The following is a 55,342-nucleotide window of genomic DNA, read 5'->3' on the forward strand; positions in this document are numbered from 1 at the left end:
ATGTTCTCGATCCGCACGCCGCCCTTGCCCGGCAGGTAGATGCCCGGCTCGACCGAAATCACCGCATTCGGCACCAGCCCGTAGGTCGCGCCCGGCGCGAACCGCACGCCGCCCTCGTGCACGTGAATCCCGACGCCGTGCCCGGTGCCGTGGCCGAAATCGTGGCCATGGTCGCGGCACACCTGCCGCACCAGCGCATCGACGTCGCCGCCCGTGGCGGTGGCCGGAAAGCGCGTGACGAGCCCCTTGATGCAGGCCTTCAGCGCGACCGTGTAGATCTCGCGCTGCCACGGCTGCGCGACCGTGTCCGGCCGCGTACGACGCAGCACGACGCGTGTGCAGTCCGTCGCGAAGCCCGCTTCGTAGTACGCGCCGCTGTCGAGCAGCACGAGTTCGCCTTCGGTCAGCTCGACGTCGGCGCTCGCCGCCGTGTAGTGCGCGAAGGCGCTGTTCGCGCCGTTCGCCGCGATCGACGGAAACGTCAGCGCGACCGCCGAACGGGCGCCGTACGCGTCGTTGATCGTGCGCGCGAGGTCGTACTCGGTGTGGCGCACGCCCGGCTCGCCGTTCTTCGCCCAGCGCATCGTCTCCGCGATCGCCGCGGAGCTGCGCGCGAACGCGTCGCGGAAGCGGTCGAGCACGGCCGGCGTCTTGCTCGCCCGCAGCGCCTCGACCGGGTTGAAATCGGCATGCCGCGCGTGCGGCCACACCCGGTTCACCGCGTCGACGAGCGCGCAGTTCACCGATTCGAAGCCGTAGCACACGTGCTCGACCGCGAACCGTGCGAGGAAGCGCTCGAGCGCCGCCACGTCGCGCCGGATCACCTGCAGCGCCGGATACGAATCGAGCGCGACCTCGCAGCGGTCGCAGCCTTCCGGCAAGAACAGCACCACCTGCTCGCCGATCGCGAACAGGAAGCCGAGGTGCGACGACACGTTCGGGATGTGATAGCCGCGGCTGTTCAGCAGATACGCGAGATCGTCCGACGCGCAGGTGAAGAACGCGGTCTTGCCGTCGGCCGCGCCGGTATGCGCGGCGAGCCGCCGGTTCAGCGCGTCGAGGTTCTGCGCGACGCTCAGGCCCGTCATCGCTGCCGGGAGCTCGAAGATCGGCCGTTCGACGTTCCAGCCCGGCAGCGCGATCGCGCGGTCGATCTCGCGATCGGCGAGGCTCGTCCAGTCGAGCGACGCTGCCTGCGTCTGCTCGAACAGCCGGTTGCGCTGCCCGACGCTGATCCGCCGCGCGTCGTAGCCGACCCGCGCGAGCCGGCTCGCGTGCGCGAGCAGCCAGTCGGCCATCGCCTGCCAGATCGTCACGTTCATGCCGAGCTTCTCGACGCGCACGCGCGCCGGATCGCACTGCTGGTCGGCCTGGAAGTGATAACGGCCATCGACGAACAGCACGAACGGCGGCAGATCGAGCGCCTGCGCGGTCGCCGCGCTCAGGAAGATCCCGCAGCCGGCCGAGCCGTCGAAGCCGGACACCGCGTAGCGCGGGTTGTTGCTGCGCGGCAGGTATTCGGTCACGTATTCGTCCTGCGACGTGATCACCACCGCGTCGAGTCGCGCGGCATCGAGCAGGCGCGACAGGCCAGCCTGCGTGTCGGCGACGGACGCGTCGTACGGGGGAAGGCCGGAGAAGCTGTATTTCAGTCGATCGATCATCGGATGCCCGTTATTCGTTGTTGTCGGCGGCCGGCGGCGTGGCGCGGCATCGCGCGCCGGGCACGGCACGTCGTTGCGGCGCAGGTCACGCGCGGCACGACGCGCGGCCGGACCGCGCCGCCGGCCGGGAGGCAGGCCTTCGGTAAAATTTTTGTCTCACTTAACTTTGTTTGATGCGCGACAGAATCTAGAGCACGTCGAAATCGAGGTCAAGCCAAGATTTTCGTAGGACTAAAATCGGCGTGCCGCATGCGGATCCCCGCACAACGCCGATTCGCCCCCGCGACGCTGCGCGGTACAATGCGCCGGCCTCGCCGCCCCGGGCAGCCGCACGGCCCCTGCCCGCGCCCCGACTCGTTGCCACGAAAGAGATTCATGGATTCAGACCTCATGCGTATCGGCCAGCGCATTCGCCGCCTGCGCCGGGAAGCGAAGAAGACGCTGCTGGAAGTGGCGACCGAAGCGAACCTGTCGGTCGGGTTCCTGTCGCAGGTCGAGCGCCATCTGACGGGCATCTCGCTGTCGTCGCTCGTCAACGTCGCGAAGGCGCTGGGCGTGCCGCTCGGTACGCTGATCGAGCAGCCGCGCCAGGCGCAGCCCGATTCGCACGAGGGCAGCCGCAAGCCGTACGCGCTCGACGCCGCGTCGCAGTGGTACGAGCGGCTGTCCACCACGTTCGACGGCAGCCAGATCAACGCGCTGAAGGTGCAGATGATGGAGGGCTACCGGTCGGAATGGGTCGCGCACGGCGGCGACGAATTCGTGTACGTGCTGGCGGGCCGCATCTGCTACACGGTCGGCAAGAAGAATTACCCGCTGACGCCCGGCGACTCGCTGCACTTCGACGCGCGCAAGCGGCATCGCGTGGCCAATGTCGGCGACGGGCCGGCCGAGCTGATCACCGTCAGCACGCTGCCGCTGTTCGACGACAGTGGTGCGGAATTCGTGTCCGCGACGACGGAAATCAGGCAGTCGAAGCCCGGTGAACCGCGCGTGAGCCGGCGCGCGCCGGCGTCCAAACGGGATGACCGCGACGCCGCCGCGGCACGGCCGTCCAAGGTTGGCACAGCCGAAAGGAAGACGTCGGCGAAGCAGCCGCGCGCCGCCGCCGGCAAACGCCCGGCGGCCGCGACTCCGGCACGTAAGAAGAAACCGTAACGGCTGGCCGCGCGCTGTTCCGCGCCTGCTACCTGCCGGCTACTCGCCGATTGCGAGCGCCTGCGCGACGGCCTGGATCCGCGCGCGATGCACGGCTTCCTTGATCTTCTCCGTGTCGCTGCCGATGCCGCGTGCGATCGCGCCGGCATCGACGCTGCGCGCGGCCGCGAGCGCGACGCGCAACCGCTCGGCCTGCGGATACGGCTGCGCATCGAGTCCGAGCCGGCCGCGCGCATCCGATTCGCAGGCCTGCAGCAGCTCGGCGAAGCGCGCCGGCTTGCGCAGCGCGTCGCTGCGCTCGAACAGCCGCACCAGCGCGGCCGCGCCCATTTCCATCACGCGATGCAGGTTGCCGTGCTCGCGCGCGACCACCAGCGCGAGATCGCGGCATTCGTTCGGCACCCGCAGCCGCTCGCACAACGGCTTGAGCAGCTCGACGCTGCGGCTTTCGTGGCCGACGTGGCGCGGCAGCACGTCCGCGGGCGTCGTCCCCTTGCCGAGATCGTGCGTGAGCGCCGCGAAGCGCACCGCCAGCGAATAGCCCTGCTTCGCCGCGTAGTCGACGACCATCATCACGTGCACGCCGGTATCGACTTCCGGGTGGTAATCGGCGCGCTGCGGCACGCCCCACAGCGCATCGACCTCGGGCAGGATGCGCGCGAGCGCGCCGCAGTCGCGCAGCACCGCGAACATCCGCGACGGCTTCGCCTCCATCAGCCCGCGCGCGATTTCCTGCCACACGCGTTCGGGGACGAGCGCGTCGACCTCGCCCGCGTCGACCATCCGCCGCATCAGCGCGAGCGTTTCGTCCGCGACCGTGAAATCCGCGAACCGCGCGGCAAAGCGCGCGATCCGCAGGATCCGCACCGGATCCTCGACGAACGCGTCGCTCACGTGCCGGAACACACGCGCGCGCAGGTCGGCCTGCCCGTCGAACGGATCGATCACCGGGCCGACCAGCGTGCCTTCCGGGCTCACCTCGCGCGCCATCGCGTTGATCGTCAGGTCGCGCCGCGCGAGATCCTCGTCGAGCGTGACGTCCGGCGCGTAGTGGAACTGGAAGCCGTGATAGCCGGCTGCGGTCTTGCGCTCGGTGCGCGCCAGCGCGTACTCCTCTTGCGTCTGCGGATGCAGGAACACCGGGAAATCCTTGCCGACCGGCCGGAAGCCCTGCGCGGTCATCTGCTCGGGCGTCGCGCCGACCACCACGTAGTCGCGGTCCTGCACCGGCACGCCGAGCAATTCGTCGCGGATCGCGCCGCCTACTGCGTAGATGTTCATGGCTGGGGTTCGTATTCGGCGATCACGTTGGTTTCACGGCGCGCGGCGTCGATCCACTGCTGCACGGCCGGCAGCGCCGTCACACGCGCCGCATAGCCGGCCGCCTCCGGCGACAAGGCCGGCGCATACGTATTGAAGCGCATCACGACGGGCGCATACATCGCGTCGGCGATCCCGAATTCGCCGAACAGGAACGGCCCGCCCGACGCCTCGATGCATTCGCTCCACAGCGCGTCGATGCGCGCGACGTCGGCGAGCGCCTCGGGCGTCGCGCCGCGCCCCGGCATCGACGCGCGGATGCTCATGCCCATCTGCGTGCGCAGCGCCATGAAGCCCGAATGCATCTCGGCGGACACGCAGCGCGCATGCGCGCGCGCGAGCGGGTCGGCCGGCCACATCGGGAATTGCGGATAGCGCTCGGCGAGCGTCTCCGCGATCGCGAGCGAATCCCAGATCGCGAAGCCGTGATCGTCGACGAGGCACGGCACCTTGCCGGTCGGCGAATATTCGCGGATGCGCGCGGCCGTGTCGTCGCGGCGCAGCTCGACCACGATCTCGTCGAACGGGATGCCGAAATGCGCGAGCAGCAGCCAAGGCCGCATCGACCACGACGAGTAGTTCTTGTCTCCAATGACGAGCTTCATGACGGGGTTCCGGAAAATGCGAAAAAGGAAAAGAAGCGCCGGCCGGCGGCGCCCCGCGGGTATTAGCGACGCGAGCGGAACCAGTCGAACCGCGAGCGCCTGGCCGCTTCGCCGAGATACGCGGGCGCAATGCTTTCGAGACTCGCGGGCGACAGCCCGAGTTCCGGCGCGAGCGGCCCCGACAGCACGTTCGGCACCGACATCGTCGCGAGATTGTCGCGCGTGAGCACCGGTTCGCCCGGCAGGCATTCGAACACGCTCGCCTGCAGCCGCGCAAGCGCGTCGGGCAGCCGCACGATGCGTGCCTGCCGGCCGACCAGCGTGCCGCAATAGCGCACCAGTTGCTCGAGCGTGTAGACGGTCGGGCCGCCGAGTTCGTAGGTCTTGCCGTGCGCGCCCGCGAGATCGAGCGTGTTGACGAACGCGCGCACGACGTCGCCGACGAATACCGGCTGGAAGCGCGCGTCGGGCATCGCGAGCGGCAGCACGGGCACCGTGCGCTGCAGGTTCGCGAACGTGTTGAGGAATGCATCGCCGGGGCCGAACACGACCGACGGACGGAAGATCGTCAGCGCGAGCGAATCGGTGGCCGCGACCGCATGCAGCGCGGCTTCGCCGTCGCCCTTCGAGCGCTGGTACATGCTCGCGCCGTGCGGATCGGCGCCGAGCGCACTCATGTGCAGCAGGCGCCGCACGCCGACCTCGGTGCAGGCTGTCGCGAGCGCGGCCGGCAGCGCGACGTGCGCGCGCGCGAAACCCGGCCCGTACGGCGTGCCGCGGCCGCCGTGCAGCACGCCGATCAGGTTGATCGCCGCGTGCGCGCCGGCGACGAAGCGCGCGAGCGTGCGCGTATCGAGCGCGTCGAGTTCGACGATGTCGACCGGCAGCATCTGCAGGTGGCGCGCGTGCTCGCGCCGCCGCGTACCGATCCGCACCTGCTTGCCGGCATCGATCAGCGCATTGACGAGCCGGCTGCCGATGAAGCCGGTGCCGCCCAGCAGCGCAACGGTCTGGCGATCCATGTTCGGGTCCTAAAAAGAACACTGCCGCGTCTCGCGCGGCAGTTCGTGTATCAGGGCGAGATCATGCCTAGACGTTTCTTCAACGACTGCGGTTTGCCCTCGAAGAGCGCCGCGTAGTAGACGGTGTTCGACAGCACGTTCTTCACGTAGTCGCGCGTCTCGTTGAACGGAATCGTCTCCGCGAAGATCGCGCCTTCGACCGGCTGCGTCAACACCTGACGCCACTGGCGCGGCCGGCCCGGGCCCGCGTTGTAGCCGGCGGTGGCGAGCACCGGCGAGCTGTCGAAGTTGTTGTAGATGTCCGCCAGATACCAGGTGCCGAGCTGGATGTTGGTATCGATGTCGTGCATCTGCGCCCGCGAGATCGTGCCCATGCCGAGCTTCTTCGCGACCATCTGGGCCGTCGCCGGCATCAGCTGCATCAGGCCGCCCGCGCCGACCGACGAACGCGCGCTGATGATGAAGCGCGATTCCTGGCGGATCAGCCCGTACGCCCACTCGACGTCGAGGCCCGTCGACTGCGCATAGCGCTCGACGGTCGTGCGGTACGGCGACGGATAGCGCAGCGTGAAGTCGTGCTCGGCCTTCGTGCGGTCGGCGGTGTTGACCGTGCGGTCGAGCAGCTCGACGCGCTTGCCGTATTCGGCGGCCGCGAGCAGCTGGCGATCGGTCATCCCGCGCAGCGGCCAGTTCCATTCGCGATTGCCTTCGAGGCGCAGGTTCAGCGCGTAGAAGCGCTGCGCGAGCGCGAAGCCCGGGATCTTGCCCATCGCGTCGATCTCGGCGTCGCTCACCTTCGTGCGCGGCGGGATCGTCGTGCGCTGGCCGAGCTCTTCGCCGGCCAACTGCCCGTAGAAGTTGAACTGGCCAGCGACTTGCTCGAATTCCTGGTTCGCCTGCAGCGTGTCGCCGCTCTGCTTGAGCGCGCGCGCATGCCAGTAGATCCACGCCGGATCGTTGCGCAGCGACGGCGGCATCTGCTCGATCGACCAGCGCACCATCGGCCAGTTGCCGGCGAGCAGCGCGGCGCGCGTGCGCCATTCGTAGCCCGGGTTCGACAGCGGCGCGTTCGCCGATTTCGCATACCAGACCGATGCCATCGGCGAGCGCTTGATCGCGCCCTGGTAGCCGATCGCGCCCCACGCGATCGCCTGTTCCTGCTTGGTGAGCGAAGGCGCGACCGTCGTCAGCATCCCGGCGGCGGCATCCGGATCGTTGCGCGCCATGCGGCCGAGCGCGATCAGCGCGAGCTGATGCGACGCGGCGTCGGGCCCGACGCCGCGCGCGAGATACAGCGGCGGCGCGCTCGTCGCCTGGTCGAAGCCGACCGGGCGCGGGCCGAGCGCATCGACGATCTTGCCGCCGAGCGTCGTGTAGTTCTGCTCGTACGCGAGGCGCGCCTGCTGCCACACGTCGTCGCTCGTGAACTGCTGGTTGACGGTGAGCGCGGTGATCAGGTCGACGCATGCATCGCCGTAGTTCTTCGGCTCGACGAGCAGCGCGCGCGCCGCGTCGGCGACGTTCTCGTTGCGCGCCGCGCGCGATTCGAGCGCATAGCACTTGACCTGCGTGTCGTCGTCGAGCACGAAACGCTTGTACTGGTCGTCGAAATTGCGCCAGTCGTGGCGCGCGCCGAGCACGAGCAGGTAGTCGTTGCGCAGGCGATCCGCGATCGCCTGGCCATCGTAGCGCTGCAGGAACGACTGCACGGGCGCGTCCGGCGCATCGACGCGCGCGCGGCCGGTCGAATCGAACAGCTGCGGCTTGATCTGGAAATACTCGACGTAGGACGGCACCGGATAGTTCGGGATCATCGACGCGAGCTGGGCGGCCTTCGCGGCGTCGTTGCGGCGTGCGGCTTCGCGAAGCTGCACGAAGATCTGGTCATCCCCGGGGAGCGTGTCGTCGTTCGGTGCGGCGCACGCGGCCGTGCCCGCGACGAGCGCGGCGGCCGAAAGCGCCAGCGCGACCGCGCGATATACTCGGAAAAGGCTGTTCGACATCGTTTTGAATGGAGCACGAAGTGAGCGAAAGCATAGCACGCAACCCTGTGCCGAACCCGAAGGTTGCGCTGCGCAAAACGCTGTCCGGCGCCCGTCGCGACGCCGCGTCGCAACCTGCCGCGAACGCCGCGCTCGACGCGCGGCTGCGCATGCTGCTCGACCGTCTCGCGCCGCGCACGGTCGGGTTCTACTGGCCGCTGCCGGGCGAATTCGATGCGCGCGATGCGGTGCTCGCATGGTGCGCGGCAGGGGCCGGCCGCTGCGCCGCGCTGCCGGTAATCGGCGAACGTCACACGCCGCTCGCGTTCCACGCATGGGACGCGCACACGCCGATGCGCGAAGGTCATCACCGGATTCCCGAACCGGCGTCGGGAATCGTCGTCGTGCCCGATCTTTTGCTGATTCCCTGTGTGGGATTCGATCCGCAGCGCTACCGGCTCGGCTACGGCGGCGGCTACTACGACCGCACGCTCGCCGCGTGGCCGGGCGACACGCTGCCCGTGACGGTCGGCATCGCGTACGAAGCGTGCCGCGTCGATGCGCTGCCGGCCGAGACGCACGATCTCGCGCTGCGCTGGATCGTCACCGACGGCGCGCTTTACCCGGCCGCCGGATAATGCCGCGCGGCGGCGCCGCGCTCGGCGCCGCCTGCCCGTGAGCGCGTCGCCGCGCCCGACCGTTGCCGCAATCGTTTACAGCGATGCCGCCGCGCGCGCGGCCGTGTCGTACAGGCCCGAGGCGTGGCGCAGCAACTGCGCCGCGTCGCCGATCTGCTCGTTGGTGAGGCCGCTGTCCTTCAGCGTCTCGATCAGGCAATGCTCGCGGACCTCGCGGTACTTCAGGCACAGGTCGCGGCCCGCGTCGGTCGCGAAGAAGAACACTTCCTTGCCGTTCTTCTCGCTCTTCACATAGCCGCGGGCGATCAGTTTTTTCAGCGCATAGGTCGCGACGTGCGTATCCTCGATATTGAGCACGAAGCAGATGTCGGCGAGCTTCTTCTTGCGTTCGCGATGGCTGACGTGATGCAGCAGCGAGACCTCGACCGCCGTCATGTCCTTCGCGCCGGCCGCCGACATGCAGCGCACCATCCAGCGGTTGAACGCGTTCCCGGCCATGATGAGCCCGTATTCGAGCTCCGACAGCTCCGCGCTCGAATCGGAAACGAGGTGTTCGGATGACACGATCTTGGTCGCAGGACGCTTCATGGACAGGCGCAAGCCGGATGACAGGATGTGCCCGAGTGTACGCCAGAAGCCCCGGCCGGCGAGCTAGGCGAAAACGCTTATTGAGAAGTTGTCGATATTTTATTGACAATGTGCGCTAACATTGCCGTCCGAACCGTGCCAGTCCGATGACGCCACCCCGCATTTATCCGCTCGGCGATGCCGCCCTCGTCTGCGAGGTGCCGCCGCCCGCCACGCTCGATTGCCAGCGCCGCGTCTGGGCCGTGGCCGAGGCCGCGCGCGCGTGGCCCGACGTGATCGACGTCGTTCCCGGCATGAACAACCTGACCATCGTGTTCGACGCGCTCGCCGCGACGGCCGAGTCGCTCACGCCCGCGCTGCGCGACGCGTGGGAGACGGCCGACGTCGAGCACGCGGACGGCCGCGAGGTCGAGATCCCGGTCGAGTACGGCGGTGCCGCCGGTCCCGACCTGGCTGCCGTCGCCGCCCACACGGGCCTGTCGGCCGACGAGGTCGTCGCGCGCCACGCGGCCGGCGCCTACGTCGTGTTCTTCGTCGGGTTCCAGCCCGGTTTCGCGTATCTCGGCGGCCTCGACGCGTCGCTGCACACGCCGCGCCGCGCGGCGCCGCGTCTCGAGGTGCCGGCCGGCTCGGTCGGCATCGGCGGCGCGCAGACGGGCATCTACCCGGCCACGTCGCCCGGCGGCTGGCAACTGATCGGCCGCACGTCGCAGGTGCTGTTCGATCCGGCGCGGCCCCAGCCGACGCTGCTGCTGCCCGGCGACCGCGTGCGCTTCACCATTGCCGGAGTCGACGCACGATGACCCAGAACCACGCACCGGGCACCATCGAGGTCGTGCGGGCCGGCCCGCTGTCGACCGTGCAGGATCTCGGCCGCCGCGGCACGCGCCATCTCGGCGTCGCGCAGGGCGGCGCGCTCGACGGCCTCGCGCTCGAAGTCGGCAACCGGCTCGTCGGCAACCGCCCCGACGCGGCGGCCGTCGAAATCACGATCGGCCCCGCCACGTTCCGCTTCACGCGCGCCACGCGCATCGCGATCACCGGCACCGAGTTCGGTGCAACGCTCGACGGCAAGCCCGTTCATTCGTGGTGGAGCCTGCCGGTCGCCGCCGGGCAGACGCTCGTGCTGCCGGCCGCGAAACGCGGCATGCGCGGCTACCTGTGCATCGCGGGCGGCATCGACGTGCTGCCGATGCTCGGCTCGCGCAGCACCGATCTCGCGTCGCGCTTCGGCGGCCTCGGCGGCCGCACGCTGCGCGACGGCGACCGGCTCCCGGTCGGCGTGCCGCCGGCCGGCGCCGGCTGCCTCGCGGCCGATGCGCCCGAATTCGGCGTGAAGGCGCCGGCATGGTGCGCGTTCGTGCGCGTCGACGAGCCGCCGCGCCGTCACCGCCCCGCGCATGCGCCGTGGGCGATGCCCGTGCGCGTGCTGCCGGGCCCCGACTACGCGTCGTTCGCGGCCGATTCGCAGCAGGCGTTCTGGGACGAGGAATGGCTCGTCACCGCGAACAGCAACCGGATGGGCTATCGGCTCGCCGGCGCCGAGCTCGTGCGCGCGCGCCCGGTCGAGCTGCTGTCGCATGCGGTGCTGCCCGGCACGATCCAGGTGCCGCCGAACGGCCAGCCGATCGTGCTGATGCACGACGCGCAGACCACCGGCGGCTATCCGAAGATCGGCACGGTGATCCGCGCCGACCTGTGGAAGCTCGCGCAGGCGCGGCTCAACCTGCCGATCCGCTTCGTGCGCACGACGCCCGACGCCGCGCGCGGCGCCCTCATCGCGGAACGGGCGTACCTGCGGCAGATCGACGTCGCGATCGAGATGCGCGAGGAAGCGCGCCGCCGCGCCCAATCGCGCGCGGCGTGACAATGGCGGAAGCAGCAACGAAAGACGCGCCACTCAACCAGTGGACGAGGAACATCATGGAAATCGATCTGAATGCCGATCTCGGCGAAGGATGCGGATCGGACGAGGCGCTGCTCGACCTCGTCACGTCGGCGAACATCGCATGCGGCTGGCATGCAGGCGGCGCGAACGCGATGCGCGACTGCGTGCGCTGGGCCGTGCAGAAAGGCGTGTCGATCGGCGCACACCCGAGCTTTCACGATCCGGAGAATTTCGGCCGCAAGGAAATGCAGTTGCCGGCCGGCGACATCTATGCGGGCGTGCTGTACCAGCTCGGCGCGCTGTCGGCGATCGCGCAGGCCGAGGGCGGCCGCATCGCGCACGTGAAACCGCACGGCGCGCTGTACAACCAGGCCGCGCGCGATCCGCTGATCGCCGACGCGGTGGTGTCGGCGATCCACGACTTCGATCCGTCGCTCGCGGTGTTCGGGCTCGCGAACAGCGTGTTCATCGCGGCCGCGCGGCAGGCGGGGCTCGCGGCGGTGGAGGAAGTGTTCGCCGATCGCGGCTACCGCGCGGACGGCTCGCTGGTGCCGCGCAGCCTGCCCGGCGCGCTGATCGACGACGAAGACGCGGTGCTCGCGCGCACGCTCGACATGGTGCGCAACCGGCAGGTGCGCGCGCTGAGCGGCGAATGGGTGCCGCTCAATGCGCAGACCGTCTGCCTGCATGGCGACGGGCCGCATGCGCTGGCGTTCGCGAAGCGGATCCGCGCGGCGCTCGAAGCCGCCGGCGTCGACGTCGTCGCGCCCGGCGCGCTGCAGGCCGACGAAGGCGCGTAACGCCGCAGCGGGCGCCTTGCCCGCGCCCCGCACGTTTTCGTCGCACCAAAGAAAAAAGCGCCCTCGTGGCGCTTTTCCGTTGGTGCAATCGGTGCGGCTTCGCCGTCTGTCGATTCACCCCCCGAAACCGTCTTTCGACGGTGACCGGAAAAACATTCCGGATTAAAAAACGTCCGCCGCCGCCCGATCACTGCCTTCCCCGGTCAGACGACGGAACGTCGCTTATGTGCAAGTCGGCCTGCATGCATGTGTTGTTCGACGACGATTGGCCCCGCCGTGCATGCAGACTCTCCGCGGCCGGCACGCGTTTCACGTGCCGGCGACGCTCACCCCGCGCTTTATTTCTGCTACCCCGTAGAACTTATCTATTCTTTTCATTTTTTCAACTTGTGGGGTGAAGAATAGATATCGGCCGAACGGGATGTCAATCGTTTTAAACGCTATTTTCCGACGATTCAAGGGTTTTCCTTATCGACCGACACCGCCGTGCAGGCGCGGCGCGCGGCGCGCGCGACGTCGATCAAACAGGGGACGATCAGCGCATGCAGCCGGGCGCGATCAGTTCGCGTCGACCCGGTATCCTTGCTGGCGCAACAATTCGAGCACGCCGCGCGGGCCACCCAGATGCAGCGCGCCGATCGCGACGAACAGCGGCCGGTTCGGCGCGGCGATTGCCGTCATCCGTGCAACGAAGCGCCGGTTGCGCTCGTACACGATCTTGTTGTCGAGCGACGCCGACAACGCCTTCGAACGGGCGAGCCGTTCGCTCTTCGCGACCGCCCACGCCGAGATCGCATCGGCGTCGCCAATTCGCCACAGCCGGTGCAGCGCCTTGATGTCGTCGGCGTTCTGCGCGGGGGTCTGCACCATGTCCTGCGCGAGCATCTCGCGCTGCTCGGCCAGCGTCAGCCCGGTGAACGCGCGCATCTGTTCGGCGAGCGTCTCGAGCCCGATCACGCGGCCGCCTTTCTTCTTCAGGAACACGTTCTGCAGTTGCGCCTCGGTGCCGTATTCGGTCTGCAGGCCGGCGGACAGCGAATCGTAGGTCTCGACGACGAGCGCCGCGAGCCACGGCCGCATCTTGCGGATCTCGGCGAGCGCGGCCGGGTTGCCGCGCAGGCGCGCCGCGAGCCGCTGCCACAGCGGCTCCGGCAGCAGGCGCTGCAGGCACGGGTAGCGGCACACGCCGTATTTCGACACGTCGTCCTGCGATTCGAGCAGATCGTCGGGCGACAGCTCGAGCGCGAGCGTCGGCGACGCGGCGAGCGCCGCGAGGATGCGCGGCCGGAACGGCTGCGCGCTCGGGTAATCGGACGGATCGCCCGTATGCAGCGTGCCGAGCACGTAGAGCGTGACCTTGCCCTTGGTCGCGACGTAGAACGGCATGCGCGCCGGCTGCACGCGCACGGTGCCGCGCGACACCGTGCCGTCCGAGACGGCCGGCGCATGGAAGCCCGGCAGGCTCATGCCGGGCGGCGGGACCTGTGACGGATGAATCGGCGAAGTCGCCGGCGCACGCCCTTCGGCGCGCGCCGGTTCGACGGAGACCACGACGCTGGCCGCCGCGCACGCGCCGGCCAGCGCCGCGCCCGTGACGGTACGCACGCTCCAGCGCCGCGCGTAGCGGTACGCGCGCATCACGCGCGCACTGCCGGTCCCCACACGGCGCACGCCGGACACGCGCGCCGCCAACGCTTCAGGCATTCGCCTCCCCTACCTCCTCGGCGCGATGGCAGGCCACGCGCCGGCCGTCCACTTCGCGCAATTGCGGCTCCTCGACGCGGCACCGCTCGACCGCGTACGGGCAGCGCTGGTGGAACGCGCAGCCCGACGGCGGATTGAGCGGCGACGGCAGTTCGCCCTGCAGCTTGATCTGCACGCGGCGGTCTTCCTCGAAGATCGCCGGCGTCGCCGACATCAGCGCCCGCGTGTACGGATGGCGCGGCCGTGCGTAGATCGTCGCCTTGTCGCCGAGTTCCGCGACGCTGCCGAAGTACATCACCATCACGTCGTCCGCGACGTGCTCGACCACCGACAGGTTGTGCGAGATGAACACGTAGCTCGTCTTGAACTGCTCCTGCAGATCCATGAACAGGTTCAGGATCTGCGCCTGGATCGACACGTCGAGCGCGGACACCGGCTCGTCGGCGACGACGATGCGCGGATCGAGGATCATCGCGCGCGCGATCGCGACGCGCTGGCGCTGGCCGCCCGAGAACATGTGCGGATAGCGCTTCGCGTGCTCGGGCCGCAGGCCGACCGTGCGCATGATCTGCGCGATGCGCGCAGCGCGCTCGGCGGCCGTCAGGTTCGCGTTGATCTCGAGCGGCTCGGCGAGCGTCTGCTCGACGGTCTTGCGCGGATTCAGCGACGCGAACGGGTTCTGGAACACCATCTGCACGCGGCGGCGCAGGTCGGCGACCGTGTCGCGGCTCGCGCCGGCCACGTTCTTGCCGTCGATCGTCAGGCTGCCCGACGTGGGCGTTTCGATCATCGTGAGCTGGCGCGCGAGCGTCGACTTCCCGCAGCCCGATTCGCCGACGACGGCGAGCGTCTTGCCGCGCTTCAGCGAGAACGACACGCCGTTCAGCGCCTTCACCGTGCCCTGCCCGAACATCCCGCGCTTCACCGAGTAGTGCTTCGCGAGGCCGTCGGCCACCAGGACGTCCTCGTCGTGCGACGCGTGGCGCGTATCCTGGACTGCGTTCATCGTGCGCCTCCCGTCAGGTCGAGGTTGGAAACATTGAGCGGCTTGATGCAGCGCGCGCGCATCGCATCGTTGGCCGGCACCAGCGTGTCGAGCGCCGGCCGCGCCTTGCGGCAATCGTCGACCACGTACTTGCAGCGCGGCGCGAACAGGCAGCCGGACGGGCGATCATCGCGGCCCGGCACCATGCCGGGCAATGCGGCAAGGCGACGCGCCCCCTTATTGTGCTCGGGAATCGCCGCGAGCAGCGCTTCGGTGTACGGATGATGCGGCGCGCGGAAGATGTCGGGCACGCGATTGGTTTCGATGATCTCGCCCGCGTACATCACCGCGACGCGATGCGCGACCTCCGACACCACGGCCAGATCGTGCGAGATCAGCACGAGCGCCATCCCGCGCTCCTTCTGCAGCTTCACGAGCAGATCCATGATCTGCGCCTGGATCGTCACGTCGAGCGCGGTGGTCGGCTCGTCGGCGATCAGGAGCTTCGGGTTGCACGCGACGGCCATCGCGATCATCACGCGCTGGTTCATCCCGCCCGACATCTGGTGCGGGAACGACGCGATGCGGTTCTTCGCATCGGGAATGCCGACCTGGTCGAGCAGTTCGAGCGCGCGCCGGTGCAGCGCGTCGCCGCGCAGCCCTTCGTGCAGCTTCAGCACTTCCTTGATCTGGTAGCCGACCGTGTAGCTCGGGTTCAGGCTCGTCAGCGCGTCCTGGAACACCATCGCGATGTCCTTGCCGACGATCTTGCGGCGCGCCTTCGGCGACGCCTTCAAGAGATCCACGCCGTTGAACGTGACTTCGTCTGCCGTCACCTTGCCGGGCGCGTCGATCAGGCCCATCAGCGCCATCATCGTCACGCTCTTGCCCGAGCCCGATTCGCCGACGACGCCCACCACCTCGCCCGGTGCGACCGACAGGTTGATCCGGTCGACCGCGGGCAGGCCGTTGAAGTTCACCGCGAGATTGCGGATGGTCAGTAGGTTCTGGGTCATGGTCATGCCATCCGTTTCAGCTTGGGATCCAGCGCGTCACGCAGCCCGTCGCCGAGCAGGTTGATCGCGAGCACCGAAATCAGGATCGACAGGCCGGGCATCGTCACGATCCACCACGCGTTGTCGATGTAGTCGCGCGCGGATGCGAGCATCGCGCCCCACTCGGCGGTCGGCGGTTGCACGCCGAGGCCGAGGAAGCCGAGCGCGGCCGCGTCGAGGATGGCCGACGAGAAGCCGAGCGTCGCCTGCACGATCAGCGGCGCCGTGCAGTTCGGCAGCACCTGCGAGAACATCAGGCGCAGCGTGCCGGCCCCGGCCACGCGCGACGCGGTCACGTATTCCTTCTGCAGCTCGCCGAGCGCCGACGCGCGCGTGAGACGCACGTAGGCCGGCAGCGCGACGATCGCGATCGCGAACATCGTGTTGGTGAGGCCCGGGCCGATGATCGCGACGACCGCGACCGCGAGCAGCAGCGACGGCAGCGCGAGCAGCACGTCCATGATGCGCATCACCGGCGTGTCGGCCCACTTCTGGAAGAACGCGGCGACGAGCCCGAGCACGATGCCGGGGATCAGCGCGAGCACGACCGACACGAAGCCGATCCAGAACGACATCCGCGCGCCGAACATCAGCCGCGAAAGGATGTCGCGGCCCGCTTCGTCGGTGCCGAGGATGAATTGCCAGTTGCCGCCGGCGAGCCACGCGGGCGGAATCTTCACGTAGTCGCGGTATTGCTCGACCGGGCTGTGCGGCGCGATCAGCGGCGCGAGCAGTGCGACTGCGATCAGCACGATCACGACGATGCCCGCGCCGACGGCGCCGCGGTTGCGCGAGAAGTTGGCCCAGAACTCGCGCAGCGCGAGCGCACGGCCGCCGGCCGGCGCGGATTCGGTCGGCAGGGTATTTTGCAGATTGCTCATGGGATTACCTCGTGTGGCGGATGCGCGGATTCAGCACGCCGTACAGCAGGTCGACGACCAGGTTCACGACGATCACGAGCGTCGCGATCAACAGGATGCCGCCCTGGACGACCGGATAGTCGCGGCGGCCGATCGCATCGATCAGCCACTTGCCGACACCGGGCCACGAAAAGAGCGTCTCGGTCAGCACCGCACCCGCAAGCAGCGTGCCGATCTGCAGGCCGATCACGGTGACGACCGGGATCAGCGCATTGCGCAGCGCATGCACGACGACCACGCGCACGGGCGACAGCCCCTTCGCGCGGGCGGTGCGGATGTAGTCCTCGCGCAGCACTTCGAGCATCGACGAGCGCGTCATCCGCGCGATCACCGCGAGCGGAATCGTGCCGAGCACGATCGCGGGCAGGATCAGGTGGCTCACCGCCGACTTGAACGCGCCTTCGTCCGGCGCGAGCAGCGCGTCGATCAGCATGAAGCCGGTCGGGTGCGGGAAATCGTATTCGACCGCGATGCGCCCGGACACGGGCGTCCAGCCGAGATACGACGAAAACACCATGATGAGGATCAGCCCCCACCAGAAGATCGGCATCGAGTAGCCGGTGAGCGCGGTGCCCATCACGCCGTGGTCGATGACCGAGCCGCGCCGCAGCGCGGCGATCACGCCGGCCGGCAAACCGACCGCGAGCGCGAACACGAGCGCGCACAGCGACAGTTCGACGGTCGCCGGGAAGCGCGCGAAGAATTCACCGCCGACGCTCGTGTTGGTGATGATCGACGTGCCGAGGTCGCCATGCAGCGCACGGCCGACGTAGTGGAGGTACTGCAGCGGCAGCGGCTGGTCGAGCCCGAGGCGCTTCATCGCCTCTGCGTGCATCGCGGGATCGACGCCGCGCTCGCCCATCATCACTTCGATGGGGTCGCCCGGTATCAGGTGAATCAGCGCAAACGCCAGGATGGTGATGCCGATGAAAGTCGGGATCACCATCCCCACGCGGCGCAACACGAATCTGAACATGATGCGTCTCGTATTTTCTTGTGGGAAATGTGCGACCGGCGACGGGAAGCTTTTGGCCTCCCGCCGCCGGATGAGTTAGCCGGTCTTCGCGACAGCTTATACGGGCCGTATTACTTCACGCCGACACCGTCGAAGCGAGCATAGCCGAGCGGCTCGATACGCATGTCGACCACGTTCTTGCGCACCGGCTGGTAGACCGTCGAGTTCGCGATCGGCGAGAACGGCAGCTGTTGCGCGAAGATCTGCTGGGCCTGCGTGTAGAGCTTCGTGCGCGCGTCCTGGCCCGTCGTCGTGCGGCCCTTCTGGACCAGCTCGTCGAACGGCTTGTAGCACCAGTGCGAGAAGTTGTTGCCCTTGATCGCTTCGCAGCCGAGCAGCGTGCCGAGCCAGTTGTCCGGATCGCCGTTGTCGCCCGTCCAGCCGATCAGCATCGTGTCCTGCTCGCCCGCGTGCGCACGCTTGATGTACTCGCCCCACTCGTACGTGACGATCTTCGCCTTCACGCCGATCTTCGCCCAGTCGGCCTGGATCATCTCGGCCATCAGGCGGGCGTTCGGGTTGTACGCGCGCTGCACGGGCATCGCCCACAGCGTGATCTCGAACCCGTTCGGGAAGCCGGCCTTCGCGAGCAGCGCCTTCGCCTTCGCGGTGTCGTAGGCCGCCATCTTCAGGTTCTTGTCGTACGACCATTGGGTCGGCGGCATCGGCGCGCTCGCGGCCTGGCCGGCGCCCTGGTAGACGGACTCGAGGATCGCCTTCTTGTTGATCGCCATGTCGAGCGCCTGACGCACTTCGAGCTTGTCGACCGGCTTGTGCTCGACGTTGTACGCGAGGTAGCCGAGGTTGAAGCCGGCCTGCGACGGCATGTCGACGTTCGAATCGGCCTTCAGCGTCGCGATGTCGGCCGGGCGCGGATAGCTCATCACCTGGCATTCGTTGCGCTTGATCTTCTGCACGCGCACGCCCGGGTCCGGCGTGATCGAGAAGATCAGCTTCGACAGCTTCACTTCGCCCTTCTTCCAGTAATCAGGATTGCCATCGAAGCGGATCGTCGCGTCCTTCGTGTAGCTGCGGAAGATGAACGGACCCGTGCCGACCGGCTTCTGGTTGATGTCGGCGGCACGGCCGGCCTTCATCAGCTGGTCGCCGTATTCGGCCGACAGGATCGACGCGAATTCCATCGCCATGTTCTGGATGAACGGCGCGTTCGGCTCGGCCAGCGTGAACTTCACGGTGTACGGATCGACCTTCTCGACCTTCGTGATCAGCTTGTCGAGACCCATGTCGGTGAAGTACGGGAACGACACCGGGTACGCCTTGCGGAACGCATTGTTCGGATCGAGCATGCGCTGGAACGAGAACACGACGTCGTCCGCATTGAATTCACGCGTCGGCTTGAAGAAGTCGGTCGTATGGAACTTCACACCGTGGCGCAGGTGGAACGTGTACACCTTGCCGTCGGACGACACGTCCCACTTCTCGGCGAGGCCGGGCTCGACCTTCGTGCCGCCGCGCTCGAATTCGACGAGGCGGTTGTAGACGGTGAACGTGGCGGCGGTGAAGTCGACGCCGGTCGTAAATTGCGCGGAATCGAAACCCGCCGGGCTGCCTTCTGAGCAGTAGACGAGCGTTTTGTTCGGGATCTGTGCGAATGCAGAACCCGCGACGCCGAGCGATGCCGCTGCCACGCCTGCCATGGCGGTAACACGCAGGGTGTGCAACAGACGGTTGTATTCCATGTTTCCTCCAGGTCTCCAGATCGGAACCGGTCCCGCCAGGGAGCCGGCGTACGCGGATATTACTTGAGCTAACGATGCTGCAACAAGCTGGAGAAAAAACTCTTCTATACGCCCGCCGGGTTTTTGCCGATTTTTAGTGTGGGTAAAAAATGCAACCACGCGCGCGAGCGACAATTCCGTCCATTTCGCGGCATGTTTCGTTCGACGACTAAACAATTCGGGTGCGAACGCGAAGGGGCGACACACCGTTTCCCCGCGTTCTGCATCACATCATTGCGTTTGGCGAAACGATTCGATGACCGTCCTCAAATCGTCATGTCGTCACGCCGGCGCATCGAGGTCGGCGCTGCGCGCGGGCACGAACGCGACCGCGACGATCGACAGCGCGAGGCCCGCCATCACGTAGTAGGTCGGCGCGAGCGGCGTGCCGGTGACCTTGATCAGCCACGTGACGATGAACTGGCCGAAGCCGCCGAACAGCATCACCGCGACGTTGTACGCGATCGACAGCCCGGTCGAGCGCACGTTGGCCGGGAACAGCTCGGCGATCATCGCGCCGAACGGCCCGTAGTAGCCTGCCAGCGTCACCGACAGCACGGCCTGCACCGCGATCAGCCGCCCGATGCTCGGCGCCGCGTCGAGCCATGCGAACAGCGGGTACATCAGCGCGAGCGTCAGCACGAGCGACCACAGCGACAGCCCCTTGCGGCCGATGCGGTCCGACCACGCGCCCGCGATCGGCGACAGCACCATCAGCAGCAGGTTGCCGATGATCACCGCGTAGAACGATTCCGCATACGGCAGCTTCAGCTGCTTCACCGCGAAGGTCGGCAGGTAGCTGATCAGCACGTAGATCGTCACGGTGAGCGCGATCACCGAGCCGAGCCCGCACAGCACCTCGCGCGGGTGGCGCGTGAACACTTCGCCGAGCGTCGCGCGGCGCGCGTTCTGCTGCGCATGCAGGAACGCTTCGGAATCGGCGAGATGGCGGCGGATGTAGAAGCCGATCGGGCCGATCAGCAGCCCGAGGACGAACGGCACGCGCCAGCCCCAGCTGCGCAGCGCGTCGTGCGACAGCCCGCGCGTGACGGCCGCGCCGACGAGCGCGCCGATCAGCAGCGCGGCCGCCTGGCTCGCCATCTGCCAGCTGCCGTAGAAACCGCGTTTCGAGAACGGCGCCGCTTCGATCAGCAGCGCGGTCGAGCTGCCGAATTCGCCGCCCGCCGAGAAGCCCTGCAGCAGGCGGCCGAGCACGATCAGGATCGGCCCGCCGATGCCGATCGCCGCATAGGGCGGCGCGATCGCGAGCAGGAAGATGCCGGCCGTCATCAGCAGGATCACGAGCGACAGCGCGGCCTTGCGGCCCGCGCGGTCCGCGTACAGCCCGAACACGATGCCGCCGATCGGGCGCATGAAGAACGCGACGCCGAACGTCGCGGTGGTCAGCAGCAGCGACGAGTATTCGCTGGAGGTGGGGAAGAACAGTTCGGCGATCACGACCGTCATGAAGCCGAACACCGTGAAGTCGTACCACTCGAGTGCATTGCCGATCACGGCGGCCGCCACCGCGCGCCGGTTCAGCGCACGCTCGGGCCGGATCGTTTTCGTTGAATTCGCAATCGTCGCCATGCGTGCCTCGTCCTCGTGAATTCGCCGTGTCGGGCGGCGCGGCGCGCGGGCATGCCGCGCCGCGCAGGTGTGCAGCGAGTGTAGAAAGCGCCGGAACCGTTTTCAAGCAATAAAAAACGCTCGCCATCGAACGACAGCGAGCGTTTTGCGGTTTTCGCCACAATGCGGCATCGCACGATGCCGCACCGGCCTCAACCCATCTTCGAGAATGCGCTGCACCAGCCCTTCGCCGCGACCTGCTTGCCGGGGAAGGCGCCGCACGGGCCCGACGTCGAGCCCTTCTTGCCCTGGTACAGCATGCAGGCCGCGCAATCCTGGCCCGCTGCGTATTTCGGGTACTTCGTCTTGTCGACCTTGGTGGCATCGGCCTTGTAGCCGAGCGCCGCCGCGGTCGGATCGGTTTCCGACAGCATCGGCGCATCGGCCAGCGCTTCACGCGACAGTGCCAGCGCGGACACGGCACCAATACTCGTAATCAGGAAACTCCGACGGGTTGCTTTCATAGGGGGAACTCGCTCCAACGTTATTGGTTTGAAAGCCGTTCTGGCGACGGCCGTTCGACAGAATAACGCCCAAGCGAATAAATGTGCGCGCCGAAATGCCGGAGATAAGGGATTTCACACGGGTTTCGCGCGGCCGGCCCGCACGGACGCGGGCCGCGCATCACGCGCGCGACACCATGTCGCCCACCCGCTGCGCGAGCGCGAGCGACGCGGTGAGCCCCGGCGACTCGATGCCGAACAGGTTCACGAGCCCGCGCACGCCGTGCTGCGCGGCCCCCTGCACGATGAAGTCGGCCGGCGGCTCGCCGGGCCCCGCGAGCTTCGGCCGGATACCCGCGTACGCCGGCTGCAGCGCATCGTCGGGCAAGCCCGGCCAGAACGCGCGGATCGACGTGTAGAACGCGCCCGCGCGCGCCGGATCGACCTCGTAGCGCAGCGAATCGCACCACTCGACGTCCGGGCCGAAGCGCGCCTGCCCGCCAAGATCGAGCGTCAGGTGCACGCCGAGCCCCGCGCGATCGGGCATCGGATAGATCAGGTGCGAGAACGGCGCACGGCCCGACAGGCTGAAATAATTGCCGCGCGCGAAATAAAGCGGCGGCACCCAGCGCGGATCGAGGCCCCGCGTGCGGCGCGCGAGCGCCTGTGCGCCGAGCCCCGCGCTGTTGATCACGCAGGTGGCGTCGATCTCGGCCGGCGCGCCGCCGCCGGTGCGCACGATGAAGCGGCCGCCACGCAGCACGTCGATCGACTCGACCGGAGCGTGCAGCGCGCACACGGCGCCGTCGCGCTCCGCGTCGCCGAGCAGCGCGAGCATCAGCTGGTGGCTGTCGACGATGCCGGTCGACGGCGAGAACAGCGCCTCCACGCATTCGAGCGCGGGCTCGAGCGTCTGCGCCTCGGCGCGCGTGAGCGGCAGCAGGTCGAGCACGCCGTTTTCGGCGGCGCGCGCGGCGATCGCCTTCAACTGCTTCACCTGCGCGGCGCTCGTCGCGACGAGCAGCTTGCCGGTACGCCGGTGCGGCACATGATGGGTCTCGCAGAATTCGTACAGCAGGTCGCGCCCGTGCACGCACGACATCGCCTTCAGCGACCCGCGCGGATAGTAAAGCCCCGCGTGAATCACCTCGCTGTTGCGCGAACTCGTGCCCGTACCGATCGCGTCGGTCGCCTCCAGCACGATCGTTTCACGCCCGCGCGCGGCCAGTTCGCGCGCAATCGCCAGACCGACGACACCCGCGCCGATCACGACACAATCCGTCTGCTCCATGGCTTTTCGCGCTGCTCGCGCGTCGAAGGGAGAGAGAAGAATTGTACGTCCCGGTTCGCCCGCTTGCCGAACGCCGACGTATCGCGTCGCGACGATGCGGACGGTGGCGCAGACAACGATGCGGCCACGAATGCGACGAATGCCACGCGCGCTGCGGCCGGGCGCGCGTGGCCGCGTCAGAAGCCGATCGGCCGGCGCTTCGCCGCGCCTTCGTCGGCGCGGATGTCGGCCGGCCCGATCGCGTCGCGGCCGTCGAGCCGCGCGGCGCCGAACGCGTGCAGCAGCGCGCGGCGCATCGTGCGCGGCGGCGTCGCGGCCAGCACGTCGAGCGCATCGTCGCCGAGCGTCTCGGGGAAGCGCCGCCCCCACGCATGCGACGTGCGGATCTCGTCGTAGATCGTCTGCGCGATCCGGCGTGCGCCGGCCGCATCGGGCGGCGCGATCTCGTACACATTCATCCGGTTGAGCAGCGGCTCCGGAATCGCCTGCGCGTCGTTCGCGGTCGCGATCCAGATCACGTTGCCCGCGTCGATCGGCACTTCCGCGAATTCGTCGACGAACGCGCGCGCGGTGTCGTGCTCGAGCAACGCATACAGCGCGCCGAGCGGATCGTATTGCGCATCGCTGCCGGCCTTGTCGATCTCGTCGACCGCGATCACCGGATTCGCGTAGCTGCCGTTCACGAGCGCGTCGAACACCTTGCCGGGCTTCGCGTTCTTCCATTGCGACGACGCGCCGGACAGGATCCAGCCGGCCGTCAGCGAACTCATCGGCACGTAGTGGTACGCGGTGCCGAGCAGTTGCGCGAGCGCCTTCGCGAAATGCGTCTTGCCGATCCCGGGCGGCCCGAGCAGCAGGATCGGCATCAGTTCGAGCCGGTCGTCCGTTTCGAGACACAGCGCGATCTGCTTGCGCACGTCGTTGAGCGGCTCGCCGAAATTCGGCAACGCCTCGCCGAGCGCGTCGAACGACGGCATCCGGTTCGGCTTCACGCAAAAGCGCAGATTCCCCGTCTTGAGCATCTTCTCGTAGGTCGAGCGCAGTGCGTCGCTTGCGCTCTCGTTCAGGTCGCCCAGCGCCGTCTCGACCTGCTCGAGGTCGTACACCGTGCTGAAGGACGCCACCGCCAGTTCCTGTTTCACCATCGCCGTCGTCATACCAACCTCGCTGCCTTGCCGTCACACACTCATCAGACCCTTACGATTTCAGTGTAGCGATCCCGCATCGCCGTGCAAGCAAGCAGCCGGGGGAGTCTGCTGCTAACAGCGCGCCCGCGCTGCACGGTCGTGCGCCGCGGCGTATGATCGACAGTTCACGACGCTCGCGCCGGGCGCGCCGCTGGCGTTCGCGCGCCGCGCACACGCTGCTCCCGCACCGCGCCAGACGCCTCGCCCGAAGAGTTGCCGATGTCCGTCCCCACTGCTTCCCCGCGCGTCGACGCCGACGCGATCCGTTCCGTCGATACCGTCGACGCCGCGCTCAAGTCGCGCCGCGCGATCCGCGCATTCCTGCCGACGCCGGTGCTGCGCGACACGCTCGAGGCGATCCTCGAAGCCGCGAGCCGCGCGCCGTCGGGCACCAACATCCAGCCGTGGCGCGTGTACGTCGCGACGGGCGCCACGCGCGACGCGCTCGCCGCCGCGCTCACCGCGGCCTACGACGATCCTGCGCGCGACGAGAAATACGTCGCCGAATACGACTATTACCCGCGCGAATGGGTGTCGCCGTATATCGACCGGCGCCGCAAGGTCGGCTGGGACCTGTACGGTCTGTTGAACATCGGCCGCGACGAGAAGGCGCGCATGCATGCGCAGCACGCGCGCAATTTCCGTTTCTTCGATGCGCCGGTCGCGCTGTTCTTCACGCTCGACCGCGTGATGACGTTGGGGGCCTGGCTCGACTGCGGGATGTTCCTGCAAGGCGTGATGACGGCCGCGCGCGCCCGCGGCCTCGATACGTGCCCGCAGGCCGCGTTCGTGCCGTTTCACCGGATCGTCGCCGAACATCTCGACATTCCGGCCAACGAGCAGCTCGTCTGCGGCATGTCGCTCGGCCATGCGGACCCCGACGCGATCGAGAACCGCCTCGTCACCGAGCGCGCGAGCGTCGCCGAGTTCGCGCGCTTTTTCGCTTGAAAACGCATGACGCGTCCTTACCTGTCGAGCAGGACCGCATCGTGCTGCGAACCCGTCGCGGCGCGTCCCGTCACATCGCGACCGAAATCGATCGGGCGTAAGATGTGCGTCCGTTCCCCGCTATCCCGCGTTTCCGGAGACGTTTCATGCTGAAACACGGCCTGGCCGTCCTGCTTGCGAGCGTCGTGCTCGCCGCCCATGCGCAGAGCCCCGCGCCGGCCGTCGTCGCATGGGAAATCCAGGTGGTGCGCGACGGTCAGACGATCGACACGTTCCAGCAAAACACCACCGTGGGCCAGTCCCGCACCGATACCCATCGCTATCCGTCATCCGTGCCGGTGGGCTGCGGCAATGCCGCGCGCGTCGTGCCGACCGAGCGCTCGCGCTCGGTGACGGTCGCCCCGCTCGCCGTCGACGCCAACGCGAACACCGTGTCGCTCGGGCTCGACGTGCAGGAAACGCTCGACGACGAAAACGCGACGCGCGGCGATCCGTGCGTGCCCGCGTCGCCGCGGCAAATCGTCGCGAGCCACCCCGGTCTGTCGGTCGGCGGCGAGGCGTGGACCGACTGGACGCTCGTCGAGCAGCATCCGCATCTCGTGTACCGCGTGCGCGCGCACGTCGCGAAGGACTGAGCGTCATGTCCGCCGACGCTCTCTCCCTGCCGTTCGCCGAACCGCACGCCGCGCCCGACGAAATCACCGCCGTCAGCTGGAACCTGCACAAGGGCCGCTCGCCGCTCGGCTTCACCGCGTGGAACGCGATGCGCGACTGGATGCAGTCGACCCACGCCGACGTGTATTTCCTGCAGGAAGCGATGGCGCGCCGCATGCCGCGCCCGATGCTCGCACCGGGCTTCGGCGCGCCGATGGACGACACGGTCGACGACGTGTGGCATTGCCAGGCCACCGAGATCGCGCAGGCGCTCGACTGGCAGATCGCGCTCGGGCCGAACGTGTTCAAGCCGTCGTGGCGGCACGGCAACGCGATCCTGTCGCCGCATCCGCTCGACCTCGGCGGCCGCTGGGACATCTCCGCGCACCGCTTCGAGCGGCGCGGGCTGCTCGTCGCCCGCGCGACGCTCGCGGGCGCCCGCCCGGTCACGCTGCTGTGCGCGCACCTGGCGCTCACGCGCGCCGCGCGGCTGCGCCAGATGCACTGGATCGCGCACTGGATCGTGCGCAACGCGGGCGACGATCCGCTCGTGCTCGCCGGCGATTTCAACGACTGGCGCAACGATTCGGTCGCGCTGTTCGGCGAGATCGGGCTGTCCGAGGTCGCGACGCTGCTCGGCGAATCGGGCCGCACGTTCCCCGCGTTCTCGCCGGCGCTCGCGCTCGACAAGATGTTCGTGCGCGGGCTGACGCCGCTCGAATGGCGTGCGCCGTCAGGCGAAGCCGCGTGGCTGTCGGACCACCTGCCGTACATCGCGCGCCTGCGCCTCGATCCGCAGTAGCGCCCGCGGTCCCGCGGCGCCCCCGGTCACGGCGCTGCCGGAGCACGCCGCACTCGCCGCGACACGCGCGGCTGATCATAGAAAGCATGTTGAAAGGATCTGTTGCGCCAAATCCGCGCAGCCGCGGGGGTCAAGCCCGCGATCCGCGTCAACAGGGTAAAATAACGAGTTCCTCAAACGTCTGTCATCGAGAAGGCGCGTGTCCGACGCGCCGGCCGGCCGATCCGCGATCGGGCCGTCGCACTCGGTTTTTTGCCCGTTTTTGGGCCCGTTACACGCGTTCGCCACGCGCGTCCGTTTTCAAAGCCATGAGCAAATACGACACCGCCACCGTCCAATCCGTCCATCACTGGACCGACACGCTTTTCAGCTTCACCTGCACCCGTGAGGCGAGCCTGCGCTTCAACAACGGCGAATTCACGATGGTCGGCCTCGAAGTCGACGGCAAGCCGCTCGCGCGCGCCTATTCGATCGTCAGCCCGAACTACGAGGAGCATCTCGAGTTCTTCAGCATCAAGGTGCAGAACGGCCCGCTGACGTCGCGCCTGCAGCACCTGAAGGTGGGCGACACGGTGCTGATCGGCAAGAAGCCGACGGGCACGCTGGTCGCCGACAACCTGCTGCCGGGCAAGACGCTGTGGATGCTGTCGACGGGTACGGGCCTCGCGCCGTTCATGTCGATCATCCGCGATCCGGACATCTACGACCGCTTCGACAAGGTGATTCTGACCCACACGTGCCGCCTGAAGGGCGAGCTCGCGTACATGGACTACATCAAGCACGACCTGCCGGGCCACGAGTACCTGGGCGACATCATCAAGGAAAAGCTCGTCTACTACCCGACCGTCACGCGCGAAGCGTTCGATAACGAGGGCCGGATCACCGACCTGATCGCGACGGGCAAGCTGTTCACGGATCTCGGCGTGCCGGCCTTCTCGCCGGAAAACGACCGCGTGATGCTGTGCGGCAGCACCGCGATGCTGAAGGACACGACCGACCTGCTGAAGCAGGCCGGCCTCGTCGAAGGCAAGAACAGCGCGCCGGGTCACTACGTGATCGAGCGCGCATTCGTGGACTGATCGATCCCCGAATTTGTGCCGTATCAAGAACCGGAGCGAAAGCTCCGGTTTTTTTTCGTCCCTACTTGGCGAATTCGTAACAAACTGGGACCATTCCATCTCAAATAGTTACATTTGGATACGTCATCGCCCGGTGTTCGGGTGTCAGTGTTTTTCCTACAACAGGTTCATTCCGATTATTCACATTTACCCTTAAATGTCCGCCCGACATGACCTTTTCAGAAATTTTGAGATATTATTCGCCGCGCGTGGTTGCCGTTCGGATGAGAGTGGAAGGGTCGGATGCAAGTGTTACAAGACGTAACTTTTGTTACCTCGGCATGGAGCGATTCTCTGGCGGCGACCGTCATCGAAACGGCAGCCGGTGCACGCAACCAGCCGGTGTCTGAACCGCTTTCTGACAGCAGGGAGAGTCATGGATACGTCGCTTAACGCGCCCTCGGGCGCCCACGCCCCGTTCCCGTCGCGGCAGCGCATGCCCGGCTGCGCCGCGACTTCGCCCCTGGCCGACGTCGCATCGAAACGCGACGCGTCCGCCGCACGGATCGCGGCACTTTCCGCCCAGTTGCTCGCCGCCGACGAAGCGGCCCGCCGCCATCTGGCCGGCGAGCTGCACGACGGGCTCGGCGCCGAATTGACCGCTGCCCGCTTCGCGCTCGCAAACGTTCAAACGTGGCTGCCGGCCGATGCGCCGGAAGGCTGCCTGCGCGCGCTGGCGCTGGCGCAGCAGGCGCTCGACGCCGCGACCGACGCGAATCGCCGGCTCATCGAGGAGCGCGACACGCCGGCGCTCGACGCGGGCGTGGTCGGCGCGCTGTCGTCGTGGATCGACACCCATGCGGCGCGCACCGGCCTGCGCACGAGCTTCGTGTGCGCGGCCGACGCGCGCCTTACGCAAATCGCCGGCGCCGGCGCGCTCGCGGTATTCCGCGTCGCGCAGGAAGCGCTGTCGAACGTCGCGAAACACGCCCGCGCGACGTCGGTCGACGTGCGGATCGTCACCGACGGCACGCACCTGTCGCTGAGTGTCACCGACGATGGGACCGGTTTCGCGCGCAATCGCCGCAGCGGCTACGGCCTCGCCGGCATGCGCGCGCGCTGCGAGGCGTTCGGCGGCAGCTTCGAGACGGCCACGCCGGCAACCGGTCGCGGCACGCGCGTCACCGCGCGCTTCGCGTGGGATTCGCTGCTCGCGGTGCCCGTCGCGGCACGCCGCACGTCGCTTTCGTGAGGTCGCGATGAGCCTGAACATCCTGCTCGTGGACGATCACGCGATCGTCCGGCAAGGGATCCGCCAGTTGCTGATCGACCGCGGCGTCGCGCGCGACGTGACCGAGGCCGAGAACGGCGGCGACGCGATGGCGGCCGTCGACAAGCAGGAATTCGACGTGATCCTGCTCGACATCTCGCTGCCCGACACGAACGGCATCGAGGTGCTCAAGCGCCTCAAGCGCAAGCTGACGCGCACGCCGGTCCTGATGTTCTCGATGTACCGCGAGGACCAGTACGCGGTGCGCGCGCTGAAGGCCGGCGCGGCCGGCTACCTGTCGAAGACGGTCAACGCCGCGCAGATGATCGGCGCGATCCAGCAGGTCGCGGCCGGCCGCAAGTACGTGAGCCCCGCGATGGCCGAGGCGCTCGCCGAATACGTGTCGTTCGAGAACGAACCGCTGCCGCACGAGAAGCTGTCCGATCGCGAATATCAGACGCTCTGCATGCTCGCATCCGGCAAGCGGCTCACCGATATCGCGAACACGCTGTCGCTGTCGGTGAAGACGGTGAGCGTGTACCGGTCGCGGCTGCTCGAGAAGATGCGGCTGTCCAACAACGCGGAACTCACGTTCTACGTGATGAGCAACCGGCTCGTCGACATGGCGCCCACGGCCGGCGCCTGAGCCCCCCGGCCCATTCGAATTCGTCCGATCCCGCGACGCGGCGCACGCCGCGCCGCGCCCAACCGCGCCCGCTCCGGGCGCAAGCGCTTGTTTTATCGGACGATTCCACGGCGCACCGCGGCGCCGCAGCGGGGCTTGCACGCCAAATCAGCTAAAATTATGGGTTTTCACTCAGTCAACGCGCCGTGCCTGCGCGCGATGGCGATTCATCCGCAATGTCTCTTTTCCGCAAGAAAAACGTCGATCGCATGATCGCCGGCGCGCAAGCCGCCGGGCTCAAGAAAGCGCTCGGCGCGATCGACCTCACCTTCCTCGGCATCGGCGCGATCATCGGCACCGGCATCTTCGTGCTGACCGGCACCGGCGCCGTCCAGGCCGGCCCCGCGCTGATGCTGTCCTTCGTGATCGCCGCGATCGCGTGCGGCCTCGCCGCGCTGTCGTACGCGGAGTTCGCGTCGACGATCCCCGTCGCCGGCTCGATCTACACGTATTCGTACGCGACGCTCGGCGAGCTGGTCGCGTGGATCATCGGCTGGGACCTGATGCTCGAGTACGGCCTCGCGTCGTCGGCCGTGTCGGTCGGCTGGTCGGGCTACCTGCAGTCGCTGCTGCAGGGCTTCGGGCTGTCGCTGCCGACCGTGCTGACGGCCGCGCCCGGCGCGGTGCCGGGCGTCACCACGTGGTTCAACCTGCCCGCGTTCCTCGTGATGATCGTGATCACGACGCTGCTGTCGATCGGCATCCGCGAATCGACCCGCATCAACAACATCATGGTGTTCATCAAGGTGTCGGTCGTGCTGCTGGTGATCGCGGTCGGCCTGTTCCACGTGACGCCCGCGAACTGGAAGCCGTTCATGCCGCACGGCTGGAACGGCGTGTTCGGCGCGGCCGCCGTGATGTTCTTCGCGTTCATCGGCTTCGACGCGGTGTCGTCGGCGGCCGAGGAAGTGAAGAACCCGAAGCGCGATTTGCCGATCGGCATCATCGCGTCGCTCGCGGTGTGCGCGGTGCTGTACGTGACGGTCGCCGCGGTCGCGACCGGCATCGTGCCGTCGGCCCAGTACGCGAACATCTCGCACCCGATCTCGTACGCGCTGCAGGTCGCCGGCGAGAAGTGGGTCGCGGGCTTCATCGATCTCGGCGCGGTGCTCGGCATGCTCACCGTGATCCTCGTGATGAGCTACGGCCAGACGCGCGTGATCTTCGCGATGTCGCGCGACGGGCTGCTGCCGGCCGCGCTGTCGCGCGTGCATCCGCGCTATGCGACGCCGTTCCTGACCACCTGGCTGGTCGGCCTGTTCTTCGGGCTGATCGCCGCGCTCGTGCCGCTCAATGTGCTCGCCGAGCTGATCAACATCGGCACGCTCGCGGCGTTCTCGATGGTGTCGATCGCCGTGCTCGTGCTGCGTCGCACCCACCCCGAGCTGCCGCGCGCGTTCCGCTGCCCGGGCGTGCCGGTGGTGCCGATCCTCGCGGTCGCATCGTGCCTGTTCCTGATGCTGAACCTGCAGCCCGTCACGTGGGCCGCGTTCGGCATCTGGCTCGTGATCGGCCTGGTGATCTACGCGCTGTACTCGCGACACCACTCGAAGCTCGCGCACGGCCACCCCGACGCGCACTGAGCGCCGTCATCGCGCGCCGCCGCGGCGCGCGATGACGAACCCCACGCGGAGCCGCCCCGGCTCCGCACGCCCCTCTCCCGAACCCTCGGCCGCCGCGCGATCAGTGTCCGATCGTCGCGATCTCTTGCCCGATCGTCCGGATTTGCCCGCCCCCGCCGCCGCGCCGCCTGCACGCGCGCGCCGGGCGGTTCATAATCCGGCCATCGAATGACGGCGCCGCGCGGCGGGCCGTCCGGCAACAGGAAAAAACGATGGAAAGCGTCGATCTCGATGTACTGAAATCCAGCGCGCGCTGGCTCGAAGAAGGGCGCCGCGTGCTGCTCGTGACGGTCGTGAAGACGTGGGGCTCGTCGCCGCGCCCCGAAGGCGCGATGCTCGCGGTGCGCGAGGACGGCCTGGTGGTCGGCTCCGTGTCCGGCGGATGCATCGAGGACGACCTGATCGCCCGCGTGCATGCGAGCGGCATCGCGGCCGATGCGCGCCCGGAAGCGCTCAAGTACGGCGTGACCGCCGAGGAAGCGCACCGCTTCGGGTTGCCTTGCGGCGGCACGATCCAGCTGGTGCTCGAACCGCTCACGCGCGACAGCGGGATCGCCGCACTGTGCGCGGAAGTCGAGGCCGGCCGCCTCGTCACGCGCACGATGACGCTCGCGACCGGCCGCGCGTCGCTGTCGCCCGCGCAGGCGACCGACGGGCTCGCGTTCGACGGCGAACGCCTCGTGACGATCCACGGGCCGCGCTACCGGATGCTCGTGATCGGCGCCGGCCAGTTGTCGCGCTATCTGTGCCAGATCGCGGTCGGGCTCGACTACCAGGTGACGGTCTGCGATCCGCGCGACGAATACACGGATGCGTGGGACGTGCCGGGCACGCGCGTCGTGCACACGATGCCCGACGATACGGTGCTCGACATGAAGCTCGATGCGCGTTCGGCGGTGATCGCGCTCACGCACGACCCGAAGCTCGACGATCTCGCGCTGATGGAGGCGCTGAAGACGCCCGCGTTCTACGTGGGCGCGCTCGGCTCGCGGCGCAACAACGCGGCGCGGCGCGAGCGCCTGCGCGAATTCGATCTGAACGAAGTGGAACTGGCTCGGCTGCACGGGCCGGCCGGCATCTACATCGGCAGCCGGACGCCGCCGGAAATCGCGATCTCGATCCTCGCCGAGATCACCGCCGCGAAGAACAACGTGTCGCTGCCGACGATCCTGCAGGTCGAAGGCGCGAAGGCCGCGCGCGAAATCGCGGCGAACAGCGGCGCGGCCTGCGGCCTCTGACCCGCGGCGGCGGCGGGCGATCACGCCCGCCGGCCGCTACCCCGGCGCGAATCGCGCTCAGGTCAGGCCGGCGGCCAGCGCCGCGGCAACCGAACCGACTACCAGCACGACGCCGACCGTGCGGCGCTTGTTCAGCTCGGTCCACAGCAGCACGCCGGTCAGCGACAGCAGGATCAGCGAGCCCGCGATCGTATCCATCAGCAGCACCCAGCCCAGATTCATCCCGACACCGCGATGCAGGTTGTTCAGCGTCGTCAGGAACGTGTTGCCGGTGCGCTTCACCGACACGTAGCCGTTGCCGACCCAATACTCGGCCTGCAGGTTCTGGTGCGGCCCGAACACGCCGAATTGCCAGTGCTCGGGCTGCATCACGCGCTTGTCGCCCCATGCGACGGCCTGCGCGGGCTCCTTGCGCATGCGGCCCGGCTTGCCGTCGAACTGCAGCTCCTGCTGCAGCCACTTCGTCATCGCGGCGGGCGTCTTCGGCACCGGATCGGGCAGCGCGATCTGCATCTCCTCGACCTGCGGCTCACCGGTCGAAATCTTCAGCGGCGGCGCGCGATGGTTCAGCAGCACGCCGGTCACGCCGAACAGCAGCCCGAGCACCGCGCCCCACAGCCCGACCCAGCCGTGCACCTTGCGCAGCCACTTGATGAAGGTCGCACGGCGCGAGCGCTGGCGGCGCGCGGCCAGTTCGTCGTCGCTCAGCGGACGGCCCGCCGGGTGCAGCACGGTGACGCCGGCGCGCGGCATGCCCGTCTTGGGCGGGTCGATCGTTTCGGGCGCGTTCACGCGAAAGTATCCATTCGTTCAAAACGACAGGCGGCGCGCAGGGAGTGCGCGCCGCCCGGGCAGCATGAAAATGAGAATGGATATCATTACATAAATCGACCGCCGGCTCAATCCATACGCATACGAAGCGACAAGGCCGGGGCGCGCGCGAACGAGAAGGAAGGGCGTGCGTTGCCTTGCGATGACGATCGATCAATGGCAGATACCGACAGAATGATCCCGCAAGCATCGGACAGCATTTCGTAATAAGCCGCCCGTCGGCGGGCCGTTCAGCGCAACGGCGGCAGCGGGAAACGCGGCGCGGCGTCGTCCGGCGCGGGTTCGGCGCGATCGAGCGCGTACAGCCACGCGAGCAGGTCAGCGACCGCCTGATAAAGCTGCGGCGGAATCCGGTCGTCGAGATCGACCTGCATCAGCAGCGACACCATCTCCGGCGCCGTATGCACGTACAGCCCCGCATCGTGCGCGCGCGCGACGATCATCTCGGCGAGCACGCCGTAGCCCTTCGCGACCACGCGCGGCGCCGCATCGCCGCCTTTCGGGTCGTAGACGAGCGCGGCCGCACGCTTGCGGGACGTCGCGCTCATGGCAGCGCCTCGTCATCGTCGCCCGGCACCCGCACGTCGGCGCCGCCGGCCGCGCCGCGCGCATACGCGGCGGCGGCGGCCTGCGCGGCGAACAGGTCGAAGCCGTCCGGCCCGTCGTCGACCGCACGGATCGACAGCCCGCCCACCTTGAGCCCCGAGCCTTCGAGCCGCTGCCGCAGCGCGGCTTCGTTACGCGTGAGACGGTCGGCGCCCGTCTGGTTCGCGCGCAGCCGCGCGACGAGCTGCGCGCCGTTCAGCACCAGCTCGGCATCGACCGTGCCGAGCGACGGCAGCGTCAGCGTCAGGCGCGTGCGCCACGCGATGCCGTCGCCCGCGTCGTCGTCCCCGCCGCCGCGCGGCGCACGGTGGCCGCGCTCGCCGGGTTCGATCGTCCAGTCGAGCCGCGCGCCGGGCCACGCCTCGCCGGTCCAGCGAAACTGGTCGGTCGCGAGCGCGTCGAGCTGTTGCCGAACGAGCGGCACGGCGGCCGGATGCACGGTTGCGAGCGGCGGCTGCGGATCGGACGACGCGGCGGCCAGCTCGGCACGCGCGGGCGTCCAGCGCGCATCGGCGTGCGCAGCCAGCGGATCGGCCGGGTCGGACGGCAGCGACGCGCCCTGCCGGGCCGCCGCAAGTGCGGGCTGCGCGGGCTCGCGCGCGGGTGCGCCGCCCTGCGCCGGCGGTTGCGCGCTTGCCCGCGCGGCGGCCGGCAGCAGCGGGCGCTGCGCGAGCAGTTCATCGAGCACGTCGGGCGATGCGTGCGGGACGGCTTCCGGGTCGACCGGCGCGAGCGCGGTCGCGAGGCGTGCCTGCGGCTCCCGCATCAGCGCCGCGAGCGGACGCTGGCCGGCCAGCCACTGTGCGAGATGGGATTCGTAGAACAGGCCGCTTTCGCTCACGGCCTGCGCGAGCGCCGCCCGCAGCGCCGCGACCGGCGGCGGCGCGAGCGCATCGCGCGCGGCCGCGGCGGACGACGCTTGAGCCGAAGCCGGCGTGGCAGGCGCGGCGGGACCGGACGCCGCCGGCGCACGCGCCGGCACGGGCGTATCGCTGAGCAGCACGGCGGGATCGGCCAGCAGCGGCAGCCGGCCGACGATCGCCGGTGTCGCATCGCCGCCCGAGCGCGAGATCGCGTCGAGCACGCGTCCGACCTCGGACAGCGCGGTCTGCGTGGAAGCCGGCGGCGCGGCGGGCGGGCTGCCGGCCGGCGGCGCGGACGATGCGCCGGCGCCCGGCGTGCCGACCTGCGCGGTGGCGCCGCCGCCGGCGGGCGCCGAAACGGTGCCGGTCAGCAGGCTGTCGAGGCGGCTCGCCAGCAGCGCGGCCGCAACGGAGTCGATACCGGTCATGATCGGAGCCTGCTTATATCAGCCACATCGTTGCGAATCCGGGCGCGGCACGCAGGTGCCGCTGCGGGAACAGCGCGCGCCGCGTGCGGCACCGGACCCGGACGCTTCGCGCCCGTCCCCCGGAACCCGGCCCTACCCGCGCGCGCGGTAGAGATCGGTCAATACCTGGGTCGAGCGCCGCGCCTCGAACAGCGCGGACAGCCGCGCGACGTCCGGGCTCGCGAGATCGCGGATCGCGGCGTCGTCGGCCAGGATGCGGCGGATCAGGTCGAGCTTGCGGCCGAGATCCGATTCGTCGAGCGCGACGCCCGGATCGGCCTCCTTCAACCCGTCGACAAGCTGCATGAATTCGGCCTGCAACCCCGGCAACGCGCTCCAGTCGGCGCCGCGCGCGGCGCACAGCATCCGGCCCGACACGGCGGCGAGCGCCTCGTAACGCGCGAAGTATTCGGCCTTGTGATTCATCGTGATGCTTCCGCTACCTGTTGCGCGGCCATCCGCGCGACTTCCGGGGCGATGCCCGTCCATGCTTCCTCGAGCGTCGCGAGCAAGCCGTCGACCTCGACCAGCATCGCGTCGCTCGCCTGCGCGTTCGCTTCCAGCAGGCGCCGGCCGATATACGCGTACAGCGCATTGAGCCGGTCGGCGATCTCGCCGCCCGCGTCGCGGTTCAGCGACGCCTGCAGGCCGCTCTCGACGATCCGGATCGCCTTGCCGATCGCCTCGCCGCGCCCGGCCACGTTGTCCTGCTGCAGATGCATGCGCGCCAGCGCGATCGCCTGCCGCGCGCCCTGGTACAGCATCGCGATCAGCCGGTGCGGGGAGGCGCCCATCACCCCGGTCTCGACGCCGACACGCGCGTACGCACTGGCTCCAGCGTGTCCTGGGGAAAACATGCGCTTCTCCTTGTTATTGCCTGCTATACGGGAGCCGCCGCCGTGCGTTGCACGGCGCGGCCTTCACCGGAGTTATCGGAAGGGATTTGAAAAGCTTTAGGTGCGCGGAGGGCCGCCGGCGAGCCTGCGATGCCGGCTCGCCGGACTCGTTCGGCAGGCCCTGAACCGTCCGCGGATGACCCCGGATGCGCGTCGCCGGATGGCCGTCCCCGGATGCCCGTCCCCGGATGGCCGTCCCCTCACACCGACATCTGCATGATGTCGTTGTAAGCGCTCACTAGCTTGTTGCGGACCTGAAGCCCGAACTGGAAGCCGATATTGGCTTTCTGCATGTCGACCATCACGTCGTTCAGCGAGATGTTCGGCGCGCCGACCTCGAACGCCTTCGCCTCGCCGAGCGCGTGCTGCTGGTCGCCGCTGATCTTGTCGAGCGATGCCTTCATCGCGCTCGCGAACGTGCCGGCCGTCGCCGCGCCCGAGCCGGCCAGCGCCGCCGTCGGGCTCGCGACGCCGCCGGACGCCTGTGCGGCCATCGACTGCATCTGTTGCAACACCGAACCGATTCCGCTGACGTTCGCAGTCATGCTGTCCCCAGACATAGAGAAGAGGCCCGGACGCACCGGGCGACCCGCCGGCGCCGCACCACGCGCACCATGCCGGATCGCGAAAAAGGATAGCAGCGCGGCGCGCGTCAAAGCCGCGAAAGTACGGGGGAAACCCCGCTCTTTTCGGTCGATCGGAGTGCGCCCCCGGTCACGATAATCGCATCGTGTCATTGTCCGCCCGCTCGTCCGAGCGAGCTCAGTCGTCCCGCTCCGGAGAAACTCGACGCATGGATTCGCAGGCCAACTCGCTGATCAACCCAGACGCCCGCGCGGGCCTCAGCCCGGCGCCCGGCGCCGCCGCGGCCGCCGCGTTGCCGGGCGCGGGTGGCGCAGGCGCGGACTTCGGGCTGGGCGGCTTCGCGGAACGCATTCCCGGCATCTCGCGGATGAAGGGCAACCCGAAGCTGCCGTTCGTGATCGCCGTCGCGTTCGCGATCGCCGCGATCACCGCGCTCGTGCTGTGGAGCCGCGCGCCCGACTACCGCGTGCTGTACAGCAACCTGTCGGACCGCGACGGCGGCGCGATCATCGCCGCGCTCCAGCAGGCAAACGTTCCCTACAAGTTCGCCGATGCCGGCGGCGCGATCCTCGTGCCGTCGAACCAGGTGCACGAGACGCGCCTGAAGCTCGCCGCGATGGGGCTGCCGAAGGGCGGCTCGGTCGGCTTCGAGCTGATGGACAACCAGAAATTCGGCATCAGCCAGTTCGCCGAGCAGATCAACTACCAGCGCGCGCTCGAAGGCGAGCTGCAGCGCACCATCGAATCGATCAACGCCGTGCGCGGCGCGCGCGTGCATCTCGCGATCCCGAAGCCGTCGGTGTTCGTGCGCGACAAGGAAGCGCCGAGCGCGTCGGTGTTCGTCGACCTCTACCCGGGCCGCGTGCTCGACGAGGGCCAGGTGCAGGCGATCACGCGGATGGTGTCGTCCGGCGTGCCCGACATGCCGGCCAAGAACGTGACGATCGTCGACCAGGACGGAAACCTGCTGACCCAGACCGCGTCCGCTTCCGGCCTCGACGCGAGCCAGCTCAAGTACGTGCAGCAGGTCGAGCACAACACGCAGAAGCGCATCGACGCGATCCTCGCGCCGATCTTCGGCGCCGGCAACGCGCGCTCGCAGGTCAGCGCCGATCTCGATTTCTCGAAGATCGAGCAGACGTCGGAAAGCTACGGCCCGAACGGCACGCCGCAGCAAGCCGCGATCCGCAGCCAGCAGACCAGCAGCGCGACCGAGCTCGCGCAGGGCGGCGCGTCGGGCGTGCCGGGCGCGCTGTCGAACACGCCGCCGCAGCCGGCCTCCGCGCCGATCGTCGCCGGCAACGGCCAGAACGCGCCGCAGACCACGCCGGTCAGCGACCGCAAGGACCAGACGACCAACTACGAGCTCGACAAGACGATCCGCCATACCGAACAGCCGATGGGCAGCGTGAAGCGGCTGTCGGTCGCGGTCGTCGTCAACTACCAGCCGGTCGCCGACGCGAAGGGCCACGTGACGATGCAGCCGCTGCCGCCCGCGAAGCTCGCGCAGGTCGAGCAGCTCGTGAAGGACGCGATGGGCTACGACGAGAAGCGCGGCGACTCGGTGAACGTCGTGAACAGCGCGTTCTCGACCGTGAGCGACCCGTACGCCGACCTGCCGTGGTGGCGCCAGCCCGACATGATCGCGATGGCGAAGGAAGCCGCGAAGTGGCTCGGCATCGCGGCGGCTGCGGCGGCGCTGTACTTCATGTTCGTGCGCCCGGCGATGCGCCGCGCGTTCCCGCCGCCCGAGCCGGCCGCGCCGGCGCTCGCGGCGCCGGAAGACGCGGTCGCGCTCGACGGCCTGCCCGCGCCGGACAAGGCGGCGGAGGAACCGGACCCGCTGCTGCTCGGCTTCGAAAACGAGAAGAACCGCTACGAACGCAACCTCGACTATGCGCGCACGATCGCCCGCCAGGATCCGAAGATCGTCGCCACCGTCGTGAAGAACTGGGTGTCCGATGAACGCTGAAGGCTTGACCAAGAGCGCGCTGCTGCTGATGTCGATCGGCGAGGAAGAGGCCGCGCAGGTATTCAAGTTCCTCGCGCCGCGCGAGGTCCAGAAGATCGGCGCCGCGATGGCCGCGCTGAAGAACGTCACGCGCGAGCAGGTCGAGGACGTGCTGCAGGACTTCGTGAAGGAAGCCGAGCAGCACACCGCGCTGTCGCTCGATTCAAGCGAGTACATCCGCTCGGTGCTGACGAAGGCGCTCGGCGAGGACAAGGCCGGCGTGCTGATCGACCGCATCCTGCAGGGCAGCGACACGAGCGGCATCGAGGGCCTGAAGTGGATGGATTCGGGCGCGGTGGCCGAGCTGATCAAGAACGAGCATCCGCAGATCATCGCGACGATCCTCGTGCACCTCGACCGCGACCAGGCCTCGGAGATCGCGTCGTGCTTCACCGAACGGCTGCGTAACGACGTGCTGCTGCGGATCGCGACGCTCGACGGCATCCAGCCGGCCGCGCTGCGCGAACTCGACGACGTGCTGACGGGCCTGCTGTCCGGCAGCGACAACCTGAAGCGCAGCCCGATGGGCGGCATCCGCACCGCGGCCGAGATCCTGAACTTCATGACGAGCGTGCACGAGGAAGGCGTGCTCGAAAGCGTGCGCCAGTACGACGCCGATCTCGCGCAAAAGATCATCGACCAGATGTTCGTGTTCGAGAACCTGCTCGACCTCGAGGACCGCGCGATCCAGATGGTGCTCAAGGAAGTCGAGTCGGAAACACTGATCGTCGCGCTGAAGGGCGCGCCGCCCGCGTTGCGCCAGAAGTTCCTCGCGAACATGTCGCAGCGCGCGGCCGAACTGCTCGCCGAGGATCTCGACGCGCGCGGCCCGGTGCGCGTGTCCGAAGTCGAGACGCAGCAGCGCCGCATCCTGCAGATCGTGCGCAACCTCGCCGAGAGCGGCCAGATCGCGATCGGCGGCAAGGCGGAAGACGCGTATGTCTGATTCGGCGAGCGATCGCGTGGGCACCCTCACCGCGTACCAGCGGTGGGAGATGGCGTCGTTCGACCCGCCGCCGCCCCCGCCGCCGCCCGACCACGCGGCGGCCGCTGCCGCCGCGCTCGCCGAGGAACTGCAGCGCGTGCGCGACGCCGCGCACGCCGAAGGCCATGCGGCCGGCCACGTCGAAGGCCAGGCGCTCGGCTACCAGGCCGGTTTCGAGCAGGGCCGCGAACAGGGTTTCGAGGCCGGCCAGGCCGACGCCCGCGAACAGGCCGCGCAGCTCGCGGCGCTCGCCGCGTCGTTCCGCGAAGCCGTGTCCGCCGTCGAACACGATCTCGCATCCGAGCTCGCGCAGCTCGCGCTCGACATCGCGCAGCAGGTCGTGCGCCAGCACGTGAAGCACGACCCGGCCGCACTGGTCGCCGCCGTGCGCGACGTGCTCGCGGCCGAACCCGCGCTGTCCGGCGCGCCGCATCTCGCGGTGAATCCGGCCGACCTGCCCGTCGTCGAAGCGTATCTGCAGGACGATCTCGACACGCTCGGCTGGAACGTGCGCACCGACGCGTCGATCGAGCGCGGCGGCTGCCGCGCGCACGCCGCGACCGGCGAGGTCGACGCGACGCTGCCCACGCGCTGGCAGCGCGTCGCCGCCGCGATCGGCAAGGTGAGCACGTGGTGACGCGCTCGCCCGACGCGTTCGCGCACGACGGCATGACGCCGCTCGAACGCGAGCTCGCGCTCGCGTCGTTCGGGCCGGCGGCCGCGCACGATCCCGCGGACGACGCCACGCCGCACGCCGCATCCGCGGCTGCCGACGCCGCCCCGCGCGCGCCGCACAATCCGCATCTCGCGCACTGGCGCACGCACCTGAACGGGCTCGCCGCGCGCAGCCACCGCGCGCTGCCGCTGCGGCCGTGCGGACGCCTCACGCGCGCGGCCGGCCTCGTGCTCGAGGCGATCGGGCTGCGCCTGTCGGTCGGCGCCGAATGCACGATCGAACTGCCGCCCGGCAGCACGCTGCCGCACGCGGAAGCCGAAGTCGTCGGCTTCGCCGGCGACCGCCTGTTCCTGATGCCGACCACCGACGTCGCCGGCGTCCTGCCCGGCGCCCGCGTGTGGCCGCGCGAAAGCGCGCCCGTCGCCGATCCGCTCGCGGGCGCGAAGCGGCTGCCGGTCGGCTGGGAGATGCTCGGGCGCGTCGTCGACGCGTCGGGCCGCCCGCTCGACGGCCTCGGCCCGCTCGCGTCGAAAGTCGATGCGCCGCTGTCGGCGCCGTCGATCAATCCGCTCGATCGCGAGCCGATCCACCACGTGCTCGACGTCGGCGTGCGCGCGATCAACGCGCTGCTCACCGTCGGCCGCGGCCAGCGGATGGGCCTGTTCGCCGGCTCCGGCGTCGGCAAGTCGGTGCTGCTCGGCACGATGGCGCGCTATACGAGCGCGGAAGTGATCGTGATCGGCCTGATCGGCGAACGCGGCCGCGAAGTGAAGGAATTCATCGAACAGATCCTCGGCGAGGACGGGCTCGCGCGCTCGGTCGTCGTCGCGGCGCCGGCCGACGTGTCGCCGCTGTTGCGGATGCAGGGCGCCGCGTACGCGACGTCGCTCGCCGAGTATTTCCGCGACCAGGGCAAGCACGTGCTGCTGCTGATGGATTCGCTGACGCGCTATGCGATGGCGCAGCGCGAGATCGCGCTGGCGATCGGCGAGCCGCCCGCGACGAAAGGCTATCCGCCGTCGGTGTTCGCGAAGCTGCCCGCGCTCGTCGAGCGCACCGGCAACGGCCCCGAAGGCGGCGGCTCGATCACCGCGTTCTACACGGTGCTGACCGAGGGCGACGACCAGCAGGACCCGATCGCCGATTCGGCGCGCGCGATCCTCGACGGCCACATCGTGCTGTCGCGTGCGCTCGCCGAGGCCGGCCACTATCCCGCGATCGACATCGAGGCGTCGATCAGCCGCGCGATGACCGCGCTGATCGACGAAACGCATCTCGACCACGTGCGGCAGTTCAAGCAGATGCTGTCGCGCTACCAGCGCAATCGCGACCTGATCGCGGTCGGCGCCTACGCGCCCGGCCGCGACGCGCAGCTCGACCGCGCGATCGCGCTCTACCCGCGCATCGAAGCGTTCCTGCAGCAGGGCTTTCGCGAATGCGCGCCGTTCGCATCGAGCCTCACTGCGCTCGATGCGCTGTTCGACGCTTACGGAGGCTGATCCCGATGGCCCACGGCTTTCCCCTTCAGCTGCTGCTCGACCGCGCGCAGGAAGACCTCGACTCGGCCGCGAAGCAGCTCGGCGCCGCGCAGCGCGACCGCACCGCGGCGGCCGAACAGCTCGACGCGCTGCTGCGCTATCGCGACGAATACCACGCACGCTTCGCGCAATCCGCGCAAAGCGGGATGCCGGCCGGCAACTGGCGCAATTTCCAGGCGTTCATCGACACGCTCGATGCCGCGATCGCGCAGCAGCGCAGCGTGCTCGCCGCGGCCGAAGTCCGCATCGACGAGGCGCGCCCGAACTGGCAGCAGAAGAAGCGTACCGTCGGCTCGTATGAAATCCTGCAGGCGCGCGGCGTCGCGCAGGAAGCGCAACGCGACGCCCGGCGCGAACAGCGCGACGCCGACGAACACGCCGCGAAGATCCTGCGCATGCGGGCCGACGCGGCCCGCTCGTCGTAACCGACCACCGCCTTCGAACGAGAGAACCGTCATGCCTCCCCTGCCCCTGCTCGGCGCGCTGCTCGACACCGCCGGCGCCGCACTCAAGGCCGCCCGCGGCTCGGGTGCGTCCGCCGCCGGCGCCGATGCGGCCGCTGCCACGAGCGCCGTGCCGTTCGCTCAGACGCTCAAGCAAAGCGTCGCCACGCGCGGCGATACGGCCAACGCCGGTACGCCGGACGCGTCGACCAGACCGGCTTCGTCGAAGCCGGCCGCCGGCGCGAAACCGTCCGGCACCGACGACGACAAGGCGACCGACGACACGCCCGCGAACGCCGCCACCGCGAACCCCGATGCCGCCGCCCTCGCGACCGCCGCGGCCGTGCAGGCGCAACTGCAGGCGCGCCCGGACACCGCGACGCCGGCCGACGCGGCGACCGCCGCCGCGGCCGCCACCACGCAAAAGACGGCCGTGTCCGGCCAGCCTGACGCCACGGCGACGCTCGCCGATCATGCGGCCAAGGACGCGACCGCGCAGCCGAGCGACCCGGCATCGAGCCGCGACGCGCTGCAAGCGGCGCTCGCCAAGCTGACGGGTGGCGCGGGCGCGATCACGATGCCGGCGACCGGCACGAGCGCCGCCGCCACGCCGGCAGCGACCGCATCGAACGCCGCCGCCCCGCTGACACCGAAAGTGCCGACGTTCGACCGCACGCTCGCCGACGCGAAAGGCGCGCTCGCCACCCAGCCCGCGCCGACCCAGGTCACGCCGCAAACGCTGCAGGCCGACGCGAACGCGCAGTCCGGCGCCCAGCACGCGCTCACGGCAGCCAGCAACGCGACGGACCCGGCCGCCAGCGCGACGCTCGCGGCGGGCGCCACGGCTGCCGCCGCCGCGCAGGCAAACCTGCAACTGTCGCCGGCCGCCGGCGCGATCGCCGCCGCCAACGCACACGCGCTCGCGCCGCACGTCGGCACGGCCGACTGGACGGATGCACTAAGCCAGAAAGTGGTGTTCCTGTCGAACGCGCACCAGCAGAGCGCCGAGCTGACGCTCAACCCGCCCGATCTCGGGCCGCTGCAGGTCGTGCTGCGCGTCGCGGACAACCATGCGCACGCGCTGTTCGTGTCGCAGCACGCGCAGGTGCGCGACGCGGTCGAAGCCGCGCTGCCGAAGCTGCGCGAAGCGATGGAAGCAGGCGGACTCGGGCTCGGCAGCGCAACCGTCAGCGACGGCGGCCTCGCGTCGCAGCAACAGCAGCCCAACCCGCAGCAGACTTTCGCCGGCGGCCAGTCGTCGCGACGCGGGAACGGCGGACCGTCAGCCGTCGATGCACCTGTCGACGCCGCGCAATCCGCACCGGTCGCCGCGCGCGCGAGCCGCGCCGGCCTCGTCGATACGTTTGCCTGAGCATGGCCGCTACCGTGCGCGCGCCGCGCCTAGCGGCCGTGCACCGCGGTAGCCGCCTCGCCGCGCGGCACACCGCCGCGGCGCGCCGCGACGATGAAGTCCGCCGCGCGTTCGCCGATCATCACCGACGGCGCATTCGTGTTCCCGCCCACCAGCGTCGGCATCACCGACGCATCCACCACGCGCAATCCGTCGACGCCGCGCACGCGCAGTTGCGGATCGACGACCGCGCGCGCATCGGAGCCCATCCGGCAGGTGCCGACCGGGTGATAGATCGTGTCCGCATGCGCGACGATCGTCGCGCGCAGCTCCGCTTCGCTCTGGTCCGGCCGCGTGTACAGCTCGCGCCCGCCCTGCGACGCGAGCGGCGCCTGCGACAGGATGCGGCGCATCGCCTGCGCGCCGCGCACCAGCAGGTCGAGATCGCGTGAATCGCTGAAGAAGCGCGGATCGATCAGCGGCGCGTCGCGCGCATCGCCGCTCGCGAGCGCGACCGTGCCGCGGCTGAACGGCCGCAGCGCGCACACGTGCAGCGAATAGCCGAAGCCCCAGTGCATCTTGCGGTTGTGGTCGTCGACGAGCGCCGTGCAGAAATGCAGTTGCAGGTCGGGACGCGCGAGCGACGGATCGCTCTTGATGAAACCGCCGGCCTCCGCGACGTTGCTCGTCATCATCCCGGTGCGGCTCGAGAAATAGCGCGCGAGCGCCGGCGTCATCTTCGCGATGCCGCGCACGCACACGCCGACCAGCTCCGACGAATTCACGCGCGTGTTGATGATGAAATCGATGTGGTCGATCAGGTTCGTGCCGACGTCCGGCGCATCCTGCACGACCGCGATCCCGTGGCGGCGCAGTTGCTCCGCCGGGCCGATTCCCGAACACATCAGCAGTTGCGGCGAATTGAACGCGCCGGCCGACAGGATCACTTCCGCGCGTGCGCCGAGCGTCTCGACCCGCCCGTTGCGCGACACCACGACGCCGACCGCGCGCTTGCCGTCGAAGCCGACGCGCAGCACCGTCGCATCCGTGAGCACGTGCAGGTTCGGCCGGTTGCGGCCGTAGATATACGCGCGCGCCACGCTGCAACGCGAACCGTCGCGATGCGTGACCTGATAGAAGCCGACGCCTTCCTGCGTCGCGCCGTTGAAGTCGTCGTTCAGCGGATAGCCGGCGGCATGCGCGGCCTGGATGAATCGTTCGGAGAACGGATTGCGAAAGCGCAGATCGGAAACGGTCAACGGGCCGTCCGCGCCGTGCCACGCGTCGGCGCCGCGTTCGTTGCCTTCCGCGCGGCGGAAATACGGCAGCACGTCCTGCCAGCCCCAGCCCGTCGCGCCGAGCTGCGCCCACTCGTCGTAATCGCCCGGGTGGCCGCGCGTATAGATCATCGCGTTGATCGCGCTCGAGCCGCCCATCCCGCGCCCGCGCGGCTGGTAACCGCGCCGCCCGCCGAGGCCCGGCTGCGGCACCGTCTCGTAGCCGTAGTTCGTGCCGAGCTTGAACGGCACCAGCGCCGCGATGCCGACCGGCATGTTGACCAGCAGGTTGCGCTCCGTATGCGAGCCGGCCTCGATCAGTGCGATCGTCGCATCGGGGCAGGCATCGGCGAGACGGCCGGCCAGGCTCGAGCCGCCCGAACCGCCGCCGACGATGATGTAGTCGTATTGCATGTCACGTCTCCGTCGTGTCATGGAAGGCGCGCCGGCACCGCCGCGCGACCGCGTCCCCTCTTGTGTTCGGGCATTGTAGGAATGGCCGTCCCGTGCGCGGCGCGCGGATTCAAGAGCGATTCCTCTAAACGCCCGCGTGAACTAAATTTAAGATGTATCGAATCGCTTCGCGCGATGCACCGGCCACGAGAAGCCGACTCGTCGCGAAACGGGAGGAACGACGATGCAGCGCCAGATCCTGCAGGCCGCGTGTCGACCGGATGATCCGGAGGTCGCGCGCGCGGCCCGCATTTCATTTCAAACGGCGGCCTGCGCGACGACGTACGGCGTCATGCGCGCAGTCGGTGGAAATCGAACGGCACGCGCCATCGCCGACCGTTTGGACGGTGTGTCGACGTCGCTGCACGATGAGCGGCGACGGGTCGTCGCGTACCCGTCGCGCGGCCCTGCTGCGGTGCACCGGCAGGCGTGCGCGCAACGGCAACGCGCGCCCGCTCGTCACCGTATCGGATCGTGCGCGCCTGCCGTGCGGCGCACTTTTCGGACGGGGACACCGTCGCGCGGATACGACGCTTGCCGCATACCGCAACCGGCTTTCGAACACCCGTCGCATCCGGCCCCGTGCCGCGCGACCCGCATCACCCGATCCGCGTCGCCGCGCTCGCCGAGCGTGCGCGTGCGGCGTGACGGCCGGCCGATCAGCCAGGCCCAACTGGAGGAGACGACATGAAGAACGACCTGCCCGAACTGGCCCCGCAAGCACTGCCGTCGGTCGATGCGCTGACGTCGCTGCTGCACGACCAGCGCGCGGCGTACCTGCGCGCACCGTACCCGGCATGGGACACGCGTGCGCAGCACCTGCGCGCGCTGCGCACGATGCTGATCGATCACGCGGATGCGCTCGCCGACGCGATCAGCGCCGATTTCGGCCATCGCGCAAAGCAGGAAGTGCTGCTGTCGGAAATCTGGATGGCGAAGGAAGAGATCGACGACGCGCTGAAGCACGGCAAGCGCTGGATGAAGCCGATCCGCAAGCCGATGAACAAGTGGCTGCGCCCGGCGCGCGCGAAGGTGATTCCGCAGCCGCTCGGCGTGGTCGGCATCGTCGTGCCGTGGAACTATCCCGTGCTGCTCGCGGCGGGCCCGCTGATCTGCGCGCTCGCCGCCGGCAACCGCGCGATCATCAAGATGTCCGAACTGACGCCGCGCACGTCGGCGCTGTTCGAGCAGCTCATCGGCAAAACCTTCACGCGCGACCACGTCGCGGTCGTGAATGGCGACGCGGAGATCGGCGCCGCGTTCAGCGCGCTGCCGTTCGATCACCTGTTGTTCACCGGCTCGACGCAGGTCGGCCGCCACGTGATGCGCGCGGCCGCGGACAACCTCACGCCCGTCACGCTCGAGCTCGGCGGCAAGTCGCCGGCGATCGTCGGCCCGAATGCGCGCTTCGACGCGGCCGTCGATGCGATCGTCGCCGGCAAGACGCTGAACGCCGGCCAGACCTGCATCGCGCCCGACTACGTGCTGCTGCCGCGCGGGATGGAAGGCGCGTTCATCGAACGCGCGCGGACCCGCTTCGCGAAGCTGTATCCGGACCTGTCGGCCAACGGCGACTACACGACGATCGTGTCGCCGCGCCACTACGCCCGCCTGCAGCAACTCGCGAGCGACGCGCAGGCGGCCGGCGCGCAGTTGCACCCGCTGTCCGACGCGCAGTCCGATCCCGCATCGCGCCGCTTCGTGCCGTGCGCGCTCACGCAGGTGCCCGCCACGTCGCAACTGATGCAGGAGGAAATCTTCGGGCCGCTGCTGCCGCTCGTGCCGTACGAGCGGCTCGACGAAGCGATCGCGTACGTCAATGCGCGCCCGCGTCCGCTCGCGCTGTACCTGTTCGACGAGGATGGCGGCACGATCGACCGCGTGATGCGCGAAACGATCTCGGGCGGCGTCTCGATCAACGAAACGCTGATGCACATCGCATGCGGCAGTTTGCCGTTCGGCGGGGTCGGGGCGAGCGGCATGGGTGCGTACCACGGCTACGACGGCTTCGTGACGTTCTCGAAGATGAAGCCGGTGCTCACGCAGGCGCGCCTGAACGCGCGCAACCTGCTCGCGCCGCCGTACGGCAAGCGCTTCGCCGCGCTGATCAAGCTGATGCTGAAGTTCTGAGCCGGACGGGCCGCGTCGCGGCCCTGTCCAACCTGCCGCGCGGCAGGGATGCCGCGCGCGCAACGGTCACACGGGCCAGAGCGGCCCTTCCTGCATCGCGCCGATCTGCTCGCGCAGTTCGAGCACGCGCGCTTCCCAGTAACGATGCGTGTTGAACCACGGGAACGCGGCCGGAAACGCCGGATCGTCCCAACGCCGCGCGAGCCACGCCGCGTAGTGGATCAGCCGCAGCGTGCGCAGCGCTTCGACGAGATACAGCTCGCGCGGCTCGAATTCGCAGAAATCCTCGTAGCCGGCGAGCAGGTCCGCCAGCGCGCGCGACGCGCCTTCGCGATCGCCCGGCAGCAGCAACCACAGATCCTGCACGGCCGGCGCCATCCGGCTGTCGTCGAAGTCGACGAAATGCGGGCCGGCATCGGTCCACAGCACGTTGCTCGGATGACAGTCGCCATGCGTGCGCAGCAGGCGAATCTCGCCCGCGCGCTCGAACGCCGCCTCGACGCCTTCGAGCGCCAGCGCGACCGCGGTCTCGTACGCCGGTCTTACGTCATCCGGAATGAAATCGTGCGCGAGCAGGTAGTCGCGCGGCTCGTAGCCGAACGTGCCGATGTCGAGCACGGGACGCGCGACATACGGCTGCGTCGCACCGACCGCATGAATGCGGCCGATGAAGCGGCCGAGCCATTCGAGCGTGTCGCTGCGGTCGAGATCGGGTGCGCGCCCGCCGCGCCGCTCGAAGATCGAGAAGCGGAAACCGTCGAACGCGTGCAGCGTGCGGCCGTCGAACGATCGCGCGGGCACCGCCGGAATCTCGCGCGCGGCGAGTTCGGCGACGAACGCATGCTCTTCGAGAATCGCGTCGTCCGACCAGCGCGCCGGGCGATAGAACTTCGCGACGACCGGCGGGCCGTCTTCGATACCGACCTGGTAGACGCGGTTTTCGTAGCTGTTGAGGGCAAGCAAGCGCCCGTCGGTGCGCAGGCCGGCCGGCATCAGCACGCTGTCGAGCGCGTCGAGCACGCATTCGGGCGTGAGGCCGGCGAACGGCGGGCTGGCGGGAGAAGCGGGAGCGGAGGTGGCGTCTGTCATGCCCCGCATTGTGCCGCCTGCCGGACCGAAAGACGAGCGTCCGGTGCGATGGGTGCTTAGTGAAGCGCCGCGCCGGCCGGCAGAACGGATTCGCCGGTGTCGATCAGGTCCTCGAGAAAGAACGGCTCGGTGTTGAGTTCTTTCGACTCACCCGGCACGCCCGCGTACCAGGTCACCATGGCCATGTCGCCCAGGATGCGCTGGACGATGCCGCGCGCGCCTTTCGGCACCGCGATATGGGTAGTGCAGACGATCGACCCGATATGCATGATGGTTCCCCACTCTTGAATCTTGAAACCCGGCCCGCTGGCGAGCCGGCAAATGCCCGATCCGCGCCGCTTTCGGCGGAGCGTTGCGCGTGATCCCATTGTTCACGGTTTATCGAAGCGCGAAAAGAAGAAGAAGCAGGCGAAGTGCCGCGAATTCGTCGAATGTCTCCAATCAACCACTGCGTCGGGCACGTACTTGCCCGCCCGGTTACCCCCATCATACCCTGTCGAATGTGACTGACCACCGAAACGGTACCGCGCCACCACACGCCCATGATTGACGCAACGCGCGTGCCGCTTCGCTTCGCCGCTGCCGAATCATCGGAACACTGCACGCGACCGACCGGAATCACGTCGCGTGCGTCGCATGTCGATCGCTTTCCACCGTTCGTCGAACGCTTGCGTGCGTACCGGCATCGGCCTGCATCGACGCACGACGCCGCTCGCGATATGCAGTCGCCGACAAGAGTTGCGCTCGATGGCTGCCTTGCGGTACCTTAAGCTTTCATTCGCGTTCAACCGCACTCCGACACGATGTATCCGCTCACGTCCGCCCTCGCAAAATCCCGGCCGCAGTTCGACTCGCGGCCGCAGGCGTGCGTGCATCCGTCGGTCCTTCCTCCTCCTGTCGCACCGCCGCTCATCTGCGCTGCGCCGCCCCCTCCGGCGGCACGCGCCGGCTGACTCGCCGGCTTTTCGTTTTCGTCTTCCCTTCGCGCCGTGGGCTGCAGGTGCGTGCGTCATGACGCACAGCACGTTGCCGCGCGCGCGGATGGAACGTTTCGATCCGTTCGACAGGTGGATTCACATGGTTTCGTTCAAACGCGCGCTGGCCGCGCATGGCGCGACGTCGCTCTTCGTACTGCTGTGGAGCAGCGGCGCGATCTTCGCTGAACTCGGTCTGCGTCACGCGTCCGCGTTCGCCTTTCTCACCGCCCGTTTCGCGCTCGCATCGCTCGTGCTGCTCGCGCTGGCGTTCATGCGCAAACGCTGGCTGCCGCCGCGCGGCGAGCGGCGCATGGCCGCGCTGACCGGCTTGCTGATGATGGGCGGCTATTCGATCTTCTATCTGCTCGCACTCGAGCGCGGCATCGCGCCCGGGGTGCTCGCGACGATCCTCGGCGTGCAGCCGATCCTCACGCTCGCGATCGTCGAGCGTCGCTGGCAACCGGTGCGCATCGCGGGGCTCGCGCTGTCGCTCACCGGCCTCGCGCTCGTCGTGGGCCGCGGCGTGAGCGGCGGGACGGGCGGCCTGTCGGCGGGCGGCATCGCGTGCGCGCTGACGGCGCTCGTCGCGCTGACCGTCGGCTCGCTGCTGCAAAAGCGCGTGCGCGCGGCGCCCGCCGACGTGCTGCCGCTGCAGAACGCGATCGGCCTCGCGCTGTGCGTCGCGATCGTGCCGTTCCGGCCGGTGTCGTTCGACATCAGCTGGGCGTTCGTCGTGCCGCTGCTGTGGCTCGGCATCGTGATTTCGGTGATCGCGCAACTGCTGTTCTACCGCTTGATGCAGCGCGGCGATCTCGTCAACGTGACGAGCCTGTTCTATCTCGTGCCGGTCGTCACCACGCTGATGGACGCCGTGTGGCTCGGCAACCGGCCCGAGCCGCTCGCGCTCGCCGGCATGGGCGCGATCATCGCCGGGCTCGCGCTCGTGTTCCGCGCGCCGGCCGCCCGCCCGCAACCCGACCGCGCCTGAGCGGCGGGCCGCCGCGCCCGCGGGTGCGGCGGCCCGTATCGGACACATACGACGATTCCGCGAAAATCGAAAGGAACGGGAAAGATACGCGCAAGGCGTTCGTCTTGTTCGCACGAAAAACGCGTGATTCGCGGGGCTTTCTACTGATTTTTAATGGTTCGGATAGCGAAAAACGCCACCGGTTGCCTATACTCGAATTGACCGGCCTGCTCGTAACGGGCCGGACCAACTAGAAACACCCGGCATGGGGCCGGGGTGAGCGCACGCGTGCCGTTTCAGGCCGATATCCCGCAGGGATGGAGCCGCCCAGGCAAGCACTGAAGCGCCCACTTCGGCCGACACTGGAGACACGCATGACGACCTATTTCACGATCGGCGACTTCATCCTGTTGATTCCGATGGCGCTGGCCGGAGCGCTATTTCTCGGCGCGGTACCGTGCGCCACCCAGTTCCGCCACAACCTGCTGCGCGTACTCGGCGTCATTCTCGGCGTCGGCGTCGCGGTATTGCTCGTTGAAGGCCTGCCTGCGCTGATCTAGCGCCTCGCCGTGCGCGACGCCCATCGCTGCACCGCAGCGATGGGCCGCATCGCGTGTGCGGCGGCGATACGGCACACGATATTTCGCATCCCGTATCGACTTCCGGTCAGATCGCCTGATCGGTGGACGGCTTTTCCCACAGATTGATGCCGCCTTCCGTCGCGTAACGATCGATCTCCGCGAGTTCCTCCGCCGAGAATTCGAGGTTCTGCAACGCACCGACGTTCTCGCGCACCTGCTCGGCCCGGCTCGCGCCGATCAGCGCGGAGGTCACGCGGCCGTTACGCAGCACCCACGCCAGCGCCATCTGCGCAAGGCTCTGCCCGCGCCGTTCGGCGATCGTATTGAGCTTGCGCACGTGCTCGAGGTTGTCCGCACTCAGGTGCTCCTGCTTCAGCGAGCCGCCGCCCGGCTTGTTCACGCGCGCGTCGGCCGGCACGCCGTTCAGGTACTTCGACGTGAGCAAGCCCTGCGCGAGCGGCGTGAACGCGATGCTGCCCGCGCCGACGTCGTCGAGCGTACCGAGCAGATCCTCTTCGATCCAGCGGTTCAGCATGTTGTACGACGGCTGGTGAATCAGCAGCGGCACCTTGTATTGCGCGAGCAGCGCGGCCATCTCGCGCGTCTTCGCGGCCGAATACGACGAAATGCCGATGTAGAGCGCCTTGCCCTGCTGCACGGCCGACGCCAGCGCGCCCGCCGTTTCCTCGAGCGGCGTGTGCGCGTCGAAACGGTGCGAATAGAAGATGTCGACGTAGTCGAGCCCCATCCGCTGCAGGCTCTGGTCGAGGCTCGCGAGCACGTACTTGCGCGACCCGCCGCCGCTGCCGTACGGCCCCGGCCACATGTCCCAGCCGGCCTTCGTCGAGATCAGCAGCTCGTCGCGATACGGCCGGAAATCCTCCTTCAGCAGCCGGCCGAAGTTGGTTTCGGCGCTGCCGTACGGCGGCCCGTAGTTGTTCGCGAGGTCGAAGTGGTTGATGCCGAGGTCGAACGCGGTGCGCAGGATCTCGCGCTGCGTCGAGATCGGCGTCGAATCGCCGAAGTTGTGCCACAGGCCGAGCGACAGGGCGGGCAGTTTGAGCCCGGACTTGCCGCAGGTGCGGTATTGCATGCCGGCATAACGTTCGGAAGCTGCTTCGTAGGCCATGAGTCTGTTCCGTCAGGACATCGGGGAAAGGGACGCGCGCCGGCCACGCCAATGACGCGACGGCGGCGAAGGAGTCATACGACGACTATGGTAGCGAAAGCGGCCGGATCACGCACGGCGGCGCGACGATGGACGCGACCGCGGTCGTCGCCTACACTGCGGCGTCTCGAATCACCGTTTCAGCGAGGTTGGTATGTCCCGGGTCATCTCGGTTGCACTGCTCGTCGGCGGCGTCGTGCTGCTGTATTTCGGCGGCCAGTCGTTCCATTCGATCAACGACAACGTGTCGCGCTTCTTCACCGGCTCGCCGGCGACGAAGACGATCCTGCTGATCGCCGGCGGCGCCGTGGCGTCGTTCGTCGGCCTGATCGGCCTCGCGATGCCGGGCGGCAAGCGCTGATCGCGCCGCAGCGCGACGCACGTACGACTCGCGTCACGCGCGGGCCGCATCAAACGAAACGGGCTGCCTGGCCGCCCGTTGCTTCATTCTCGTTCGCCCGCGATGCACCCGCATCGTCTGCGCATCGCGACCGCGCCGCGCCGCGCCGCCGGAGCGGCGCCTAGAACTGCACTTCCGGCTTCGACGCCGAGCGCGTGCCGGGCACCGGCCGGTTGCTTGCGCCGTGGTACGTGTACACGAGCGAGAACTTCACCTGGTCGGAACGGTTCTGCCCCGCCGAATGCAGCGTGTTGCAGTGGAAGAACACGACGTCGCCCGTCTGCAGCGGCGGACAGGTGGCCGCTTCGATCATCCTGCGGTTCTCCGGCACATCACTGCGGAAGAATTTCGCGTCATCGAACGCTTCCGGCCCGAATTCGGCCGTATGCGAACCCGGCACGAGCCACAGCGCACCGTTCTCGTTGGTTTCGGGCCCGAGCGCGAGCCACACCGACACCATGTCCGGGCGCTCGAACGCCCAGTAGCGGAAATCGCGATGCCAGCCGGTCAGGCTGCCGTACGCCGGATGCTTCGTCATCATGCAGTTGTGATGCGCACGCGACAGCACCGGCTCCTCGCCGAAATACGCGCGCATCCACGCGCCGATTTCGGGCGCGATCGCGCGCTCGGCAAACGCCGGATCGCGCGAATACGCATCGAGCAGCCGCCGCACCGTATGCCCGCCCGGCGCGTGCTTCGATTCGGGCGCGCCCGGGTAGCGCAGGTCGGCCTCGAACTCGATCGGCTCGGCGGCCTCCCGCAACTGGCGCTCCGCGATCTGCCGGAGCGCCGCGCACTGCGCTTCGCCGACGAGGCCGCGCGCGACGACGAAGCCGCGCTCGCGCAATTCCGCGACTTGCGCGCGGATCGATTCCGACTGCAATGGAGACGACATGGGATGCCAGACGTTTATTGTGTGAATGTGACGATTGTAAATCGGCGCCGGATACCGCGAACAGCACCATTGTCGTGCGCAGGGGCATGCCAATCGCGGATTTGACCCAGCTCAAGGGAACTGTGCGGCGCGGCACCTGCCTGAGCGACAGGCGGTATGCGGCACACGCCTTGCGGCACAAGGGTTTATCGCGACTTTTGCCCGTCATGAATCCCCTGTAGCCTGACGCGGCCTGTCAATTCTGGCGGGCGCGGCGCGCAACGGGTTTCGGTAAGATCCGTTGTGCCATCCGAGGCCGTTCATACCAGTGCGCTCTCCAGGGCGCCACCCATACAAGCGAAGCATCGTTCACATGCCATTCCGTCTGACTTCCCGTTTCAACCGCGCTGCGAAGCGCGTCGTGCCGTCCGCTCCTGCCCGCTCGCTGCGCCATCACCGCGCGCGCACGCAGGCGCTGGCCGAGCGTACGCACACGCACAGCCGGCTGGACGGCATCCGTGCGTGGTTCCACGCGTTTTTCTCGATGATGAGCGCGCAGGCGTTCGCCCGCCGCGCCGGCCTGCGCTCGCTGCTGCAGAAGCCGTCGTCGCTGCGCGCGCTCGCGCTGCGCCGCACGCTCGGCCCGCAGCGCCGCGTCAACCGCCCGCGCCGCCTTGCCGCGAGCAACGGCTGGTTCGGGTTCGGCGCGCGCTGAGCGAGTGTCTGGCGGGCACGGCCCGCCCCGATCGCCGCCATTGCTTCGACGATCGAAACCCATAAAAAAACCCCGGCTTAGCCGGGGTTTTTCATTTCGGGCGGACGACGCTTACGCGACGCGTGCCGTCGGCTCCACGCCGGCCGCTTCGGCCAGTGCGAGCGCCTTGTCGGTCGCTTCCCACGAGAATTCCGGCTCTTCGCGACCGAAGTGGCCGTAAGCTGCCGTCTTCTCGTAGATCGGGCGCAGCAGGTCGAGCATCTTGATGATGCCCTTCGGACGCAAGTCGAAATGCTCGCGCACGAGCTTCGTGATCACCGCATCCGACACGCGGCCCGTGCCGAACGTGTTGACCATCACCGAGGTCGGCTCGGCCACGCCGATCGCGTACGACACCTGGATCAGCGCGCGCGACGCGAGGCCGGCGGCGACGATGTTCTTCGCGACGTAACGGCCGGCATACGCTGCCGAACGGTCGACCTTCGACGGATCCTTGCCCGAGAACGCGCCGCCGCCGTGCGGTGCGGCGCCGCCGTACGTGTCGACGATGATCTTGCGGCCGGTCAGGCCGCAATCGCCCTGCGGGCCGCCGATCACGAACCGGCCGGTCGGGTTCACGAGGAACTTGATGTCGCCCTTGATCAGGTCGGCCGGCAGCGTCGGCTTGATGATTTCCTCGATCACGGCTTCGCGCAGCGCGGGCAGCTCGATGTCCGGTGCGTGCTGCGTCGACAGCACGACGGTGTCGATCGAATCGGGCTTGCCGTCGACGTAGCGCACGGTGACCTGCGACTTCGCGTCCGGACGCAGCCATTGCAGGCGGCCGTCGCGGCGCAGGCTGGCCTGGCGCTCGACGAGGCGGTGCGACAGGTAGATCGGCAGCGGCATCAGTTCCGGCGTTTCGTCGCACGCATAGCCGAACATCAGGCCCTGGTCGCCCGCGCCTTGATCGAGGTTGTCGTCGTGTGCACGATCGACGCCCTGCGCGATGTCCGGCGATTGCTTGTCGTACGCGACGAGCACCGCGCAACCCTTGTAGTCGATGCCGTAGTCGGTGTTGTCGTAGCCGATGCGCTTGATCGTATCGCGCGCGATCTGGATGTAGTCGATGTTGGCCGTCGTGGTGATTTCACCGGCCAGCACGACGAGACCCGTGTTGCACAGCGTTTCCGCCGCAACGCGGGAATATTTGTCTTGCTCGAGGATGGCGTCGAGAATCGCGTCCGAGATTTGGTCCGCGACCTTGTCCGGATGGCCTTCGGAGACGGATTCGGACGTGAAGAGATAATCGTTTGCCACTTTTTCAGGCTCCTGTGTGGTTACGGTTGGTTTCACGTAGCCAGCTTCGTTGGGCCTGAAGCGGCGACGCTTTAGCGGATTACCAGGACCGGGCAGCGCGTGTCGCGCCAACCGGCTTCGCCCCGCAAGTTGTCAGTTAACTCGGCGAAGCCCGTATTATAGCGGCTTTCCTGAATTGTCACAGAGCGCCGCCCGTGCTGCATCTTCCGCTGTCTTACCACCCTGTTCGCAACGTGCCGGCCAGCCGGCC

The 55,342-nt window shown here is 68.7% G+C and carries 53 protein-coding genes (1 of these 53 only partly in view); 25 read left to right on the forward strand and 28 right to left on the reverse strand.

The annotated features are described in order from the left end of the window. Positions 1-1,664, reverse strand: partial view of a M24 family metallopeptidase gene (locus DTA15_RS31850; protein WP_006483179.1) — the 5' portion only. The gene continues 187 nt to the left of window position 1, outside the view; 1,664 of the gene's 1,851 nt are visible here — the first part of the coding sequence; the start codon lies at positions 1,662-1,664; the stop codon falls past the left edge of the window. Positions 1,665-2,039: 375 nt separating this feature from the next. Between DTA15_RS31850 and DTA15_RS31855 the strand changes: the two genes are divergently transcribed. Continuing rightward, positions 2,040-2,822 carry a helix-turn-helix domain-containing protein gene (locus tag DTA15_RS31855; RefSeq protein ID WP_012492351.1) on the forward strand — a complete coding sequence of 261 codons (783 nt, stop codon included), beginning with the start codon at positions 2,040-2,042 and terminating at the stop codon, positions 2,820-2,822. Positions 2,823-2,861: 39 nt separating this feature from the next. Here DTA15_RS31855 and DTA15_RS31860 read toward each other — a convergent pair whose 3' ends face one another. From DTA15_RS31860 to DTA15_RS31875, 4 genes are all read right to left on the reverse strand, one after another. After that, positions 2,862-4,103: a multifunctional CCA addition/repair protein gene (locus DTA15_RS31860; RefSeq protein ID WP_006483182.1), complete on the reverse strand. Its 1,242-nt coding sequence runs from the start codon at positions 4,101-4,103 to the stop codon at positions 2,862-2,864. Then, on the reverse strand, positions 4,100-4,747 hold the full coding sequence (locus DTA15_RS31865; protein WP_006483174.1) for a glutathione S-transferase family protein: 648 nt from the start codon (positions 4,745-4,747) through the stop codon (positions 4,100-4,102). The genes DTA15_RS31860 and DTA15_RS31865 overlap by 4 nt, the downstream gene beginning before the upstream one ends. Positions 4,748-4,809: 62 nt before the next feature. Beyond that, a complete protein-coding gene (locus DTA15_RS31870) occupies positions 4,810-5,769 on the reverse strand; it encodes a complex I NDUFA9 subunit family protein (protein WP_006483181.1) in 960 nt (319 codons plus the stop codon). A gap of 50 nt (positions 5,770-5,819) precedes the next feature. Continuing rightward, a complete protein-coding gene (locus DTA15_RS31875; RefSeq protein WP_006483177.1) occupies positions 5,820-7,772 on the reverse strand; it encodes a lytic transglycosylase domain-containing protein in 1,953 nt (650 codons plus the stop codon). Between the two features lie 8 nt (positions 7,773-7,780). Between DTA15_RS31875 and DTA15_RS31880 the strand changes: the two genes are divergently transcribed. Continuing rightward, positions 7,781-8,389 carry a 5-formyltetrahydrofolate cyclo-ligase gene (locus DTA15_RS31880; RefSeq protein WP_043033157.1) on the forward strand — a complete coding sequence of 203 codons (609 nt, stop codon included), beginning with the start codon at positions 7,781-7,783 and terminating at the stop codon, positions 8,387-8,389. Between the two features lie 75 nt (positions 8,390-8,464). On the opposite strand, the gene DTA15_RS31885 is transcribed toward DTA15_RS31880, so the two are convergent. Beyond that, positions 8,465-8,977 (reverse strand): winged helix DNA-binding protein, encoded by a 513-nt coding sequence (locus DTA15_RS31885; protein WP_006483173.1) that lies wholly within the window; start codon positions 8,975-8,977, stop codon positions 8,465-8,467. Positions 8,978-9,123: 146 nt separating this feature from the next. Between DTA15_RS31885 and pxpB the strand changes: the two genes are divergently transcribed. From pxpB to pxpA, 3 genes are read left to right on the forward strand one after another with little or no spacing between them, the layout of a single operon-like run. Next, on the forward strand, positions 9,124-9,780 hold the full coding sequence (gene pxpB / locus DTA15_RS31890) for a 5-oxoprolinase subunit PxpB (protein WP_006483176.1): 657 nt from the start codon (positions 9,124-9,126) through the stop codon (positions 9,778-9,780). Further along, positions 9,777-10,844, forward strand: coding sequence for a 5-oxoprolinase subunit C family protein (locus DTA15_RS31895; RefSeq protein ID WP_012492349.1), 1,068 nt, complete (start codon positions 9,777-9,779; stop codon positions 10,842-10,844). The genes pxpB and DTA15_RS31895 overlap by 4 nt, the downstream gene beginning before the upstream one ends. 56 nt (positions 10,845-10,900) lie before the next feature. Further along, positions 10,901-11,665 carry a 5-oxoprolinase subunit PxpA gene (pxpA, locus tag DTA15_RS31900; RefSeq protein WP_006483671.1) on the forward strand — a complete coding sequence of 255 codons (765 nt, stop codon included), beginning with the start codon at positions 10,901-10,903 and terminating at the stop codon, positions 11,663-11,665. A 558-nt stretch (positions 11,666-12,223) separates the two neighbouring features. Here the strand turns inward: pxpA and DTA15_RS31905 are convergent. From DTA15_RS31905 to DTA15_RS31950, 10 genes are all read right to left on the reverse strand, one after another. Further along, positions 12,224-13,369, reverse strand: coding sequence for a TraB/GumN family protein (locus DTA15_RS31905; protein WP_006492839.1), 1,146 nt, complete (start codon positions 13,367-13,369; stop codon positions 12,224-12,226). Continuing rightward, entirely contained in the window at positions 13,362-14,375 is a 1,014-nt protein-coding gene (locus DTA15_RS31910; protein ID WP_006489146.1) for a peptide ABC transporter ATP-binding protein, read from the reverse strand. Before DTA15_RS31910 ends, DTA15_RS31905 begins: the two co-directional genes overlap by 8 nt. Further along, positions 14,372-15,370 (reverse strand): ABC transporter ATP-binding protein, encoded by a 999-nt coding sequence (locus DTA15_RS31915; protein WP_006489144.1) that lies wholly within the window; start codon positions 15,368-15,370, stop codon positions 14,372-14,374. Before DTA15_RS31915 ends, DTA15_RS31910 begins: the two co-directional genes overlap by 4 nt. Positions 15,371-15,372: 2 nt before the next feature. Beyond that, a complete protein-coding gene (locus DTA15_RS31920; RefSeq protein WP_006489141.1) occupies positions 15,373-16,290 on the reverse strand; it encodes an ABC transporter permease subunit in 918 nt (305 codons plus the stop codon). 4 nt (positions 16,291-16,294) lie between these two features. After that, the gene (locus DTA15_RS31925; RefSeq protein ID WP_006489147.1) at positions 16,295-17,305 is read right to left on the reverse strand and encodes an ABC transporter permease subunit; all 1,011 of its coding nucleotides are present in this window, start codon (positions 17,303-17,305) and stop codon (positions 16,295-16,297) included. Between the two features lie 110 nt (positions 17,306-17,415). Next, positions 17,416-19,044, reverse strand: coding sequence for an ABC transporter substrate-binding protein (locus DTA15_RS31930; RefSeq protein WP_006489145.1), 1,629 nt, complete (start codon positions 19,042-19,044; stop codon positions 17,416-17,418). A gap of 321 nt (positions 19,045-19,365) precedes the next feature. Further along, complete coding sequence (locus DTA15_RS31935; protein ID WP_006489148.1) at positions 19,366-20,673, reverse strand: MFS transporter; 1,308 nt, start codon at positions 20,671-20,673, stop codon at positions 19,366-19,368. A 191-nt stretch (positions 20,674-20,864) separates the two neighbouring features. Next, positions 20,865-21,176 (reverse strand): high-potential iron-sulfur protein, encoded by a 312-nt coding sequence (locus DTA15_RS31940; protein ID WP_012492346.1) that lies wholly within the window; start codon positions 21,174-21,176, stop codon positions 20,865-20,867. Between the two features lie 160 nt (positions 21,177-21,336). Continuing rightward, positions 21,337-22,446, reverse strand: coding sequence for an NAD(P)/FAD-dependent oxidoreductase (locus tag DTA15_RS31945; protein WP_006489140.1), 1,110 nt, complete (start codon positions 22,444-22,446; stop codon positions 21,337-21,339). Positions 22,447-22,622: 176 nt separating this feature from the next. Beyond that, positions 22,623-23,603 (reverse strand): AAA family ATPase, encoded by a 981-nt coding sequence (locus DTA15_RS31950; protein WP_012492345.1) that lies wholly within the window; start codon positions 23,601-23,603, stop codon positions 22,623-22,625. Between the two features lie 249 nt (positions 23,604-23,852). Here DTA15_RS31950 and DTA15_RS31955 point away from each other — a divergent pair, with 249 nt between their 5' ends. The 8 genes from DTA15_RS31955 (at position 23,853) to DTA15_RS31990 (ending at position 31,910) form a co-directional block, all read left to right on the forward strand. Then, complete coding sequence (locus DTA15_RS31955; protein WP_006482028.1) at positions 23,853-24,581, forward strand: nitroreductase; 729 nt, start codon at positions 23,853-23,855, stop codon at positions 24,579-24,581. Positions 24,582-24,727: 146 nt separating this feature from the next. After that, positions 24,728-25,216, forward strand: coding sequence for a hypothetical protein (locus DTA15_RS31960; protein WP_006482033.1), 489 nt, complete (start codon positions 24,728-24,730; stop codon positions 25,214-25,216). A 5-nt stretch (positions 25,217-25,221) separates the two neighbouring features. Continuing rightward, a complete protein-coding gene (locus DTA15_RS31965) occupies positions 25,222-26,037 on the forward strand; it encodes an endonuclease/exonuclease/phosphatase family protein (RefSeq protein ID WP_006482036.1) in 816 nt (271 codons plus the stop codon). A gap of 308 nt (positions 26,038-26,345) precedes the next feature. After that, a complete protein-coding gene (locus DTA15_RS31970) occupies positions 26,346-27,116 on the forward strand; it encodes a ferredoxin--NADP reductase (protein ID WP_006482027.1) in 771 nt (256 codons plus the stop codon). Positions 27,117-27,531: 415 nt separating this feature from the next. Next, on the forward strand, positions 27,532-28,347 hold the full coding sequence (rqpS, locus tag DTA15_RS31975; protein ID WP_006482035.1) for a quorum system sensor histidine kinase RqpS: 816 nt from the start codon (positions 27,532-27,534) through the stop codon (positions 28,345-28,347). 7 nt (positions 28,348-28,354) lie between these two features. Further along, entirely contained in the window at positions 28,355-29,011 is a 657-nt protein-coding gene (rqpR, locus tag DTA15_RS31980; protein ID WP_006477530.1) for a response regulator transcription factor RqpR, read from the forward strand. A 215-nt stretch (positions 29,012-29,226) separates the two neighbouring features. Then, the gene (gene bcaP, locus DTA15_RS31985) at positions 29,227-30,633 is read left to right on the forward strand and encodes a branched-chain amino acid transporter BcaP (RefSeq protein ID WP_006492936.1); all 1,407 of its coding nucleotides are present in this window, start codon (positions 29,227-29,229) and stop codon (positions 30,631-30,633) included. A gap of 251 nt (positions 30,634-30,884) precedes the next feature. Beyond that, positions 30,885-31,910, forward strand: a complete 1,026-nt coding sequence (locus DTA15_RS31990) for an XdhC family protein (RefSeq protein ID WP_006482029.1) — start codon at positions 30,885-30,887, stop codon at positions 31,908-31,910. 57 nt (positions 31,911-31,967) lie between these two features. Here DTA15_RS31990 and DTA15_RS31995 read toward each other — a convergent pair whose 3' ends face one another. The 6 genes from DTA15_RS31995 to fliE all read right to left on the reverse strand — a co-directional run bounded on the left by DTA15_RS31995 (position 31,968) and on the right by fliE (position 36,118). Next, entirely contained in the window at positions 31,968-32,702 is a 735-nt protein-coding gene (locus tag DTA15_RS31995) for a PepSY-associated TM helix domain-containing protein (protein WP_006482034.1), read from the reverse strand. Between the two features lie 269 nt (positions 32,703-32,971). Beyond that, complete coding sequence (locus DTA15_RS32000; RefSeq protein ID WP_006482030.1) at positions 32,972-33,289, reverse strand: EscU/YscU/HrcU family type III secretion system export apparatus switch protein; 318 nt, start codon at positions 33,287-33,289, stop codon at positions 32,972-32,974. After that, on the reverse strand, positions 33,286-34,638 hold the full coding sequence (fliK, locus tag DTA15_RS32005; RefSeq protein WP_012492344.1) for a flagellar hook-length control protein FliK: 1,353 nt from the start codon (positions 34,636-34,638) through the stop codon (positions 33,286-33,288). The genes DTA15_RS32000 and fliK overlap by 4 nt, the downstream gene beginning before the upstream one ends. A 132-nt stretch (positions 34,639-34,770) precedes the next feature. Then, the gene (locus DTA15_RS32010) at positions 34,771-35,103 is read right to left on the reverse strand and encodes a flagellar protein FliT (RefSeq protein ID WP_006486993.1); all 333 of its coding nucleotides are present in this window, start codon (positions 35,101-35,103) and stop codon (positions 34,771-34,773) included. Further along, positions 35,100-35,534 carry a flagellar export chaperone FliS gene (fliS, locus tag DTA15_RS32015; RefSeq protein WP_006486995.1) on the reverse strand — a complete coding sequence of 145 codons (435 nt, stop codon included), beginning with the start codon at positions 35,532-35,534 and terminating at the stop codon, positions 35,100-35,102. The genes DTA15_RS32010 and fliS overlap by 4 nt, the downstream gene beginning before the upstream one ends. Positions 35,535-35,773: 239 nt before the next feature. Next, positions 35,774-36,118, reverse strand: a complete 345-nt coding sequence (gene fliE, locus DTA15_RS32020; protein WP_006486991.1) for a flagellar hook-basal body complex protein FliE — start codon at positions 36,116-36,118, stop codon at positions 35,774-35,776. Positions 36,119-36,366: 248 nt separating this feature from the next. On the opposite strand from fliE, the gene fliF reads away from it, so the two are divergent. The 6 genes from fliF to DTA15_RS32055 are packed head-to-tail and all read left to right on the forward strand — an operon-like array spanning position 36,367 to position 43,183. Next, entirely contained in the window at positions 36,367-38,130 is a 1,764-nt protein-coding gene (gene fliF, locus DTA15_RS32030; protein ID WP_006495531.1) for a flagellar basal-body MS-ring/collar protein FliF, read from the forward strand. Continuing rightward, a complete protein-coding gene (gene fliG, locus DTA15_RS32035) occupies positions 38,120-39,115 on the forward strand; it encodes a flagellar motor switch protein FliG (protein ID WP_006484813.1) in 996 nt (331 codons plus the stop codon). Before fliF ends, fliG begins: the two co-directional genes overlap by 11 nt. After that, positions 39,108-39,791: a flagellar assembly protein FliH gene (gene fliH / locus DTA15_RS32040; protein ID WP_006493319.1), complete on the forward strand. Its 684-nt coding sequence runs from the start codon at positions 39,108-39,110 to the stop codon at positions 39,789-39,791. The genes fliG and fliH overlap by 8 nt, the downstream gene beginning before the upstream one ends. A gap of 32 nt (positions 39,792-39,823) precedes the next feature. Then, entirely contained in the window at positions 39,824-41,329 is a 1,506-nt protein-coding gene (gene fliI, locus DTA15_RS32045; RefSeq protein ID WP_012492343.1) for a flagellar protein export ATPase FliI, read from the forward strand. A 5-nt stretch (positions 41,330-41,334) separates the two neighbouring features. Further along, positions 41,335-41,793 (forward strand): flagellar export protein FliJ, encoded by a 459-nt coding sequence (gene fliJ / locus DTA15_RS32050; RefSeq protein WP_006489106.1) that lies wholly within the window; start codon positions 41,335-41,337, stop codon positions 41,791-41,793. 31 nt (positions 41,794-41,824) lie between these two features. Next, a complete protein-coding gene (locus DTA15_RS32055; RefSeq protein ID WP_012492342.1) occupies positions 41,825-43,183 on the forward strand; it encodes a flagellar hook-length control protein FliK in 1,359 nt (452 codons plus the stop codon). Between the two features lie 29 nt (positions 43,184-43,212). Here the strand turns inward: DTA15_RS32055 and DTA15_RS32060 are convergent, their stop codons facing one another. Beyond that, complete coding sequence (locus DTA15_RS32060; protein WP_006485445.1) at positions 43,213-44,853, reverse strand: GMC family oxidoreductase; 1,641 nt, start codon at positions 44,851-44,853, stop codon at positions 43,213-43,215. A 223-nt stretch (positions 44,854-45,076) separates the two neighbouring features. Between DTA15_RS32060 and DTA15_RS32070 the strand changes: the two genes are divergently transcribed. Further along, positions 45,077-45,583, forward strand: coding sequence for a hypothetical protein (locus DTA15_RS32070; RefSeq protein ID WP_174900807.1), 507 nt, complete (start codon positions 45,077-45,079; stop codon positions 45,581-45,583). Continuing rightward, the gene (locus DTA15_RS32075; protein WP_006485442.1) at positions 45,580-47,022 is read left to right on the forward strand and encodes a coniferyl aldehyde dehydrogenase; all 1,443 of its coding nucleotides are present in this window, start codon (positions 45,580-45,582) and stop codon (positions 47,020-47,022) included. The genes DTA15_RS32070 and DTA15_RS32075 overlap by 4 nt, the downstream gene beginning before the upstream one ends. A 66-nt stretch (positions 47,023-47,088) precedes the next feature. Here DTA15_RS32075 and DTA15_RS32080 read toward each other — a convergent pair whose 3' ends face one another. Together DTA15_RS32080 and DTA15_RS32085 are read right to left on the reverse strand one after the other, a co-directional pair. After that, complete coding sequence (locus DTA15_RS32080; protein WP_006485443.1) at positions 47,089-48,111, reverse strand: serine/threonine protein kinase; 1,023 nt, start codon at positions 48,109-48,111, stop codon at positions 47,089-47,091. A 56-nt stretch (positions 48,112-48,167) separates the two neighbouring features. Continuing rightward, positions 48,168-48,380 carry a hypothetical protein gene (locus tag DTA15_RS32085; RefSeq protein ID WP_006477514.1) on the reverse strand — a complete coding sequence of 71 codons (213 nt, stop codon included), beginning with the start codon at positions 48,378-48,380 and terminating at the stop codon, positions 48,168-48,170. Positions 48,381-49,188: 808 nt separating this feature from the next. Here DTA15_RS32085 and DTA15_RS32090 point away from each other — a divergent pair. Beyond that, the gene (locus tag DTA15_RS32090) at positions 49,189-50,076 is read left to right on the forward strand and encodes a DMT family transporter (RefSeq protein ID WP_012492341.1); all 888 of its coding nucleotides are present in this window, start codon (positions 49,189-49,191) and stop codon (positions 50,074-50,076) included. Positions 50,077-50,429: 353 nt separating this feature from the next. Beyond that, entirely contained in the window at positions 50,430-50,615 is a 186-nt protein-coding gene (locus DTA15_RS32095) for a hypothetical protein (protein ID WP_006482800.1), read from the forward strand. Between the two features lie 106 nt (positions 50,616-50,721). Here the strand turns inward: DTA15_RS32095 and mgrA are convergent, their stop codons facing one another. Then, on the reverse strand, positions 50,722-51,765 hold the full coding sequence (mgrA, locus tag DTA15_RS32100; RefSeq protein ID WP_006482799.1) for an L-glyceraldehyde 3-phosphate reductase: 1,044 nt from the start codon (positions 51,763-51,765) through the stop codon (positions 50,722-50,724). Positions 51,766-51,958: 193 nt separating this feature from the next. Here mgrA and DTA15_RS32105 point away from each other — a divergent pair, with 193 nt between their 5' ends. Next, complete coding sequence (locus DTA15_RS32105) at positions 51,959-52,165, forward strand: DUF3185 family protein (protein ID WP_006482797.1); 207 nt, start codon at positions 51,959-51,961, stop codon at positions 52,163-52,165. A gap of 160 nt (positions 52,166-52,325) precedes the next feature. Here the strand turns inward: DTA15_RS32105 and DTA15_RS32110 are convergent, their stop codons facing one another. After that, complete coding sequence (locus tag DTA15_RS32110) at positions 52,326-53,099, reverse strand: phytanoyl-CoA dioxygenase family protein (RefSeq protein ID WP_006482801.1); 774 nt, start codon at positions 53,097-53,099, stop codon at positions 52,326-52,328. Between the two features lie 352 nt (positions 53,100-53,451). Here DTA15_RS32110 and DTA15_RS32115 point away from each other — a divergent pair, with 352 nt between their 5' ends. Further along, on the forward strand, positions 53,452-53,793 hold the full coding sequence (locus DTA15_RS32115) for a hypothetical protein (protein WP_006492161.1): 342 nt from the start codon (positions 53,452-53,454) through the stop codon (positions 53,791-53,793). 111 nt (positions 53,794-53,904) lie between these two features. On the opposite strand, the gene metK is transcribed toward DTA15_RS32115, so the two are convergent. Next, positions 53,905-55,092 carry a methionine adenosyltransferase gene (gene metK / locus DTA15_RS32120; protein ID WP_006482984.1) on the reverse strand — a complete coding sequence of 396 codons (1,188 nt, stop codon included), beginning with the start codon at positions 55,090-55,092 and terminating at the stop codon, positions 53,905-53,907. Positions 55,093-55,342: the final 250 nt, after the last annotated feature.

It is taken from the genome of Burkholderia cenocepacia (assembly GCF_900446215.1).
Classification (GTDB): Bacteria; Pseudomonadota; Gammaproteobacteria; order Burkholderiales; family Burkholderiaceae; genus Burkholderia; species Burkholderia cenocepacia.

Coding starts and splice junctions, on each gene's coding strand:
- fliJ (WP_006489106.1), top strand. CDS start 41,335: ATGGCCCACGGCTTTCCCCTTCAGCTGCTGCTCGACCGCGCGCAGGAA.
- DTA15_RS31935 (WP_006489148.1), bottom strand. CDS start 20,673: ATGGCGACGATTGCGAATTCAACGAAAACGATCCGGCCCGAGCGTGCG.
- DTA15_RS31955 (WP_006482028.1), top strand. CDS start 23,853: ATGTCCGTCCCCACTGCTTCCCCGCGCGTCGACGCCGACGCGATCCGT.
- DTA15_RS31950 (WP_012492345.1), bottom strand. CDS start 23,603: ATGACGACGGCGATGGTGAAACAGGAACTGGCGGTGGCGTCCTTCAGC.
- DTA15_RS31875 (WP_006483177.1), bottom strand. CDS start 7,772: ATGTCGAACAGCCTTTTCCGAGTATATCGCGCGGTCGCGCTGGCGCTT.
- DTA15_RS32115 (WP_006492161.1), top strand. CDS start 53,452: ATGCCATTCCGTCTGACTTCCCGTTTCAACCGCGCTGCGAAGCGCGTC.
- DTA15_RS32105 (WP_006482797.1), top strand. CDS start 51,959: ATGTCCCGGGTCATCTCGGTTGCACTGCTCGTCGGCGGCGTCGTGCTG.
- DTA15_RS31945 (WP_006489140.1), bottom strand. CDS start 22,446: ATGGAGCAGACGGATTGTGTCGTGATCGGCGCGGGTGTCGTCGGTCTG.
- DTA15_RS31920 (WP_006489141.1), bottom strand. CDS start 16,290: ATGAGCAATCTGCAAAATACCCTGCCGACCGAATCCGCGCCGGCCGGC.
- rqpS (WP_006482035.1), top strand. CDS start 27,532: ATGGATACGTCGCTTAACGCGCCCTCGGGCGCCCACGCCCCGTTCCCG.
- fliH (WP_006493319.1), top strand. CDS start 39,108: ATGTCTGATTCGGCGAGCGATCGCGTGGGCACCCTCACCGCGTACCAG.
- DTA15_RS32070 (WP_174900807.1), top strand. CDS start 45,077: ATGCAGCGCCAGATCCTGCAGGCCGCGTGTCGACCGGATGATCCGGAG.
- DTA15_RS31860 (WP_006483182.1), bottom strand. CDS start 4,103: ATGAACATCTACGCAGTAGGCGGCGCGATCCGCGACGAATTGCTCGGC.
- DTA15_RS32090 (WP_012492341.1), top strand. CDS start 49,189: ATGGTTTCGTTCAAACGCGCGCTGGCCGCGCATGGCGCGACGTCGCTC.
- DTA15_RS32000 (WP_006482030.1), bottom strand. CDS start 33,289: ATGAGCGCGACGTCCCGCAAGCGTGCGGCCGCGCTCGTCTACGACCCG.
- DTA15_RS31960 (WP_006482033.1), top strand. CDS start 24,728: ATGCTGAAACACGGCCTGGCCGTCCTGCTTGCGAGCGTCGTGCTCGCC.
- DTA15_RS32110 (WP_006482801.1), bottom strand. CDS start 53,099: ATGTCGTCTCCATTGCAGTCGGAATCGATCCGCGCGCAAGTCGCGGAA.
- DTA15_RS31905 (WP_006492839.1), bottom strand. CDS start 13,369: ATGCCTGAAGCGTTGGCGGCGCGCGTGTCCGGCGTGCGCCGTGTGGGG.
- DTA15_RS31965 (WP_006482036.1), top strand. CDS start 25,222: ATGTCCGCCGACGCTCTCTCCCTGCCGTTCGCCGAACCGCACGCCGCG.
- DTA15_RS32055 (WP_012492342.1), top strand. CDS start 41,825: ATGCCTCCCCTGCCCCTGCTCGGCGCGCTGCTCGACACCGCCGGCGCC.
- DTA15_RS31895 (WP_012492349.1), top strand. CDS start 9,777: ATGACCCAGAACCACGCACCGGGCACCATCGAGGTCGTGCGGGCCGGC.
- DTA15_RS32075 (WP_006485442.1), top strand. CDS start 45,580: ATGAAGAACGACCTGCCCGAACTGGCCCCGCAAGCACTGCCGTCGGTC.
- fliG (WP_006484813.1), top strand. CDS start 38,120: ATGAACGCTGAAGGCTTGACCAAGAGCGCGCTGCTGCTGATGTCGATC.
- DTA15_RS31930 (WP_006489145.1), bottom strand. CDS start 19,044: ATGGAATACAACCGTCTGTTGCACACCCTGCGTGTTACCGCCATGGCA.
- DTA15_RS31855 (WP_012492351.1), top strand. CDS start 2,040: ATGGATTCAGACCTCATGCGTATCGGCCAGCGCATTCGCCGCCTGCGC.
- DTA15_RS31940 (WP_012492346.1), bottom strand. CDS start 21,176: ATGAAAGCAACCCGTCGGAGTTTCCTGATTACGAGTATTGGTGCCGTG.
- DTA15_RS31990 (WP_006482029.1), top strand. CDS start 30,885: ATGGAAAGCGTCGATCTCGATGTACTGAAATCCAGCGCGCGCTGGCTC.
- fliK (WP_012492344.1), bottom strand. CDS start 34,638: ATGACCGGTATCGACTCCGTTGCGGCCGCGCTGCTGGCGAGCCGCCTC.
- DTA15_RS31870 (WP_006483181.1), bottom strand. CDS start 5,769: ATGGATCGCCAGACCGTTGCGCTGCTGGGCGGCACCGGCTTCATCGGC.
- DTA15_RS32010 (WP_006486993.1), bottom strand. CDS start 35,103: ATGAATCACAAGGCCGAATACTTCGCGCGTTACGAGGCGCTCGCCGCC.
- DTA15_RS31865 (WP_006483174.1), bottom strand. CDS start 4,747: ATGAAGCTCGTCATTGGAGACAAGAACTACTCGTCGTGGTCGATGCGG.
- rqpR (WP_006477530.1), top strand. CDS start 28,355: ATGAGCCTGAACATCCTGCTCGTGGACGATCACGCGATCGTCCGGCAA.
- DTA15_RS32085 (WP_006477514.1), bottom strand. CDS start 48,380: ATGCATATCGGGTCGATCGTCTGCACTACCCATATCGCGGTGCCGAAA.
- DTA15_RS32095 (WP_006482800.1), top strand. CDS start 50,430: ATGACGACCTATTTCACGATCGGCGACTTCATCCTGTTGATTCCGATG.
- fliE (WP_006486991.1), bottom strand. CDS start 36,118: ATGACTGCGAACGTCAGCGGAATCGGTTCGGTGTTGCAACAGATGCAG.
- DTA15_RS31880 (WP_043033157.1), top strand. CDS start 7,781: ATGGAGCACGAAGTGAGCGAAAGCATAGCACGCAACCCTGTGCCGAAC.
- pxpB (WP_006483176.1), top strand. CDS start 9,124: ATGACGCCACCCCGCATTTATCCGCTCGGCGATGCCGCCCTCGTCTGC.
- DTA15_RS31885 (WP_006483173.1), bottom strand. CDS start 8,977: ATGAAGCGTCCTGCGACCAAGATCGTGTCATCCGAACACCTCGTTTCC.
- DTA15_RS31915 (WP_006489144.1), bottom strand. CDS start 15,370: ATGACCCAGAACCTACTGACCATCCGCAATCTCGCGGTGAACTTCAAC.
- DTA15_RS31970 (WP_006482027.1), top strand. CDS start 26,346: ATGAGCAAATACGACACCGCCACCGTCCAATCCGTCCATCACTGGACC.
- DTA15_RS31925 (WP_006489147.1), bottom strand. CDS start 17,305: ATGTTCAGATTCGTGTTGCGCCGCGTGGGGATGGTGATCCCGACTTTC.
- DTA15_RS32080 (WP_006485443.1), bottom strand. CDS start 48,111: ATGACAGACGCCACCTCCGCTCCCGCTTCTCCCGCCAGCCCGCCGTTC.
- fliI (WP_012492343.1), top strand. CDS start 39,824: ATGACGCCGCTCGAACGCGAGCTCGCGCTCGCGTCGTTCGGGCCGGCG.
- fliF (WP_006495531.1), top strand. CDS start 36,367: ATGGATTCGCAGGCCAACTCGCTGATCAACCCAGACGCCCGCGCGGGC.
- DTA15_RS31910 (WP_006489146.1), bottom strand. CDS start 14,375: ATGAACGCAGTCCAGGATACGCGCCACGCGTCGCACGACGAGGACGTC.
- bcaP (WP_006492936.1), top strand. CDS start 29,227: ATGTCTCTTTTCCGCAAGAAAAACGTCGATCGCATGATCGCCGGCGCG.
- DTA15_RS32060 (WP_006485445.1), bottom strand. CDS start 44,853: ATGCAATACGACTACATCATCGTCGGCGGCGGTTCGGGCGGCTCGAGC.
- fliS (WP_006486995.1), bottom strand. CDS start 35,534: ATGTTTTCCCCAGGACACGCTGGAGCCAGTGCGTACGCGCGTGTCGGC.
- pxpA (WP_006483671.1), top strand. CDS start 10,901: ATGGAAATCGATCTGAATGCCGATCTCGGCGAAGGATGCGGATCGGAC.
- mgrA (WP_006482799.1), bottom strand. CDS start 51,765: ATGGCCTACGAAGCAGCTTCCGAACGTTATGCCGGCATGCAATACCGC.